The organism is Actinomadura scrupuli, assembly GCF_050971785.1.
Lineage (GTDB): Bacteria > Actinomycetota > Actinomycetes > Streptosporangiales > Streptosporangiaceae > Actinomadura_E > Actinomadura_E scrupuli.
The window spans coordinates 1,343,008-1,400,678 of the sequence record NZ_JBPCCU010000001.1 but is presented as its reverse complement, the minus strand read 5'-3'; the positions used below and the strand labels follow the sequence as shown (position 1 = coordinate 1,400,678).

Annotated in this window: 38 protein-coding genes and 1 pseudogene (1 of these 39 running past the window's edge); 16 read left to right on the top strand and 23 right to left on the bottom strand. The window is 71.9% G+C overall.

Translation table 11 applies throughout. From position 1 onward, the window contains the following. Positions 1-1,348, top strand: the 3' portion of a protein-coding gene (locus tag ACRYCC_RS06405) for an ATP-binding protein (protein WP_433809633.1). It extends 335 nt beyond the left edge of the window; only the last 1,348 of its 1,683 coding nucleotides appear in the window; its start codon lies beyond the left edge, outside the window; its stop codon occupies positions 1,346-1,348. A 141-nt stretch (positions 1,349-1,489) separates the two neighbouring features. On the opposite strand, the gene ACRYCC_RS06400 is transcribed toward ACRYCC_RS06405, so the two are convergent. After that, a complete protein-coding gene (locus ACRYCC_RS06400; RefSeq protein ID WP_433809632.1) occupies positions 1,490-2,491 on the bottom strand; it encodes a zinc-binding dehydrogenase in 1,002 nt (333 codons plus the stop codon). A gap of 284 nt (positions 2,492-2,775) precedes the next feature. Next, entirely contained in the window at positions 2,776-6,186 is a 3,411-nt protein-coding gene (locus ACRYCC_RS06395; RefSeq protein WP_433809631.1) for an ATP-binding protein, read from the bottom strand. A gap of 119 nt (positions 6,187-6,305) precedes the next feature. Here ACRYCC_RS06395 and ACRYCC_RS06390 point away from each other — a divergent pair, with 119 nt between their 5' ends. The 5 genes and pseudogenes from ACRYCC_RS06390 to ACRYCC_RS06370 all read left to right on the top strand — a co-directional run bounded on the left by ACRYCC_RS06390 (position 6,306) and on the right by ACRYCC_RS06370 (position 9,816). Beyond that, positions 6,306-6,962 carry a hemerythrin domain-containing protein gene (locus ACRYCC_RS06390; protein WP_433809630.1) on the top strand — a complete coding sequence of 219 codons (657 nt, stop codon included), beginning with the start codon at positions 6,306-6,308 and terminating at the stop codon, positions 6,960-6,962. A gap of 40 nt (positions 6,963-7,002) precedes the next feature. After that, entirely contained in the window at positions 7,003-7,377 is a 375-nt protein-coding gene (locus ACRYCC_RS06385) for a DUF4267 domain-containing protein (RefSeq protein WP_433809629.1), read from the top strand. A gap of 214 nt (positions 7,378-7,591) precedes the next feature. After that, positions 7,592-7,765: pseudogene (locus ACRYCC_RS06380) on the top strand (IS256 family transposase); the annotation flags it as partial. Between the two features lie 55 nt (positions 7,766-7,820). Next, the gene (locus ACRYCC_RS06375; protein WP_433809628.1) at positions 7,821-8,210 is read left to right on the top strand and encodes a hypothetical protein; all 390 of its coding nucleotides are present in this window, start codon (positions 7,821-7,823) and stop codon (positions 8,208-8,210) included. 106 nt (positions 8,211-8,316) lie between these two features. Next, the gene (locus tag ACRYCC_RS06370) at positions 8,317-9,816 is read left to right on the top strand and encodes a glycosyltransferase family 39 protein (protein WP_433809627.1); all 1,500 of its coding nucleotides are present in this window, start codon (positions 8,317-8,319) and stop codon (positions 9,814-9,816) included. A 146-nt stretch (positions 9,817-9,962) separates the two neighbouring features. On the opposite strand, the gene ACRYCC_RS06365 is transcribed toward ACRYCC_RS06370, so the two are convergent. The 7 genes from ACRYCC_RS06365 to ACRYCC_RS06335 all read right to left on the bottom strand — a co-directional run bounded on the left by ACRYCC_RS06365 (position 9,963) and on the right by ACRYCC_RS06335 (position 27,163). Continuing rightward, positions 9,963-10,814, bottom strand: coding sequence for a trypsin-like peptidase domain-containing protein (locus ACRYCC_RS06365; RefSeq protein WP_433809626.1), 852 nt, complete (start codon positions 10,812-10,814; stop codon positions 9,963-9,965). 232 nt (positions 10,815-11,046) lie between these two features. Further along, positions 11,047-11,559, bottom strand: coding sequence for a hypothetical protein (locus tag ACRYCC_RS06360; RefSeq protein WP_433809625.1), 513 nt, complete (start codon positions 11,557-11,559; stop codon positions 11,047-11,049). Positions 11,560-11,831: 272 nt separating this feature from the next. After that, positions 11,832-12,578, bottom strand: a complete 747-nt coding sequence (locus tag ACRYCC_RS06355) for a siderophore-interacting protein (protein ID WP_433809624.1) — start codon at positions 12,576-12,578, stop codon at positions 11,832-11,834. Beyond that, a complete protein-coding gene (locus ACRYCC_RS06350) occupies positions 12,575-12,781 on the bottom strand; it encodes an MbtH family protein (RefSeq protein ID WP_433809623.1) in 207 nt (68 codons plus the stop codon). The genes ACRYCC_RS06355 and ACRYCC_RS06350 overlap by 4 nt, the downstream gene beginning before the upstream one ends. Then, positions 12,778-14,052, bottom strand: a complete 1,275-nt coding sequence (locus tag ACRYCC_RS06345; RefSeq protein WP_433809622.1) for a lysine N(6)-hydroxylase/L-ornithine N(5)-oxygenase family protein — start codon at positions 14,050-14,052, stop codon at positions 12,778-12,780. The genes ACRYCC_RS06350 and ACRYCC_RS06345 overlap by 4 nt, the downstream gene beginning before the upstream one ends. A gap of 79 nt (positions 14,053-14,131) precedes the next feature. Beyond that, positions 14,132-15,139 (bottom strand): iron-siderophore ABC transporter substrate-binding protein, encoded by a 1,008-nt coding sequence (locus ACRYCC_RS06340; protein WP_433809620.1) that lies wholly within the window; start codon positions 15,137-15,139, stop codon positions 14,132-14,134. 93 nt (positions 15,140-15,232) lie between these two features. Then, positions 15,233-27,163, bottom strand: a complete 11,931-nt coding sequence (locus ACRYCC_RS06335) for an amino acid adenylation domain-containing protein (RefSeq protein WP_433809618.1) — start codon at positions 27,161-27,163, stop codon at positions 15,233-15,235. Positions 27,164-27,304: 141 nt separating this feature from the next. Here ACRYCC_RS06335 and ACRYCC_RS06330 point away from each other — a divergent pair, with 141 nt between their 5' ends. Beyond that, on the top strand, positions 27,305-28,615 hold the full coding sequence (locus tag ACRYCC_RS06330) for a salicylate synthase (RefSeq protein WP_433809616.1): 1,311 nt from the start codon (positions 27,305-27,307) through the stop codon (positions 28,613-28,615). Between the two features lie 59 nt (positions 28,616-28,674). Here ACRYCC_RS06330 and ACRYCC_RS06325 read toward each other — a convergent pair whose 3' ends face one another. Together ACRYCC_RS06325 and panD are read right to left on the bottom strand one after the other, a co-directional pair. After that, positions 28,675-30,240, bottom strand: coding sequence for a (2,3-dihydroxybenzoyl)adenylate synthase (locus ACRYCC_RS06325; protein ID WP_433809614.1), 1,566 nt, complete (start codon positions 30,238-30,240; stop codon positions 28,675-28,677). 3 nt (positions 30,241-30,243) lie between these two features. Further along, a complete protein-coding gene (gene panD, locus ACRYCC_RS06320) occupies positions 30,244-30,651 on the bottom strand; it encodes an aspartate 1-decarboxylase (protein ID WP_433809612.1) in 408 nt (135 codons plus the stop codon). Positions 30,652-30,728: 77 nt separating this feature from the next. Here panD and entS point away from each other — a divergent pair, with 77 nt between their 5' ends. Continuing rightward, positions 30,729-31,964: an enterobactin transporter EntS gene (gene entS, locus ACRYCC_RS06315; RefSeq protein WP_433809610.1), complete on the top strand. Its 1,236-nt coding sequence runs from the start codon at positions 30,729-30,731 to the stop codon at positions 31,962-31,964. A 52-nt stretch (positions 31,965-32,016) separates the two neighbouring features. Here entS and ACRYCC_RS06310 read toward each other — a convergent pair whose 3' ends face one another. The 6 genes from ACRYCC_RS06310 to ACRYCC_RS06285 form a co-directional block, all read right to left on the bottom strand. Continuing rightward, entirely contained in the window at positions 32,017-35,379 is a 3,363-nt protein-coding gene (locus ACRYCC_RS06310; RefSeq protein WP_433809608.1) for a non-ribosomal peptide synthetase, read from the bottom strand. Between the two features lie 34 nt (positions 35,380-35,413). Continuing rightward, positions 35,414-36,217, bottom strand: coding sequence for an ABC transporter ATP-binding protein (locus tag ACRYCC_RS06305; RefSeq protein ID WP_433809606.1), 804 nt, complete (start codon positions 36,215-36,217; stop codon positions 35,414-35,416). Continuing rightward, the gene (locus ACRYCC_RS06300; RefSeq protein WP_433809604.1) at positions 36,214-37,236 is read right to left on the bottom strand and encodes a FecCD family ABC transporter permease; all 1,023 of its coding nucleotides are present in this window, start codon (positions 37,234-37,236) and stop codon (positions 36,214-36,216) included. The genes ACRYCC_RS06305 and ACRYCC_RS06300 overlap by 4 nt, the downstream gene beginning before the upstream one ends. Further along, entirely contained in the window at positions 37,233-38,252 is a 1,020-nt protein-coding gene (locus tag ACRYCC_RS06295) for a FecCD family ABC transporter permease (protein WP_433809602.1), read from the bottom strand. The genes ACRYCC_RS06300 and ACRYCC_RS06295 overlap by 4 nt, the downstream gene beginning before the upstream one ends. Before the next feature lie 613 nt (positions 38,253-38,865). Then, positions 38,866-39,399 (bottom strand): cupin domain-containing protein, encoded by a 534-nt coding sequence (locus ACRYCC_RS06290; protein WP_433809600.1) that lies wholly within the window; start codon positions 39,397-39,399, stop codon positions 38,866-38,868. Positions 39,400-39,468: 69 nt separating this feature from the next. Beyond that, positions 39,469-40,392, bottom strand: coding sequence for an LppY/LpqO family protein (locus tag ACRYCC_RS06285; protein WP_433809598.1), 924 nt, complete (start codon positions 40,390-40,392; stop codon positions 39,469-39,471). Between the two features lie 437 nt (positions 40,393-40,829). Between ACRYCC_RS06285 and ACRYCC_RS06280 the strand changes: the two genes are divergently transcribed. Then, complete coding sequence (locus tag ACRYCC_RS06280; protein WP_433809597.1) at positions 40,830-41,414, top strand: DUF2867 domain-containing protein; 585 nt, start codon at positions 40,830-40,832, stop codon at positions 41,412-41,414. 30 nt (positions 41,415-41,444) lie between these two features. On the opposite strand, the gene ACRYCC_RS06275 is transcribed toward ACRYCC_RS06280, so the two are convergent. Further along, positions 41,445-42,359, bottom strand: a complete 915-nt coding sequence (locus tag ACRYCC_RS06275; protein WP_433809595.1) for an alpha/beta fold hydrolase — start codon at positions 42,357-42,359, stop codon at positions 41,445-41,447. Positions 42,360-42,709: 350 nt separating this feature from the next. Between ACRYCC_RS06275 and ACRYCC_RS06270 the strand changes: the two genes are divergently transcribed. Further along, positions 42,710-43,075: an MmcQ/YjbR family DNA-binding protein gene (locus ACRYCC_RS06270; RefSeq protein WP_433809593.1), complete on the top strand. Its 366-nt coding sequence runs from the start codon at positions 42,710-42,712 to the stop codon at positions 43,073-43,075. 146 nt (positions 43,076-43,221) lie between these two features. Here the strand turns inward: ACRYCC_RS06270 and ACRYCC_RS06265 are convergent, their stop codons facing one another. After that, positions 43,222-44,097, bottom strand: coding sequence for a CE1 family esterase (locus ACRYCC_RS06265; RefSeq protein WP_433809591.1), 876 nt, complete (start codon positions 44,095-44,097; stop codon positions 43,222-43,224). A gap of 168 nt (positions 44,098-44,265) precedes the next feature. Then, positions 44,266-45,885: a sensor histidine kinase gene (locus ACRYCC_RS06260; protein WP_433809589.1), complete on the bottom strand. Its 1,620-nt coding sequence runs from the start codon at positions 45,883-45,885 to the stop codon at positions 44,266-44,268. A gap of 400 nt (positions 45,886-46,285) precedes the next feature. On the opposite strand from ACRYCC_RS06260, the gene ACRYCC_RS06255 reads away from it, so the two are divergent. The 3 genes from ACRYCC_RS06255 (at position 46,286) to ACRYCC_RS06245 (ending at position 51,269) form a co-directional block, all read left to right on the top strand. Beyond that, entirely contained in the window at positions 46,286-46,894 is a 609-nt protein-coding gene (locus ACRYCC_RS06255) for an OsmC family protein (protein WP_433809587.1), read from the top strand. Positions 46,895-46,975: 81 nt separating this feature from the next. After that, positions 46,976-48,133, top strand: coding sequence for an FAD-dependent oxidoreductase (locus ACRYCC_RS06250; protein ID WP_433809585.1), 1,158 nt, complete (start codon positions 46,976-46,978; stop codon positions 48,131-48,133). 31 nt (positions 48,134-48,164) lie between these two features. Continuing rightward, positions 48,165-51,269: an ATP-binding protein gene (locus ACRYCC_RS06245; protein WP_433809583.1), complete on the top strand. Its 3,105-nt coding sequence runs from the start codon at positions 48,165-48,167 to the stop codon at positions 51,267-51,269. Positions 51,270-51,279: 10 nt separating this feature from the next. On the opposite strand, the gene ACRYCC_RS06240 is transcribed toward ACRYCC_RS06245, so the two are convergent. Continuing rightward, positions 51,280-52,167: a beta propeller repeat protein gene (locus ACRYCC_RS06240; protein WP_433809581.1), complete on the bottom strand. Its 888-nt coding sequence runs from the start codon at positions 52,165-52,167 to the stop codon at positions 51,280-51,282. Between the two features lie 359 nt (positions 52,168-52,526). Here ACRYCC_RS06240 and ACRYCC_RS06235 point away from each other — a divergent pair, with 359 nt between their 5' ends. Continuing rightward, entirely contained in the window at positions 52,527-53,024 is a 498-nt protein-coding gene (locus ACRYCC_RS06235; protein WP_433809579.1) for a hypothetical protein, read from the top strand. A gap of 32 nt (positions 53,025-53,056) precedes the next feature. Here the strand turns inward: ACRYCC_RS06235 and ACRYCC_RS06230 are convergent, their stop codons facing one another. After that, positions 53,057-53,716, bottom strand: coding sequence for a class I SAM-dependent methyltransferase (locus ACRYCC_RS06230; RefSeq protein WP_433809577.1), 660 nt, complete (start codon positions 53,714-53,716; stop codon positions 53,057-53,059). A gap of 124 nt (positions 53,717-53,840) precedes the next feature. Next, positions 53,841-54,515, bottom strand: a complete 675-nt coding sequence (locus ACRYCC_RS06225; protein ID WP_433809575.1) for a type 1 periplasmic-binding domain-containing protein — start codon at positions 54,513-54,515, stop codon at positions 53,841-53,843. Between the two features lie 176 nt (positions 54,516-54,691). Here ACRYCC_RS06225 and ACRYCC_RS06220 point away from each other — a divergent pair, with 176 nt between their 5' ends. Together ACRYCC_RS06220 and ACRYCC_RS06215 are read left to right on the top strand one after the other, a co-directional pair. Next, complete coding sequence (locus ACRYCC_RS06220) at positions 54,692-55,903, top strand: HupE/UreJ family protein (RefSeq protein WP_433809573.1); 1,212 nt, start codon at positions 54,692-54,694, stop codon at positions 55,901-55,903. Positions 55,904-56,020: 117 nt separating this feature from the next. Next, a complete protein-coding gene (locus ACRYCC_RS06215; RefSeq protein ID WP_433809571.1) occupies positions 56,021-57,613 on the top strand; it encodes a purple acid phosphatase family protein in 1,593 nt (530 codons plus the stop codon). The last annotated feature ends 58 nt before the right edge of the window (positions 57,614-57,671 follow it).

Genomic DNA, 57,671 nt, shown 5'->3' with positions numbered 1-57,671 from the left:
AGCGGCCCCGCTCCAACTGGGCGGGGAGGAGGACACCGGGGCGGTGGTCCTGTTCTACGACCTGTGGCGGCACAAAGCCGTAGAACAGAAGCAGGCGGCCGCCCTTGAGGCATTGGAGAAGCTGACCCACCGGCTGTCCCTGATGGCCGAGACCAGCACCGTGCTGGCCTCCACCCTGCAGGTGGATGAGGCGCTGCGGCGGCTCTCTCATCTGGTGGTGCCCCGCCTGGCCGACTGGGCGATGATCGACCTGCTCGGCCCCGCCGATGGGGTGGACAGGGTGGCGGTCGTGGCCAAGCGGGGCCGGGGCACCGTCGAGTGCAAGCAGTGGGAGGGGCCGCTTCCGGCGTTGTCAGAGACCTCGCGGTCGCCGATGGCGCAAGTGCTGCGCGGGAATCCCACAATGCTGTTCGGCCCTCAGGATCTGGCCGGGCGAATCGACCTGGATGCGGGTAGCGTCCAGCAGCGGCCGTACGACGAGTTGGGCGCCCATTCGGTCATCGTCGCGCCGCTGCGCACGCCGCACCGGGTGCTGGGCGCGCTCACCCTGGCCCGGTACGAGACCTCCCCGGCGTACGACTCGGCCGATCTGTCTCTTATCGGCGACATCGCCGGCCGAGTCGGCCTCGCTGTGGACAACGCGGACATGTTCGAGGAGCAGCGTCGGTTCGCCTCCACCACCTCTCACGAGCTCAGGACGCCGCTCGCCGGTCTCCGCGCCGGGCTGGAGGAGGCGGTGCTCTACGCCGATGACGTCGACCCGCATGAGACCATCAGGGAGGCGCTGGCGGTCACCGATCGGCTGGAGACGATCGTCGACGACCTGCTGGTGCAGGCCCGGCTCCGCCCCGGAGACCCGGGGGCGTACGAGCCGATCGACTTCGGCGCGCTGGTGGTGAAGGAGGCGGCTGCTCTGCCGGGTGGCGTGCCGGTCCACGTCGATGCCGTCCGGGGCGTGAACGTTCTGGGCAACCGAATCCAGCTGATCCGGGTCATCGACAACCTTCTGGTCAACGCCCGGCGGCATGCGGACACGACGGTCGATGTCACCCTGAGACGCGGGGCGGGCTCGGCCGTCATCACCGTGTGCGACGACGGTGCTGGAATCGCGCCGCAGGACCGAGAGCGCGTCTTCGAGCGCTTCGTCCGGCTGGACGACGGCCGGCGCAGGGAGCCGAGAGGCAGCGGCCTCGGCCTCGCCATCTCGCGCGACATCGCCCACGCCCACAACGGGACCCTCACGATCGAAGACTCACCACGTGGTGCCCGATTCGTCCTTAGGCTTCCATCGACGGACGGGCCTCCGTCCGCTCTCCACACCTCCGCCGAGGGCCGACCACTTCGATGACGGTCGTGCGCGCCGGGCGGAGCCGGCTCGTGATCCACCGAACAAATCGGCATCCTCGCTTGGCCGGTCCACGCCTGCCCCTCGTAGGACGACGGGGTCCGCTGCACGCGCGGGCTCGAGTGCGCAGCCGAAGAGGCCGGGCTAATGCCGGACGCGGACGACGAGCTTGCCGGTGGCGCGGTCGTGCTCCATGTCGTCGTGGGCCTGCGGCACCTGCTCCAGGCCGTCGTAGACGCGGTCCACGGGGAAGGCCAGCCGGCCGGCCGCGACCGCGTCGAGGATCTCCTGGAAGGCCTCCCGGGGCAGGTCGGCGGCGTCGCCGAAGTAGCCCGCCAGGCGCACACCTCTCGGCAGGTACTCGTTCGGGGAGAAGTCCCGCACCGTCCACTGGTTGGACAGGCTGCCGCCGAAGCAGGCCGTGCCGTGCACGCGCACCGCGCGCAGAGTGTCGGGCAGAGTCGGCGTGCCGACGAGATCGAGGGCGGCGTCGACGCCGTCCGGGTACAGCTCGCGCACGGCGGGCGCGACTTCGCCGGTGTCGAGCAGGGGGTGGTCGACGCCGTGCTCCTTCAGCGAATCGAGACGGTCGGCCCGCCGGGTGGTGGACAGCACCGTGGCGCCGCGCCAGGTGGCCAGCGCGGCGGCTGCCAGGCCCACCGAGGAGGTGCCGCCGCGGATCAGTACGGACTGACCGGGCTTCAGATCCAGGCCGATGGTGAGCGAGCCGTAGGCGGTCTGCACCATCTCCGGCAGGGCGCCCAGCACCTCCCAGGGCAGGTCGGTGTCGACGGGGATGACCTGAGACAGCGGCACCGACGTGTACTCGGCATAGCCGCCGTCGTAGGTGCGCCCCATGTCCCCCATCATCGCGACGATCTTCTGCCCGGGGGCCAGCCCGCTGCCGGCCGGGGCCGCGTCGACGGTGCCGGCGGCCTCGATGCCCGGCACCCGGGGAAAGCTGACACCCGCGCTCACACCCAGCCGAAGCTTCAGCTCCGAGCGGTTGAGGCCGAACGCCTCGACGCGGATGCGCACCCAGCCGTCCCTTTCAGGCGGGAGCGGGAGCGTGGTCAGCCGCAGGTTGTCCACGGGGCCGGGGGCGGAGAGCCGGACGGCGCGCATGGTGATCGGCGATGACGTCATGGGCCTGCCTTCTTCCCGAAAGTAGGAGTCGTCAGCGACGATCAACATGCAACCGCTACGGCTTCATTCCTGACTCGCCCCGGTTTCCGCCTTGCGGACAGCAAGAAGGAGCGGACCAGCAGGCGCGCGTGATGATTTCTGACTGGTCGGTACGGGAGCCGTTGCTTTCAGTACGAGCTGGTACTGCCATCGATCGTGATGGTCAGGCCGGGGCGTTGCGCTGCATCGATTCGCTCGGTGAGGGTCTGGCGGCAGACAGGGATAGCTCCCGAACCATTCGTTGGTCATACGAGATCACCAGGCTGGAGCGCCGCCAGGGCCTCGCGCGCCTCGGTGGCCCAATGCGTCGCACCCCACAGCTCGGCGATGGTGACCGCCCGGGCGAAGTGGCCGGACGCCTCGTCATCGCGGCCCAGCAGCAGGGCCAGCTCGCCGAGTGTGTGCGCTACCGGGCGTATGGCCAACGACAGGGTCGTGGCTCCGGCGGGGGGACCGTCACGGTGGGGCAGCAGGGTCGCGTACAGCTCCGCTGCGGCGTCCCTCTCGTCGAGCGCCACCACGGCCATGGCCCGAAGCGTCACGAAGAGCGTGAAGAAGAAGTCGGGCCGGATCGCCACGGCCTGCTTGCGGATCCGCCGTGCGTCCTCGGTCAGGCCGGCCGCGGCCAGAGCCACGGCGAGCAGATCGGCGGCGAACGGGCCATGGTCGTCGAGCAGTGTCCGGGCGGCGGGGGCGAACTCGGCGATGCGTCCGCGCGACATCTGGAGGGCGGCCAGCGCGAGCTGGAGGTAGCCCGCGGCGTGCAGTGAGCCGTGCCGGACCATCCGTTCGGCCGTCTCGGTGTAGAGCTGCTCCGCTTCGTCAAACCTCCCCTCGATGTGCGCGAACGTCGCCAGCGCGCATTCGCAGACACTGACCGCCTCGGCCATCCGGTAGGCGCGGGCCAGCTCCAGCGTCTCGCCGATGAGCCGATGCAGCGCCGGTACGTCGTTCATCGCGGCGGCCGCGTTGGCCTGCATGAGGAGCCCGGTCACGCGGTACGCGGGCAGGTCGTGTTCGATGCCGATCTCGGTGAGCTCCTGGCACAGTTCGGCACGCCCGGGCAGTACGAGGTCGTTCTGATCGCCGGCCAGGGCCGCGATCGCGGATGCCCTCAGCCGGGGATCGCCGAGGGTGGCGGAGAGGGCGAGCGCCTCCTCGGCCGCGTCCCGCACCGTCGGATCGGCCTCGCCGATCAGCTCATGGGTGTAGGCCTCCAGCAACCGGCACCGATCCGCCGGAGTGAGATCGGGCCGCGCGAGCAGGTGGCTCAGCCGCGTCACGATGGGCCGGTCCACGACACCGTACGGGCGGCTCTGCCACGGGGTCGGCTCGGTCCACGCCGTGAACGCGGCGATCATCAGGTCATCGCGGTGGATCGACTCGGCGAACTCCACGGCCCGCTGCCGGGTCTCCCGGGCGGCCGCGATCGCCCCGGCACGCACCTGGGCCCGGAGCAGCCTGCCGAGCAGATCGACGCGCTCGCTCGGATCGCGGTCCTCGCGGGGGATCCGGTCGAAGCTCGCCACCGCGTCGGTGAGCAGGGCGACGGCCACGTCATGGGCGTACCGGGCCTCGGCCAGCTCGGCGGCCCGCACGCCGTACTCCACGGCCTTCGCCGCGGTCGCCGCCGACGCCGCCCGGCTGTAGTGATGAGCCAGCGCCGCGAGCCCGGCCGGATCGTCGCCGCGGCCGGCCCGGTCCAGGGCGGCGGCGATCCGCCCGTGCATCCGGGTGGCCCGCAACCGGCTCACATCGGCGACGAGCGTGTCCCGGACGAGCGCGTGAACGAACCGCACCCGGCCCGGACCGGGTTCGATCAGCAGCCCGGCGATGAGACCGGCTTCGAGCGCGTCCAGCACGCCGTCCTCATCGGTGTCGGCGGCGCCCACGAGCACGTCCACCTCCGCATCCCGTCCGGCGACCGCCGCCAGCCGCAGCACGGCGACCGTCGGCTCGGGAAGCCGGGCAAGCCGACGCCGCAGCACGTCCCGCACCCCTTCGGGCACGTCGGACAGCGCCACCAGGGCGCCCTCGCTGCTCAACAGCCGGGCGCTCTCGCGCACGTAGAAGGGATTGCCGCCGGTCCGCTCGGCCAGCGCGGCCACGGTCGCGTCATCGGTGGCGCACACCCCGCGGACGAGCTCGGCCACGGCCTGCTCCGGCAGCCCCGTCAAGGGAAGTCGCAGCGGCGCGGACCGGGCGAGGACGGCGAGGGCCTCGGTGAACCGCCCACCGACCTCGTGGGGGCGGTAGGCGGCCACGAGGAGAATCGGAGCACGCACCCCGGCGACACCGCTCAGCATCGCCAGGGTCTGGGCGTCGGCCCAGTGGAGGTCGTCGAGGACGACGGCCAGCGGACGCTCCCGAGCCACCGCCGCGAGCCAGGACCACACCGCCCGGTGGAGCCGGAACCGTCCCTCGGTCGCGTCGGCACCGCCCGTACCCGCCGCATCGGTCAACAGCGGTGCGAGGTCGGTGGCGAACTCCCCGGACGGGGGCACGCTTTCGGCCACCCCACGCAACGCCTCTGCCCAGGCCCACGCCGGTGGGGCACTCTCGGCATCGGGGCAGCGGCCGGTGGCGACGAGCCAACCGTCCTGTTCCAACCGCTCGGTCAGACGCCCGAGCAGTGCGGACTTCCCCAGCCCCGCCTCTCCCGTCACCAGCGCGACCCGGGGCCCCGCGGCGGTGGCCGCCGCCGCGGTCGCGACCAACGTCGACAGCTCGGCGTCACGCCCGACGAACGGCTCCGCCGCGGGCGCGGCCGCGCCTGAGACCGCGCCCCGGGCCCGGTCGAGCGGCGGCGCCGGAATCGCGGTTGCCGACGGCCCGACGGGCTCGGTCTCACGCATGAGAACCGATGGCCGGTCTTCCGGGCCAGGTACCGAGGCGCGCAGCACCTCCATGCGCTGCGCAAGGATCGCTTCCTCGAGGGCGGCCAGCTCCGGGCCGGGATCGAGACCGAGGTCCGTCGCGAAGATCTCCCGCGCGCGGCGGAGCGCAGTCAACGCGTCGGCCTGCCGTCCGCTGCCCCACAGGGCCAGGGCGTGCAGTCGCCACCTCTCCTCCCGCAACGGCTCGTCGCGGGTGAGCCGCTCGGCCTCCGGCACTACCGTGGCGACGTCTCCGGCGCGCAGGCCGGCCGCCACGTGAAGTTCCTGTCCGGCCAGCCGCAGCTCGCCGAGGCGAGCCGTCTCGTCGGCGGCCCACGGCTCGTCGGCCACCTCCGCGAACGCCGGTCCCCGCCACAGCCCCAACGCCTCGGCCAGCAGAGCCCTGGCCACCGGGTCGGCGGCCGTGACCGCGCGGGCCTCACTCAGCAGATCCTCGAAGCGCCAGGCGTCCACCGCCTCCGGCGGAAGGCGCAGCGCGTAACCGGGAGGTGCGGTGACCAGGAGCCGGGCGGGAGTCCGCGGCGGCCGTCCTGGCTCCAGCAGCCGCCGCAGGTTGGACACGTACGCCTGCAGGGAGGTCACGGCCCTGGCGGGTGGTTCGCCGCGCCACAGATCGTCGATCAGCCGGTCGACCGACACGACCTGCCCGCGCGCGGCCACCAGCAGGGCGAGGACCCCGCGCTGCCGCGGTCCCCCGAGGGGGACCGCAATGCCGTCGACCTCCGCCGCGAAGGAGCCGAGCACCCGGATCAAGACCATGACGCCGCACATCGTAGTTGCCCGTCCGGTCCGGCCCGGTTCCAAGACGACTCCAAATGACCTCCAAGACGCCCGGCGGAGTCTGTTCACAGCACAGGAACCGACGAAAGGCAGACCCCATGACCGGCATCGGCCACGAGACCGTCAACACCCACGAGATGGTGGTCGTCCACCGCGCCCTCCGCCGCGAGGCGCGGCTGTTCGCCGAACTCATCGCGGCGGTCGCCCCGGGTGACACCACCCGTGCTCGGGTACTCGCCGACCACTTCCGCGACTACCGGCTCGGGCTGCACAACCATCACCACGGCGAGGACGAGCTTCTGTGGCCGCCCCTGCTCGCCCGGGTCGATCTGGACGTCGAGGTCGTGCTCCGCATGGAGGCCCAGCACGAGCGGGTCGCCGCCACCCTCGGCCGGCTCGACGCCGCCATGGCCGCCTGGGAGGAGACCGCCGGAGCCGACGAACGCGACACCCTCGTGGCCGCGCTGGTCGAGCACCGGAAGGTGCTCGTGGAGCACCTCGACGATGAGGAGCGCACCCTCCTTCCGCTCGCGGCGCGGCACTTGTCGGCCCGGGAGTGGAAGGCCTTGGGCGAGCACCTGGTGGCCAACACCCCCAAGCTCACGCTGCTCACGCTCTTCGGCCTCGTGCTCGAGGACGCCGATGCCGACGAACGGACCATGATGCTCGCCGGTCTCCCCTGGCCGGTCCGGATGATCTGGCACGCCGTCGGCCGGCCCCGCTACGCCCGCCGCATCCGGCACGTCCGCGGCTGAACCGCCTCCCGGCGTTCAATCACCTTTCACCAAGGAGAAGATGATGCTCACCCCCATCGCATACGGCCTGGCAATCCTGCTCGACGTCCTCGTCGTCTTCATCGGCGCGCGGTTCCTGCTGGTGCCCCGCGCCGCGGCCGCCGGCTACGGCGTTCCGGCCAGGCAGGACGGGGACGCCGCATACCTGACCATCAAGGGCCTGCGCGACTTCAGCTACGGCCTCCTCGGCCTCGCGCTGCTGGCCTTCGCGGACGCCCACGCCGCGGGATGGTTCATGCTGGTCGTCGCCCTCAACCCTCTCGGCGACACCCTCATCGTCCTGCGTCACGGCGGCACCAAGGCGACGGCCTTCGGCATCCACTTCGCCACCGCCGTGACCGTGCTCGTCAGCGCTGCCCTGCTCTTCGCCATCTGAGCCCCTCGGGCCCCCGAGCCCATGGTTCGCCACTTGAACCCACGGACCAAGGAGTCACACCATTTCGCTGATCGTGGATCCGCCGGGAAGGGGGTACTTTCCCGGATCACTCAACAGGTTCCCCAAGCAGGCCGACGCGGGAGGGCACACCCGATGCTCGACGTAGTCCCCGGCCCGTCCGACCGCGATCAGACCGACGAGGCGGCTCCGGCCCCGCCAGGTGCTCACCAGCACCGGTGCTGTCGAGGTGCGGGCGCCGCGGGCCAACGACAGGCGCACCGCCTTGGTGACCGGCGAGCGCAAGCGGTTCTCCTCGGCGATCCCGCCGCCGTGGTGCCGCAAGAGTCCACGTATCACCGAGGTGTTGCCGCTGCTCTATCTGCATGGGCCGCAAGGAATTGGTCGTGCCCACTCCTCGAGCGACCGGCAGAGACGGTAGCCGCGTGAACACGCCAGACCATCCGACCAGAAGCGGGCGGCAGTGGCCCACCGACAAGCTGAACGCGTTGCGGCTCGGCCAGCGATTGGTCACTGAAGTACCCGCATCCCGGCCCGGTCGGCGAGCGTTCGTCGACATCACCCCGGTCACCACCCCAGCCGACGTCGAAGCTCACCGACAGGGCTGGAAACGAACCGATCGCGCCCGCACCTTCCGCCTGCAGCACTGGGACTACGACGCCGACCGCCTCGACGGCTTCGACTACGACATCGGGGCCATCCTGATCAGGGCCGCGACAGCCGCCGACGAGCCAGAACTGACCGTCGCCCTCCAAGCATGGCAGCTGCGCTCCGAACAGTTCCTCTATCCCTGGCAGACCGACGACCCGACATGACCACCCCAGACCGCCAGCTCAACTCATCCAGGTCTTGACCATTTCTGCCTGTCGCTTCCACTAGTCTCTGCGGGTCCTATGTGGCTTTTATCCGATTGCGAGCGTCATGACGACCCCCACCACAGCGCTCACCCCCCGGCGCACTGACCCCGCCCGGCCGACAGAGCCGGGTGTGCTCACCGCCCGTCCCTGGCTGGTGCCGGTGATCCCGCTCGTGGCCGCGCTGGCGATCACGCTGTGGGGGATCGGCTCGCCCTCGCTGTGGCGTGATGAGGCCGTCACCGCCGAGGTGGCCCGCTTCTCCCTGCACGACACCTTCCGCACTCTGGCCAACGTCGACGCCGTGCACACGGTGCACTACCTGCTGGCCCACGTCATGGTGAGTCTCTTCGGTGGAAGCGAACTCGCCCTGCGCCTGCCCTCGGCCCTCGGCTCGGTCGCCGCCGCCACGGGCACCGCCCTGCTCGGCCGCCGCCTTGCCGGCCCCCGCACCGGCCTGACCGCCGGCCTGATCGTCGCCGCCTCACCCACCATCAGCATGTGGGCCGAGGAAGCACGCTCCTACACCATCGTGACCGCACTGGCCGTCTGGGCCACCTACCTACTGGTCCGCGCCGTGGACGCCCCCACCCGGAGCGCGTTCGCCCGCTACGGCGCCGCCATCGCGGTCCTGGGACTGGTCCACCTGTTCGCCCTGCTCCTGATCCCCGTCCACGCCCTCGCCCTCTGGCGGACGGCCGACCGCACCATCACCCGCCGCTGGCTCGCCGCCCTCACCGCGGCCACCGCGGCCATCACCCCACTCGCCCTCATCACCATCCCGCAAAAGGACCAGCTCGACTGGATCGCCCCGCCCACCCTGCGCGACCTGACCGCCCTGGCCTCCTCCTTCGCAGGCTCATCCCTGCTCATCATCCCCATCACCGCACTCGCCGCCCTCGGCCTGACCCGCCGCCCCGCCCCCTCGACCTCCCGCATCGACCTGCGGATCCTGGCCACCGCCTGGGCCATCCTCCCCCCAGCGATCCTGCTCGCCGTCTCCCTGATCCACCCCTACTACGTCTTCCGCTACGTCCTGCTGTGCATCCCCGCAGTCGCCCTGCTCGCCGCCGCCGGCCTAAGCCGCCTGCCCCTGAAACTCCTGGCGCCCACGGCCACCGCCCTCGCCCTGATCTCCGTCCCCGCCCACCTCGCCGTCCGCGAGCCCACCAGCCGCATGGACGACCTACGCCAAGCCGCCACCATCCTGCGCGACCACCAGCGACCCGGCGACTCCATCGTCTTCCAACGCGGCAGCTTCCGCCGCACCGTCGCCGCCTACCCCGACGCCTACGCCCGCCTCACCGACCTGTCCCAAGCCCAGACCCCCGCCCAGGCCGCCAACCTCAACGGCACCGACATCACCATCGCCCAATTCGAACAACGCCTCGCCCACACCGACCGCGTCTGGTTCCTCAGCAACTACGTCGTCCCCGGCAAACGCGGCCAGGACAGCGCCCTCAGCCGCGCCAAAGTCCCCCTCATCCAACACTCCCCCCACTTCCACCTCCTCCACACCTGGCGCTACCACGGCGGCACCCTCACCCTCTACCAGCACATCTCTTAACCAACCGACACGACAACCCGATAGGTCTCCGACGCGAAACCGCCGACCAACCAGAGCCTCCACGGTTCATCAGGCTGCTCACCCAGTGCGTCACGGGCCGGACAATGATCCGAAGCCAGAAGACGACCATTCCGTTCTCTCCCCTGTCACTTCGAGCAGCGCGAGGTGGAAACCGCTCTCACTGCCGTCCTACCGGTGAGGGCATCCGAAGCGACCTCTTCGGCGGTGAGGACATACCCTCTGTCCTCTTCGTCCAGAGCAGATGCGAAGACCACACCTGAAACGGTTCCATCGAGAGCGAGCAGCGGACCTCCGGACTCTCCAGGAACCACCTGCCCACCGATGACATAGATCTTGCGGACGACCCTGTTCTCCCAGAAGATGTTCCCCCCGCTGACGACCATTCTGGAAATGATCTTGGCTGACGTTGCCGTCACATTGGCACGTCCCGCGTTCTCGACGATGACACCGGCGTCTCCCACACGAGTAGTGGATTGAAAACGCAGCGGAGGAATGTCCAGACCCGGAACACGCAGCACCGCCACATCACGGCCCGGATCGAACAAGACCACCACGCCCGTAAAGCTCCTCCCCCCGGAAACATTCACGGTTACCGATCCGGAAACGCCGGCAACATTGTGGGCATTGGTCAACACCCGCTCTGGCGCGTACACGAAACCGCTGCCTTCCTGGCGCCGGTCACACGACCGCAACTCGGCGACGATCCCCACAACGGCCGCCTCAGCTGCCCTGAGCCGCGGAGAAACCAGTGCCGAGCTACCGCCGGATACCGAAGAACCGTCCGACGAACGCCCAGCGCCGGAGGCAACGGGGGTCCTGACTTCACTGCCGTCATTTGCCCACAGCCCAAACGTCAGCAATGCGAGACCCAGAATGCACAGCCCCAGCGCTACCACCAATCCGAGAACCTCTCGCTTTCTCCACGCCCTGGCGTTACGCGCGGATGGAACGGCCTGAACGGGCTCCGGAGTGATCATCCGCAAGATCCTAACGACGCCACCCATGGTCTGCGGGTTCGCGGTTCAAGTCCCTGCCGGCGCACCCCGTATGACCTGGGCATTCTCGATGATTTCGAGGATGCCCAGTGGTGTTTTCGGGTGGTTTCCGGCCCATGGTCGCTCGATGGTTGCTCGCGAGGCGAAACCCATGATCAACCAGTTGGGGTCCGTCCGGCCTGAACCGTAGATCACACAGCGTCGTCCGCCATCGTCACGACCCGTCGCAGTGGGCGACGATCAGGGAGCTCGGAATCGCTCCACCGCTCCCATAACCGGCAGCGTGGAAATGGTAGTAATCCCTGTTGGGGCTCGGTCGTCCGGACACCGCGGTGCCGCGCGTCGCGATCCGGCCGGGGCCGCTGGTGGCCTGGAGTTCGAAGTACTGTCCACAGCCGTCACTACCGTTGATGCCCGATCCGCCGGACTGAATGACCTGGAACGAGTTTCCCTGCCATGCTCCGACCTGAACGCGGTAGTTTTCGCACCAGGAGTTGTACCTGCGGATCTGAGCGAATGCCAAATTTCCGTAATTGCCGTATCGGACTCGATAGCGGCATTCGGTGCCGGGAAGGCCTTCGATGGTGTTACCTCGCAACAGCGGAGTGAAGACGAGAGGATCGAGCCGGTAGTAGGAGAAGGAGTCGGCTGCGGCGGGAGTGGCCAGGCCGGTCAGAGCCAGGCCGACGATGGCTGCGGAGCTGATGAGAGTACGCGAGCGGGACACGGAGAACCTCCGGATTTTGTACCAACAGCTTGAGCGCCCGCCCCATCCAAACGAACGGAACCCCATCTGGACAACAGTGGTGACCTTCACTGGCCACCGGCACCACGTGCTCTCGGAACGGTGGGAAGAGCGCCGGCACCGTGGAAAATCAAGGTCGTCAGCACGCCCAAAACGTCGTGGATATTTCGATCATGTGCCCATGAAGCCGTGCTCGATTTCGAGACGAGAGCGGGGACCCATGGTTGCTCGCGAGCTCGATCGAACGTGAAAGGTCAGGGATCGGAGACGGCGCCCCGGCGCCAGTAGCCGGAGAAGTAGAGGGAATTCCGGGGGAAGCCGCGATCGCGCACGAGGTGGCGGCGGAGCGCTGTGACCGTGCCGGACTCGCCGGCGATCCAGGCGTAGGGGCGGCCGGCGGGAAGTGTCGTGGCGGGCACGGCCGCGGCGAGGGATTCGCCGCTCTCACGGTGCAGCCAGGTGATGTGGGCCCCGGGCGGCGCCGCCAGGTCCTGTTCTTCGGCGGCGGAGGCGACTTCGATGAACACCCGGGACCGCGGGCCGGGTGCCGCGGACTCCAGGAGCGCGCCGATGGCGGGCAGGGCGGTCTCGTCGCCCGCCAGCAGAGTCCAGTCGGTGCCCGGCGGCCGCGCGAACTCCGCACGCGGGCCCCACAGACCGACCTGATCACCGGGGCGGGCGGCCAGCGCCCACCGCGAGGCCGGGCCGCCATCGCCATGGAGGACGAAGTCGATGTCGGCCTCGTCCGCCTCGGGGCGGTGCCGGCGGATCGTGTAGGTACGGAAGACGGCGCGGACCGGTTCTGTCTGCCAGCGCTCCCACCAGTCCTCGCCCGTCGGGTAGACCGGCCGTTCCTCTCCGGGCAGCGGGAAGAACACCTTGACCCGGTGGTCCAGGCCCGCGCCGGGGAAGCCCCGCAGCCCGCCGAAGGTGATCCGGGCCATGTGCGGGGTGAGCCGTTGGACGCGGATCACCCGCATGGCGTAGTGCCCGTAGGTCACGGGGCCGCCTCGGCCAGGCTCCGCGGCCGCAGGTCGGTCCAGTGGACGCGGACGTACTCCAGGCACCGCTCACGCTCTTCGGGACCGAACACCGCGGTCCAGCCGTCCGGGACGGACGCGAAGGACGGCCACAGGGAGTGCTGGGACTCCTGGTTGACCAGGATGAGGTAGGTGCCCTCGACGTCGTCGAACGGGTTGGTCATGACGGTGCTCCTTGCAGAAGCGGCGCCGAGCGCCGGGCGATGGACTGGACGATCTCGCCGGTGCGGATCGCCGTCATGGACAGCAGTGACGAGGCGATGCCGTGCGTGTCCTCGGTGGCGCCTTGGAGATAGATCCCGCAGGTCAGGCCGTCGTCGGTGGCGATCCGGTAGTCGCGTTCGATCTGGAGGCCGCCCTCCGGGCGGGTGCGGCAGTGTTTGCCGGCCTCGCCGAGCAGGTCCAGGGGGTCGCGTTCGCGGTATCCGGTGGCGAACACGATGACGTCGCTCTCGATCGTGCTGGCCTCGCCGGTGGGAAGGAAGCGCACCCGGGTGCGGACGGCGCCGTCGTCGGCGTCCACGCCCAGCAGGCGGGAGGCGTTGAGGATACGCAGGCGTTCCACACCCTGGACCTTCTCCGCGTAGACGCGGCGGTACAGCTCGTCGATGAGTTCGAGGTCGACGACGGAGTAGTTGGTGTTGCGGGAGTATCCGAGCAGCATCCGCTTCACGTCCTCGGGGGCGGCGTAGAAGTGGTCGACCGCCTCGGGGTCGAAGATGCGGTTGGCGAAGGAGCTGTCGTCCGCGGGCGAGTAGCCGTACCGGCTGAAGACCGCGCAGACCTCGGCGGCCGGATAGCTGCGGTGCAGGTGTTCGGCGGCCTCGGCGGCGCTCTGCCCGGCGCCGACCACGACGAACCGGCCGGGCTGGGCTCCGCCGAGACCGGCCAGCCGGACCAGGAGCTCCTCGGTGTGCCAGACGCGGTCGCCGAGGCGCACGCCGTCGGGGAGCACGGGGTCCAGGCCGGTGGCCAGGACGAGGTTGCGGGTCAGGCAGGTGTGCAGCTCGTCGCCGCGCCGGACCACGACCTCCAGGATGTCGCGGTCGTGGGGGCGTACGGCGACGACCTCGGACCCGTAGCGGACCAGTCCGGTGAAGGACGCCGCGACCCACTCGAGGTAGTCATGGAACTCCAGCCGGCTCGGGTACATCGTCTTGTGGTTGATGAAGTCGACGAGACGGTTCCGCGCCTGGAGGTAGGACAGGAACGTGTGGGGACTGGCGGGATTCCTCATCGTCACCAGGTCCTTGAGGAACGACACCTGCATGGTGGCGCCCTCGATGAGCATGCCGCGATGCCATCCGAACTCGGGTTGGCGCTCAAAGAAGATCGCGTTGACTCCCGGGCCGTGCTCTTCTTCGAGCGCTACCGCGAGTGCGAGGTTGGAGGGGCCGAAGCCGATTCCCACGACGTCATAGACGGGGGTCGCCATGCTCGCCTTTCGTGTGCTGTGGCCGACTGTGCTGAGGGGCGGGCCTCCGCGGCCGGGGCCCGGCCGCGGAGGAGGCGGGTCAGGTGGCCTTGGCCGCCTTGGCGATCCGGGGAACGATCTGGTCGACGACGTAGGGCACCGACAGCGGGGTGGGGGTACGGAGCGGCCAGAACGACTTGAGGTCCAGCGGCACGTAGGAGCCGCGCCTGACCACGTTCAAGCTGCCGAACAGCTTGTTGCCCTCGATCTTCTTCTGGGTGGCGGGGTCGTCGTTGTAGTGGCTGAGGAGCACGTCGACGTCGAGGACCTTGACCTTCTCCATGCTCAGTTCGGCGGCGAAGCCCTCGCCCGGAAGCTTCTTGAGCTGGTCGGGCAGGACGAGACCGAACAGGTCGAACAGCTTGACGCTGGTGTCGGCGTCGGACTTCATCACGCCGATGTTGCCCGAGGGGAACACGCTGGTGAGCGCGAAGGCCTTGCCGGTGAGCTCCGGGTAGGTGGTCCTGACCGAGCCGATCTTCGTCTCGACGTCGGTGACGAGCTTCTGGCCGTCCGCGGTGCGGCCGATGGCCTTGGCGACCTGGGCCGCGATGGACTGCCAGCCGTCCTCGGCCGGGCCGGTCTGGTAGGCGACGGTGGGCGCGAGCCGCGAGAGCTTGGCGTACTCCTTGTCGATGTAGAAGTCGCCCGCAGCCAGGATCAGGTCCGGCTTGAGGGCCGCGATCCGCTCCAGGGAGAAGCCCGACTCACCGACCTTGAGGAGGGTCGGTCTGGTGCCTGTGATCTTGGGGGCGCTCCAGGGAGCGAGCCCGTCGGCCTCGACTCCGGTCAGCTCGGCCATCCCGACCGGCTGGACGCCCAGCGCGAGCAGTGTGTCCTGGTCGGCCTCGCCAAGGGCGACGATCCGCTTGGGGGCGATGTCGATCTTGGTGGTGCCGAGCTTGTGGGTGATGGTGACCGGGAAGGCACCGGCGGACGCCGACACGGGGGGGTCGGCGGGCGTGTCACTGTCGCCGCAGGCGGTGACGAGGCCGAAGCCGAGCACCAGCGCTCCGGCCGCGGCCAGGCGGCGCATCGGGTTGCGCATCAGGGGGAAGGTCCTTCCGGGGATATCGATGAGAGATCGCATATTAGGTAAGGCTTACCTAAGTTAACAATCTTTGCAGGGGCAAGGAAGGCCTCATTCCAAACGATTCAGTAGCGATCTGACGGTCGGGGCGGTCATCAAGGTCGCGACCTTGACGCCCGCGCAGCCCGGCTCCTGCCGGATCCGGCGCACCAGTCGCATCGCCAGCAGCGAGTGGCCGCCCAGATCGAAGAAATCGTCGTCCGGGCCGACCACGTCGACGTCGAGCGCCGCGGCGAAGATCCGGCAGAGCGCGGCCTCCCGGTCGTCGTCACGCCGCCCGCCGTGGTCAGGCGCCGCCCCGGTGACGGAGCGGGCGCTGAGCGTCGTGGGCAGGTCGCCAACTGGTGCGTCGGGCGCGTCCGCGACCGCCTCGAACACCCCGAGCAGGGCCTCGATCATCGCCTCGACCGTGGACTCCTCGAACAGCTCCGCCGAGTAGTCGACGATCAGCCGCAGCGCGTCGCCGTCCTCGCGGAAGATGAAGTCCAGGTCGAACTTGGCCGCCGCCGGGCCGAACTCCGCCGGGGTCTGCTCGAGTCCGGGGAACACCACCTCGCCGAGGCCCTGGTTCTCGTAGCCGACCATCACCTGGAACAGCGGGTTGCGGCCCGGCACCCGGCGCGGGCGCAGCGCCTCGACCAGCGCCTCGAACGGCAGGTCCTGGTGGGCGAGGCCGGCCAGGTCGGTGTCGCGGACCCGGCTCAGCAGCTCGGTGAACGACGGGTCGCCCGAGACGTCCGCGCGCAGCACCAGCGTGTTGACGAAGAACCCGACCAGATCTCCGGCGGCCTCGTCGGTGCGCCCGGCGACCGGGCTGCCCAGCGGCATGTCGTCTCCCGCGCCCGTCCGGTGCAGGAGCGCGGCGACCGCGGCCTGGCAGACCATGAACATCGTGGCGCCGCCCGAGCGGGCCACCGACCGCAGCCGTTCCACCAGCGGGCGGGGCAGATCGCGGACGGCGGTGCCGCCCCGCTGCCCGACCCGCGCCGGGCGGTCCCGGTCGACCGGCAGCGGGATCTCCTCCGGCAGCCCCGAGAGGGCCTGCGCCCAGTAGGCGAGCTGGCGGGCGTGCCGGCTGCCGGGGTCGAGCGGGTCTCCGAGCAGGTCGCCCTGCCAGAGGGTGTAGTCGGCGTACTGCACGGCGGCCGGTTCCCAGTCGGGCGCGGCGCCGTCCAGGCGGGCGGTGTAGGCGCGGGCCACGTCGCGGGCGAACGGGCCGAACGACCACTCGTCGAACGCGATGTGATGGAAGACCGCGAGCAGCAGGTGCTCCCCCTCCCCCGCAGGCAGGACCGCGACCCGCAGCGGGATCCGCGCGGCCAGGTCGAACGGGCGGCCGATCACCTCGGCCGGTTCGGCCGTGGAGACCTCCAGGACGGGACGGGCCTCCTGCGGCGACAGGATCCGCTGGTAGGGCACGCCCTGGTGCTCGGGGAACACCGTGCGCAGGCTCTCGTGCCGGGCCACTATGTCGCCGATCGCCGCCTCCAGCGCGGCCAGGTCGAGGTCACCGCGCAGCCGCACCGCCAGCGGCAGGTGGTAGGCCTCGCGGGGGCCGTCGTCCTCGCGCAGGATCTGGTCGAGCACCCACAGGCGCCGCTGCGCAAACGACAGCGGCACCCGCTCGGGACGTACGCGCGCCTCCAGCGGCGGGCGCAACTCCTCCCCCGCGCGAGCGTGCACCCGGGCGGCCAGTTCGGCCACCGTCGGCGCTTCGAACAGGTCGCGGATGGCCAGTTCGGCGCGCAGCACCGTGCGGGCCTTACCGATCAGCCGCGTGGCCAGCAGGGAGTGCCCGCCGAGGTCGAAGAACCCGTCGTCGATTCCGACCGTGGAGACGTCCAGGACCTCGGCGAACAGGGCACTCAGCAGCCGCTCGACCGGGGTGCGCGGGGCCCGTCCCGTCGCGGTGGGGCCGCTCCGGCCGGGCGCGGGCAGAGCCCGCCGGTCGAGCTTGCCGTTGACGGTCAGGGGCAGCGCGTCCAGCGTCACCACCGCGGCCGGCACCATGTAGGCGGGCAGCCGCTGCTTCAGCCCGTCACGGACCCTGGCGGCCAGCGCCCCCAGATCACGGGCGGCGGCCGGGTTGTTGGCGTACTGCTCGGGACGCCGTCCGGGCTCGGCGGCCGGGCTCGCCGAGCCGCCGCCGAACACCGCGTCGTAGCGGCCGACCACGTCCGAGGGGGTCGTGACCACGGCCGGGTCGAGGGCGTACAGTTCCTCGGGCTCGAACCCCCGCGCGGGCTCCGCCAGCAGGGCGGCGGCGTCCGCGCCGGGTGCTCCGTCCGCCAGGGCGCGCAGCGCCGCGGCCTCGGCCGACACCCTCGGGTCGGGGATGCCCCGCAGCCGCACCGGGCCCGCGGGCAGCTCGGCCAGGACGCCAGGTCCCGTCCAGTCCACGACGGGCGTGTGCGGCGGCGCCGGGACAGGGGACTTCCATAGCGTGACGTCGTAGCGATGCCTCGTCAGCTCGTTGTGGTGGACGCCCCGCTTGGTGCGGACCTCGACGCGGCCGGCCGACTCCAGCGAGCTGAAGAACGCCGGGTCCAGCAGCAGTTCCTTCTCCATCCGGACCGCCCGGTCGACGGCCCTCAGGTCTCCGCCCCGGCCCAGCTGGATCGCGGCGTGGAAGACCCGGAGCGACCGCAGGTCCCGGACGTCGCCGATGAACAGGGCCCCGCCCGGCACGAGCAGGTCCAGTGCCTTGCCGATCACATCGGTCAGGTATCCGGCGCCGGGGAAGTACTGCACCACCGAATTGATCACGACGGTGTCGAAGAAGTCCTCAGGGAGCCCGGTGGTGTCGTGGGCGGGCCGGCAGAGCAGCCGCACCGGCGAGTCCGGGTCGAGGTCCGCGCGCAGCTTGTCGATGACGGGCCCGGCGAAGTCGGTGCCCCAGTAGCTCTCGGCGTCCGGTGCCAGCCGCGCCAGCAGCAGGCCGGTGCCGACGCCGATCTCCAGGATGCGGCGGGGCGCCAGTGCGGTGATCCGCTCCAGGGTGTTCTCCCGCCACTCCCGCATGTGCTCCAGCGGGATCGGCCGTCCGTCGTAGCTGCTGTCCCAGCCGGCGAAGTCCTCGGTGTGGACGGCGGTGCCAATCTCGGTGTACTCCGCGTCGTAGATCTGCCGCCACTCCGCGACGTGCTCGTCCTCGGCCTCGGGCTGCGCGACGCCGTCGGGGACGACGTACCCGATCAGCCGCTTGACCCCGGGCACGTCGGTGTCGGCCGCGACGACCGCGGCCTGCCCGACGCCCGGCTCGCCGGCCAGGGCGGTCTCGATCTCCTCCAGCTCGACCCGGTACCCGCGGATCTTGACCTGGTCGTCGGTACGGCCCAGGAAGTCGATGTTGCCGTCGGGGCGGACCCGGACCAGGTCGCCGGTCCGGTACATGCGGCCCCCGCCGAACGGGTCGGCGACGAACCGCTCGGCGGTCAGGTCGGGGCGGCCGAGGTAGCCGCGGGCCAGTCCCGCGCCCGCGATGTACAGCTCGCCCGGCACACCCGGCGGGACCGGGCGCAGCCAGCCGTCCAGGACGTGGCCGAGGGTGTTCCAGATGGGCTTGCCGACCGTGGGCGTGGCGCTGTCGTCGGTGCCGCCGCCGAGCGTGTTGATGGTGTACTCGGTCGGCCCGTACAGGTTGTAGCCCAGGACGCCCTCCGCGCCGGCCAGCCGGTCCCACACCGCAGCGGGGACGGCCTCACCGCCGAGCAGGACCAGCGGCGGCCGGTGCTCGCCGTCCAGCAGACCCTCCTCCAGAAGCTGCTGGGCGTAGGTAGGGGTGACGTTGATGACGTCGATGCGGTGCTCGCGCAGATAGGACGTCAGCGCCTCGGCGTCGCGCCGCAGGTCCTCGTCGCAGACGTGGACCTCGTGCCCCTCGATGAGCCACAGCAGTTCCTCCCACGACATGTCGAAGGAGAAGGAGACGGTGTGGGCGATCCGCAGCCGCCGTCCCGCCGCGGCGACGACCGGGTCGAAGATGTTGGCGCGGTGGTTGAACTGCATGTTGGTCAGGCCCAGGTACGGCGTGACGACGCCCTTGGGGCGGCCCGTCGACCCGGAGGTGTAGATGACGTAGGCCGGGTGGGCGAGGCGTCCGGGGGTGCCCCTGGTGAATCCGGGCAGCTCGTCGTCGGTCAGGTCGCCGGCGGGCAGGGCCGCCAGGGCGTCCTGGACGGCCGGGTCGTCGAGCGGGACGGTGGTCCCGGCGTGCGTGAGACCCGCGGCGATGCCGGCGTGCGACACCAGCACCGCGGGTGCGGCGTCGGCCAGCATGTAGTCGAGCCGGTCGGCCGGGTAGTCGAGCTCCAGCGGCAGGTACGCCGCGCCCGTCCGCAGCACCGCGAACAGCGCGACGACCATCTGCGCCGAGCGGGGCAGGGCCAGCGCGACGACCCGCTCGGGACCGGCACCGTGCGCGCGCAGCAGCCGGGCCAGCCGGTTGACCTGGGCGTTCAGCTCGGCGTAGGTGAGGGAGACGTCGGGGCGGGAGACCAGCGCGACTTCGTCGGGGGTCCGCGCGGCCTGCTCGGCGAGGAGTTCGGCGATGGTCGACTCGGGCACGTGCCGCACGGACGCCGCACGGTCGGCGGCCAGCCGCGCGTGCTCGTCGGGCAGCAGCAGGTCCAGCCGGTCGCACGTGGTGTCCGGGGCGGCGGCGAGGGTCTCCAGGATCTGGAGGTACCGGTCGGCGAGCCGCTCGGTCTCGGCCGTGGTCAGGGCGTCGCCGCGGTGCATGACCCGCAGGCCCGCGCCGGGGTCGACGACCATGGTGACCGGGTAGTGGGTGGCGTCGCGGACCTCGCGCCCGCGTACGCGCACGTCGCCGCCGGGGCCGAACCCGCGGTCCGTCGGCATCCCGGGGAAGTTCTGGAACACGAAGAGGGTGTCGAACAGCGTGCCCAGGCCCAGGGCGCGCTGTACGTCGGCGAGCGCGACGTAGGAGTGGTCGAACAGCTCCGACCGGGCGGTCTGGACCCGTTCCAGTACGGCCCGCAGAGGGTCGCCGCCGCGCGCCCGGACCCGGACCGGGATCGTGTTGAACAGCAGGCCCACGATCGACTCGACGCCGTCGACGTCGGGGTGGCGGCCCGACACCGAGGCGCCGAACACCACGTCGTCGCGGCCGGTCAGGCCCATCAGCAGCAGCCCCCACGCCGTCTCGTACAGGGTGCCGAGGGTCAGGCCGGTGGTGCGGGCGAGCGTGCCGATCCGCGCCGCCAGGTCGCCGGGCAGCTCCCGGTGGATCTCGCCGGCCGTGGCCAGGTCGGCGGGGCGCCCGGCGAGCTCGGGCCGGAGCAGGGTCGGCTCGCCGAGCCCGTCCAGGCCGGCGCACCACGCCTTGACCGCTGCCTCCCGGTCCTGGCGGCCGATCCAGTCGAGGTACGCGCGGAAAGGGGTCACCGGGCGGGCCGCCTCGGCCTCGGCATCACCGTAGAAGTCCAGCAGGGAGGTGACCAGGAGGCCGCCGGACCACCCGTCGAGCAGGATCAGCTCGGAGGTGAGGACCAGCCGGAAGTCCCCGGGGCCGGTCCGGGCGAGGCCGAAGCGGATCAGCGGCGGCTCGCCGGGCGTGAACGGGCGGGCCCGCTGGCCCTCCACGAACGCCTCCAGCTCCTCGGCGCCGCCGGCGTCGGCGTAGGCCCAGTCGACCTCGAACTTCTCGGGCACGAACTGGACGCTCTGCCCGCCCTCGGTGCGGAACCCGGCCCTCAGGTTGGGGAACTTCTCCAGGACGTGCCGCGCCGCGATGGCGAGCCGGTCGGGGTCGACGGGGCCGGTGAGGGTGACCACGGCCTGCTGGACGTAGATGTCGCGGTCGTCCCCGGCCATCATCAGGTGGAAGAGCAGGCCCTCCTGCAGCGGTGACAGCGGCAGTTCGCCACCGTCCGGCACGGGGGCGAGGGAGGCGGGGACGGCCGGGGCGGTGGCGATGCCGCCGTGGGCGAGCGCGGCGACGGTACGCAGGCGGAACACCTCGCGCACGGTGAAGGAGACTCCGGCGCGGCGGGCCCGGGCGACGAGCAGGGCCGCGCTGATGCTGTCGCCGCCGATGCGGAAGAAGTCGTCGTCGGCGGACACGCCGTCACGTCCGAGGGTCTCGGCGACCAGTGCGGCCACCAGCCGCTCCGCACCGGTGGCCGGGGCGCGGCCCTCGTGGACGGCGGGTTCGGGCAGGGCGCGCCGGTCGACCTTGCCGTTGGGGTTGAGGGGCAGTGCGTCCAGGCCGACCAGGACGGCCGGGACCAGGTAGCCGGGCAGGAGCTCGCCGAGCCGGGTGTGCAGGGCGTCCAGGTCGGCGTCGCCGACGACGTAGCCGACCAGGCGGGGACCGGAGCGGGCCGCGACGGCGGCCTGCCGGACGCCGGGCTGCGCGGTCAGGACGGCCTCGATCTCGCCGGGCTCGATCCGGAACCCGCGGATCTTGACCTGGTCGTCGGCGCGGCCCAGGAAGTCCAGGCCGCCGTCGCGCCGCCTCCGGACCCGGTCGCCGGTGCGGTACATGCGGGTGCCGGGCGGGCCGAACGGGGCGGCCACGAACCGTTCGGAGGTGCGAGCGGGGTCGCCCAGGTAGCCGCGGGCCAGGCCGTCCCCGGCGAGATACAGCTCGCCGACCGGGGCCTCGCGCAGCGCGTCGTCCAGGACCAGGGCGGTGGTCCCGGCGATCGGGACCAGGCCGCCGCCCTCGGAGACGAGGCTGTCGCCGGCGGCCTCCGAGCATCCGTACAGGTCGACCAGGCGGCCCGGGACACGGGCGGCCAGCGCGGGCGGCAGCGCCTCGCCGCTGCTGACCCAGGTGGTGACGGAGGGCAGGTCGCCGGTCTCCAGCAGGGCGGCCAGCAGGCTGGGGACCACGGTCACGAACGTGATCCGGTGCCGGTCGATGAAGGACGACAGGGCGAGCGGATCGGTGGCGGTGGCGTCGTCGGCGATCACGATGGTGTCGCCCGCGACCAGGCCGCCGAGCAGTTCGGTGGTGCCGTCGATGAACGACGGCGAGCTCTTGGCGACCCGGACGCCGGGTTCGGCCAGCTCCGTGCCCCAGGCGAGCCGGTTGCCGAGCGCCCGCTGGGTGCCGACGACGGCCTTCGGCGTGCCGGTCGACCCCGACGTGAAGATGACGTAGGCGGGGTGGGCGGGGTCGGGCGCACGGCGGGGGCGCGGCGGCGCGGAGCCGGGCGGGTCGTCGGACCCGAGGACGAGCAGGGGGCGGGCGACCTGGAGCATCAGATCGATCCGGGCCCTGGGGTAGGTCGTGTCGATCGGCAGGTAGGCCGCGCCGGTCTTGAGGATCGCGACGAGCGCCACGGCGAACTCGGCCGAGCGCGGCAGGGCGATCGCGACGGTCTGCTCGGGTCCGGCGCCGCACGCCGCGAGCCGGTCGGCGAGGTCCTCGGCTCGCCGGTCGAGCTCGGCGTAGGTCAGGGCGGTGCCGTCGAAGACCAGGGCGGTCGCGTCGGGCGTGCGGGCGGTCTGCGCGGCCAGGAGCTCGGCGGGGGAACGGTAGGGCAGGGTGCGGGCGGGCTCGACGGCGGCGAACGGGGCGGCGAAGGACGACAGGCGGGTGCCGGGGGCGTCCGCCGCCCGGGCCAGCAGGTCGGCGAGCCGGTCGAGCAGGCCGGTGATGGTCTCGGGGTCGAACAGGTCGGTGGCGTAGGCGGCGAACCCCTCGATCTCCTGCTCTCCCTCGGCGAAGTACAGGTCGAGGTCGAACTTGACGCCGCCGGTCTCGGGCAGGAACGGCTCCGCGCTCACCCCGGGCAGGCGCAGCCGTACGTCGTCCAGCCGCTGGTGCACGATCATGACCTGGAACAGCGGACTGCGGGCCAGTGACCGTTCCGGGGCGAGGCGTTCCACGACCCGGTCGAACGGGACGCCGGCGTGGGAGAACGCGGCCAGGTCGGCGGCCTTGACCCGGTCGAGGAGCTCGGCGAACGTCGGGTCGCCCGACAGGTCGGTGCGCAGGACCAGCAGGTTGACGAACACGCCGACCAGATCGGCGAGGTCCTCGTCGCCGCGGGCGGCGATCGGGGAGCCGAGCGCGATGTCCTCGCCCGCGCCGGACCGCTGGAGCAGCGCGGCGACGGCCGCGTGCAGGACCATGAACACGCTGGTGCCGCTGTCGGCGGCCAGCCGGCGGATCCCGGCCAGCGGCAGCCGGAACGGCACGAGCGCGCCGCGGTGGCTCGCCTCGGCGGGCCGCGGCCGGTCCAGCGGCAGCGCCGTCTCCTCCGGCAGGCCCGCCAGGGTGCCGGCCCAGAAGCCGAGCGAGGCGGTGTGATCGTCGGTGGCCAGCTGCCAGGCGGTGTAGTCGGCGTACTGGACGGGCAGGGGCGCCCAGCCGGGGGCGGCGCCGCCGAGGCGGGCGGTGTAGGCGCGGGACAGGTCGGCCAGCAGCGGGGTGAACGACCATTCGTCGGCGAAGGCATGGTGCTGGACGAGGACCAGCACCGACTCGCGATCGGTGACCTTCCACAGGGTGGCGCGGATCGGGAGGTCGGCGCCGACGTCGAACACGTGCGCGGCGGCGGCGGACTGGGCCCGGGCGAGCCGGTCGGCGTCCCAGCCGGTGGCGTCGACGACGTCCAGGGTGACGGCGGCCTCGTCCAGGATGTGCTGGACGGGCAGCCCGTCGGGGCCTTCGACGAGCAGGGTCCGCAGCGTCTCGTGCCGGGCGACGACGTCGCCGAGCGCCGCCCGGAGCGCGCCGGGATCCACGGGGCCGGTCAGGCGCAGGCCGAGGGGCAGCGCGTACGCCGCCGACGGGCCGCGCAGCCGTTCCTCGAACCACAGGCCGCGCTGGGCGGCCGACGCCGGGACGGTGCCGGGCCGGGTGACGTCGCGGACGCGGAGCCCGGCGCCGTCCGCCAGGCGGGGCGCGAGTTCGGCGACCGTGCGGGCCTCGAAGACGTCGGCGATGGTGAGTTCGGCGTCCAGGACCGTCCGGACCCGGCCGGCCAGGCGGGTGGCCAGCAGCGAGTGCCCGCCGAGGGCGAAGAAGTCGTCGTCGATGCCGACACGGTCCAGGCCGAGGGTCTCGGCGAACACGGCGCACAGCGCGGCCTCCCGCGCGTCGCGCGGTTCGCGTCCGGAGATCTGCGCCTCGGGCGCGGGCAGCGCGGCCCGGTCGAGCTTGCCGTTGACGGTGCGCGGCAGCTCCTCCAGCGGGACGAGCGCGGCGGGCACCATGTACTCCGGCAGGACCGCGACGGCCGAGCGGCGCACGTCGTCGGGTTCGGCGTCGTCGCGGAGCACGAGATAGCCGATCAGGCGGGGGTCGCCCGGCACGTCCTCGCGCACCACGACCGCGGCCTGGGCGACGCCGGGATGCCCGGCGAGCACGGCCTGGACCTCGGCGGGCTCGATCCGGAACCCGCGGATCTTGACCTGGTCGTCGGTGCGGCCGAGGTACTCCAGCGATCCGTCCCGGCCGCGGCGGGCCAGGTCGCCGGTGCGGTACATGCGGGTGCCGGGCGGGCCGAACGGGTCGGCGGTGAAGCGTTCGGCGGTGAGGTCCGGGCGGCCGACGTAGCCGCGGGCCAGCTGCACGCCCGCCAGGTACAGCTCGCCCGGCACGCCCACCGGCACGGGGAGCAGCGCGGCGTCCAGCACGTGGGCACGGGTGTTCCGGAACGGGCGGCCGATACCGGTGGCGGGCAGGTCGGCGGCCGTCGCCCAGACGGTGGCCTCGGTCGGCCCGTACACGTTGACCGCCTCGGACGTCACCTCGGCGAGCGTCCCCGCCAGCGCCGGGGGCAGCGCCTCGCCGCCGACCAGGACCCGCAGGCCCTGGAGGGCGGCGGGGTCGAGCGAGCCGAGCAGCGACGGGGTGGCCTGCACGACGGTCGCACCGGCCAGGAGCGCGCCGAGCGCGGCGGGGTCGCGTACCTGCGCCCGGGTGGCGAGCACGACCGTGGCGCCGCTGAGGAGCGGGACGTACAGTTCGAGCGCCGCGATGTCGAAGGCGATCGTGGTCACGGCGACCAGCCGGTCGGCCGGGGTGAGCGCGAGCCGTTCCCTCATGGTGAGCAGGAAGTTCGTCAGGGCCACGTGCGGGATGGCGACGCCCTTGGGGCGGCCGGTCGACCCGGAGGTGTAGATCACGTAGGCGAGGTCGGCCGGGGCGACCGGGGCGGCGGGGCCGGGGTCGGCCGGCGGGGTGCCGTCCCCGGCCGCCTCTTTCAGGACGAGCGTTCCGGTGCCCTCGGGCACCAGGTGCGCGGTCTGCGGGGTGGCGAGCACGCAGAGCGGGCCGGCGTCGCCGAGCATGTAGGCGAGCCGGTCGGCGGGGTGGTCCAGATCCAGGGGCAGATAGGCGGCCCCCGTCTTCAGGACGCCCAGCAGGGCGATGACCAGGTCGGCGGTGCGGGGCAGGGCGAGCGCGACCACCTGGCCGGGGGCGGCGCCCCGGGCGCGCAGGACGCCGGCCAGGCCGCGGGCCCGCGCGTCGAGTTCGGCGTAGGTGAGGGGGCCGCCCTCGCCCTCCACCGCGACCGCGTCAGGGGTGCGGCGGACCTGCTCCTCGAACAGTGACACGACCGTCTCGGCGGAGACCGCCCGGTCGGTGTCGTTGGCGGTCGCGATGACCGCGCGTTCGGCGTCGTCCATCAGCTCCAGCGCGCCGATCGCCCGGTCGGGGTCGGTGAGCGCGGCGCGCATCAGGGTCTCGAGATGGCGCAGGAGCGCGTCGATGCGGGCGTCCTCGAACAGCTCGCGCCGGAACGTGGCCTCCACCAGCATCCCGTCCGGGCGGACGAACGCCTCCAGCGACAGGTCGAAGTGGGTGGTCCCGTTGTGGATGTGGCTCCAGGAGGTGCGCACCCCGGGCAGGTCGAGGTCGCCGATCTCCTGGGCGAGGAACAGCAGCATGGTGTCGAAGAACGGGGACCGGCCGGCCCGGCGGGCGGGACGCAGCTCTTCGACGATCTTGTCGTAGGGCAGTGCCTGGTGGGCGAAGGCGTCGCCGGCGACGTCGCGGACCCGGCGCAGGGCCGCGCGGAAGGTCGGGGTGCCGGACAGGTCGGTGCGCAGGACCAGGGTGTTGCCGAAGTTGCCGACGAGCCGCTCGATCTCGGTGTGCTCGCGGTTCATCACGGCCGAGCCGATCGCGATGTCGACGGCGCCGGTGTAGCGGTGCAGGAGCACGGCGTGGGCGGTCAGCATCACCATGTACGGGGTGATGTTCTCCTCCGCGGCCAGGGCGCGCATGCCGGCGGTGACGTCGTCGCCGAACCGGCGGGCGCGGCGTCCGCCCCGTTCGGACGAGGCCGCGCCGCGCGGGTGGTCGGCGGGCAGGTCGAGGGGTGCGGGCGGCGGGTCCAGGCGCTCGCGCCAGAAGGCCAGATCCTCCGGGGACGGTTCGCGGCGCTGTTCCCAGGCGGCGTAGTCGGCGTACTGCACGGTCAGCGGCGGCAGCCCGTCCGGGGCACCGGTGACCTCGGCGCGGTACAGGGCCGACAGGTCGCGCGACAGCGAGCCCCAGGTCATGCCGTCCCAGGCGATGTGGTGGACGACCAGCACGAGCGCGTACCCGTGCTCGCGCTCGCGCAGCAGCTCCAGGCGGATCGGCCGCTCGGCGCGCAGGTCGAACGGCTGCGCGGCCAGCTCGGCGGCGCGGGCGTCGGCGTCGGCGCAGTCCAGGACGGGCAGGTCGAGGGTGTCGTCGTCCAGGACGTGCTGACAGGGGCCGTCGAGGTAGACGGTGCGCAGGACCGCGTGCCGGCGCAGCAGGGCGCGCAGTGCCTCGCGGAGCGCACCGGTGTCCAGGTCGCCGTCCATGCGGACCAGGAGACAGACGTTGTAGGCGGGGCTGGCCGGGAACGCCTGGTGGTGCAGCCACATGCTCTGCTGCGCGTATGACAGCGGGCCGGGGCCACCGGAGCCTCGGGGGGCGATCCGATCGGTGTCAGGGCCGAGGCCCGCCTGGGCCATCATCCGCCGCATCAGTTCGCGCCGCCGGGCGGCCGTCTGCTCCTGCACGCTCAACTCTTCCGTTGTCCGGCCAGGTCCAGGCCCCACGGGCCCATAACGCGACTTAGGTTAGCCTTGCCTACATATTCGTTACAAGGTTAGCCTTACCTAAATTATTGGGGTGATCGCCCGAGCAGAGGAGTGGGTTCCTTGTCCTTCGGTGTCCGCGCGCAAGAGGTTCGGACAGAGGTCGCCGTCCAGGTCACGGCCGATCCACTTCAGCTCGTCGCCCGGCTGGCACGGTCCGGGCTGTTCGAGGACTACGTGGTGTACGAGCAACCCGGCACGTGGACCTTCGCCGGCGGGACGCTCGGCGAGGTGGTGCTCGGCGCCGACGAGGTGCGCACCCGCTGGCTCGACCGGCCCGAGCAGGCCGAGCCCTGGTCGGGAGCGCCGTCGGAGATCCTGCGCGAGGCGCTCGAGGCCTCCCCCGTCGCCGGCTGGACCGCATACGGCTGGATCGCGTTCGAGTTCGCGGGCGGCGCCCGGGCGGGCGAACTCGCCCACCTGGTCGTGCCACGCGCCGAGGTGCGGATCGAGGGCGGCCGTGCGCACGTCACCAGCCCCGATGCCGGCGAGGCCGCCCAGCTCGCCAAGCTGCTGTCCGACCGGGCGCCCGACGAGGAGCCCGTGCCGTCCCCGGTGGACGTACGCGCCGGCGGTGACCGTTACCGGTCGCAGGTCGCCCAGGCCGTCTTCGAGATCACGGCGGGCCGGTACCAGAAGGTCATCATGTCGCGGCCCCTGCCGGTGCCGTTCCCCGTGGACGTCATCGGCACCTATGTCCACGGCCGCGCCGCCAACACCCCGGCACGGTCGTTCCTGCTCGACCTGGGCGGCTTCCAGGCCACCGGATTCAGCCCCGAGGTCGTGGTCGCCGTCGACGTGACCGGCACGGTCACCACCCAGCCGCTGGCCGGGACCCGCGCCTTCGGCCAGGGCGCGGACCTCGACGAGGCCACCCGGCGCGAACTGGAGAACGACCCCAAGGAGATCTTCGAGCACGCCGTGTCGGTCCGCACCTCCCAGGACGAGCTGTACGAGGTGTGCGAGAACGACACCGTCCAGGTCACCGGGTTCATGGCCGTCAAGGAACGCGGGAGCGTCCAGCACCTGGGCTCCAGCGTGAGCGGGGTCCTGGCGGCCGGCCGCACCTGCTGGGACGCGCTCGACGCGCTGTTCCCCGCGGTCACCGCCTCGGGCATCCCCAAGGCCGCGGCCATGGAGGCGATCGCCCGCCTGGAGGACTCCCGCGGCCTGTACGCCGGAGCGGTCCTGGTCGTCGACGCCCGCGGTCGCCTGGACGCCGCGCTGGTGCTGCGCGCCCTGTACAACCGGGACGGGCGAGCGTGGCTGCGGGCGGGCGCCGGTATCGTCACCGGCTCCACGCCCGAGCGGGAGTTCGAGGAGACCTGCGAAAAGCTGTCCAGCATCGCCCCCCATGTCGTCCCGCTCCGCTGAGCGGTCGTGACCCCCTCCGCGCCCGGGGTACGGGCACGGAGGGGGCACTCGTCCGGGTCTCAGGCCAGGCGGGCGGCGAGCCGCTTCTTGCTGACCTTGCCCACCGGGGTGCGCGGGAAGACGTCGATCGGCTCGATCCGGTCGGGATACTTGTAGGCGGCGACGCCGCGCTCCCGCAGGAACTCCTTGACCTCCCGCAGCGTCGGGGCCTCGCCGTGGATGACGAGGAACGCGCAGGTCCGCTCCCCCATCACCGCGTCCGGCATCCCCACCACCGCCGCGTCGTGCACCGCGGGGTGGGCGAGCAGGTGGTTCTCCAGCTCCTCGGCGGAGATCTTGTCGCCGCCGCGGTTGATCTGGTCCTTCTCCCTGCCCTCCACCACGAGGTGGCCGGACGGAAGAACCCGCACCAGGTCGCCGGTGCGGTAGAAGCCGTCCGGGGTGAACGCGCGGCTGTTGTGCTCGCGTGCCCGGTAGTAGCCGCGCAGCGTGTACGGGCCCCGGGTGAGCAGCTCACCGACCTCGCCCGGTGCCACCTCGAGGCCGTCGGCGTCGACCACCCGGATCTCGTCGGCGGGCGAGAGCGGCCGTCCCTGGGTGGTCTCGGCCAGCTCCCGCGGGTCGTCCAGCCGGGTGTAGTTGAGCAGCCCCTCGGCCATCCCGAACACCTGCTGGACCGCGCAGCCCAGCACCTCCGGGACCTGCGCGGCCCGTTCGGCGGCGAACTTGGCGCCGCCGACCTGGAGCAGCTCCAGCGACGACAGGTCCTCGTCCGACCACGACACCGCCTCCAGCCACAGCAGCGCGATCGGCGGGACGGCCGCGCACACGGTGACCCGCTCCCGCTCGATCAGCGGGAACGCCGCGTCCGGCGCACCGGACGGGGCGAACACGACGGTGCCGCCGGTGGCGAACACCCCGAGCAGCCCCGGGCACGCCAGCGCGAAATTGTGCGCGGCCGGGAGCACCACGAGGTAGACGGTGCCGGGACCGAACCCGCAGACCTCCGCGCTGGCCTCCAGGTTGTAGACGTAGTCGCGGTGGGTGCGCGGGATGAGCTTGGGCAGGCCGGTGGTGCCGCCGGACAGCAGGAACAGCGCCACGTCGGCCGGATCCGGCCGGTCGTACGCGACCGGGTCGGCGTCCAGGCCGGCCAGCGGGGTGAACTCCCCGGCCGCTCCGTCGATGACGACGTGCTCGATCCCCAGCGACCGGGCCAGGCCGCGGTGGTCGAACCCGGCGTGCACGTCGGGGGCCACGTAGACCCGTGCCCCCGACAGTTCGACGAGGTAGCCGATCTCACTCTCCCGATGCGCGGGCAGGGCGAGCACCGGCACGACGCCGATCCGCAGCAGCGCCAGCAGCACGACCGCGAACGAGGCGCTGTTGGGCAGGTGCAGCACCGCCCGGTCCCCGCGTTCCAGGCCCAGCCGCAGGAACCCGGCGGCGGTGCGCTCGGCCCGCCGGTCGAGCTCGGCGTAGGTGAGGCGCAGGTCGCCGACGACGAGGGCGGTCCGGGTGGGGTCTCCGCCGCCCAGCACGTCGCCCAGGAGCCGGTCGCCCCAGTAGCCCTCGGACACGTAGCGGGCCGCCAGATCCGGCGGCCACGGGGTGAACTCGTCCATCGGTCAGCGCCCGGCCAGCTGGGCCTCGGAGCCGGGCACCGGCTCCGCCGGGTCGTTACCGAGGGCGACGATCCGGTTGTCGCCGTCGACGTGCACCACGCGGGGCACGTGCGCCGTGGCCTGGGCGTCGTCGAACACGCCGAAGGACATGACGATGACGAGATGTCCGGGTTGCACCAGGTGGGCGGCCGCGCCGTTGATCCCGATGACGCCACTGCCAGGCTCGCCGGTGAGCGCATAGGTGACCATCCGCGCACCGTTGTCGATGTCGACGACGTGGACCTGCTCGCCCTCGACGATGTCGGCGGCGGCCATGAGTTCGGCGTCGAGCGTGATCGACCCCACGTAGTGCAGGTCGGCCTGAGTGACGGTGGCTCGGTGGATCTTGCCGTTCATCAGCGTGCGCTGCACGAGTCTGCCTCTTCCCTTCAAAGCGACCAAGGATAGCCTTACCTTACTTATCCGGCCCCCTGAGGAGAACCCCGAAGATGCTCCGCCGTCTGGCCATGGACATCAGCCCGCTCCGCGACAGCAAGCCCTTCTGCAACGTGTTCATCGCCCGTACCGTCTCGGTCTTCGGCATCGGCATGCTGGTGGTCGCCGTCCCCGTGCAGGTCTACGAGATGACCGGCTCCACCTTCCAGGTCGGCGGAGTGTCCGCCGCGTCGGGATTCGCGCTGCTCGCGGGATTCCTGTGGGGCGGTGTCCTGGCCGACCGGCACGACCGGCGCACCCTCATGCTCGTCGCCCGCGCCCTCGCGGGCCTGGGCTTCCTGCTGCTGACGCTCAACGCCTTCCTGCCCACCCCGTCGCTGGCCGCCCTGTACGTCCTGGTCGCCTGGGACGGGCTGGCGACCGGCGTCGCGATCACCGCGCTGCTCGCCGCCACCCCCTCCCTCATCGACGGCGACAAGCTCGTCGCCGCGGGCGCGCTCAACGCGCTGACCGTCCGGCTCGGCTCGATGGTCTCCCCCGCCCTCGGCGGCCTCCTGATCTCGGCGTTCGGGGTCGGATGGAACTACGCGACCGCCGCCGCCGGCACCCTGGGCACCCTCGGGCTGCTGACCGGCCTCCCCTCCCTCAAGCCCGTCGAGGAGAGCACCGAGGGGCCGGTGCAGGCGCTCGGCTCCGGGCTGCGTTTCGTGGCCTCGCACCGCGTCGTCGGATCCCTGATGCTGCTCGGGCTGCTGTTCATGGTCGCCGGCGGGATCCCCGTGCTGATGCCCGCGTTCGCGACCCACACGCTGGACGGCGGGCCCACCACGGTCGGACTGCTGTTCGCCGCGCCCGCCTGCGGGGCCGTCCTGGGCTCGGTGACCAGCGGCTGGGCGGCGAACGTCGCCGCCCCCGGCCGGGCGCTCCTGCTGGCGTCGGTGACCGGGTTCACCGCCCTGGCCTGCCTCGGCCTGGCCCGCCACCCGGCCGTCGCCGTCACGATCCTGTTCGGCTACGGGTTCATCGCCTCGATCGAGGAGATCCTCCGGTACGGCCTGATCCAGGCGCACACCCCCGACGCCTACCTCGGCCGCGTCAACGCCCTGTGGGCCGCGCAGGACACCGGCGGCGAGGCCGTCGGCTCGCTCGGCGCGGGCGCGCTCGGCCGACATCTCGCGCCCGGCGCGGCGATCGTGGTGTACGGCACGATCAGCGCCGTGCTCGCCGGTGCGCTGGCGCTGTCCCTCAGCGGCCTGCGGGCGGCCAGGCTCCAGCCCGAGACCCGCTGATCCCTCACCCCCGCTCCGGTGGGAGCCCCGTGCGAGGCCCCCACCGGGCGGGTCAGCCGTCGGCGTCCAGCCGGGCCGAGAGCTCCTCCTCGGACAGGCCCGCGACCGTCAGCCAGATCTCGGCCACCGCCTCCAGGCGTCCCGGGGTCTCCTCCAGCGCGACCAGACGGCGGGCGATGCCCTCGACCGTCCGCTCGGCGAACACCACCCGCACCGGCAGCGCCCCGGTGTCGAGCGCCTCGCGCAGCCGGGCGATGACCGTGGTGGCCAGCACCGAGTCCCCGCCGAGCGCGAAGAAGTCGTCCGTGGCGCCGACCCGGACGGCGCCCAGGACCTCCTCCATCGTCAGGGCCAGTACCCGCTCCAGCGGAGTACGCGGCGCGACGTGTTCGGCGGCGCCGTTCCCCGCCCGGTCGGCCACCAGCGCGGCCAGCGCCCGCCGGTCGACCTTCGCGTTCGCGGTGAGCGGCATCGCGGCCACGGGGGCGAGCAGGTCGGGGACCATCTGCGGGGGCAGCAGCTCGCGGGTGTGGGCGAGGATCCGGTCGGGAGCGGTGCCGTCGGTGACGACGACCGCGGCGGCCAGCCGGTTGCCCGCCAGCAGCGCCACGGCCCGGCCCACCGACGGATGGCTCTCCAGCGCGGCCTCGACCTCGCCGAGCTCGATCCGGAAACCGCGGACCTTGACCTGATGGTCGCGCCGGCCCAGGAACTCCAGTACCCCGTCCGGGCGGTACCGGGCCAGGTCGCCGGTGCGATACCAGCGGATGCCCTCGTGGACCACGAACCGGTCGGCCGTGCGCGGCGCATCGCCGCTGTAACCGTCGGCGACGCCCGCGCCGCCGATCCACAGCTCGCCCGCGACCCAGTCGGGACGGTCCCCGCCGCGCTCGTCGACGACCCGGCAGGCCACCCCGCGCAGCGGGACTCCATAGGGCACCGACGTCCAGTCGGCTGGGACGTCGCCGGTCACCTCGATGAAGGTCGAGTGGATGGCGGTCTCGGTCGTACCGCCCAGCGCGACGAACCGGCTGCCCGGGGCACGCTCGCGCAGCAACGGGGGCAGGTGCGTGCCGACCCAGTCCCCGCCCAGCAGGACCAGCCGCAGACTCGGTACGGGGCTGGTCCGCAGGAGCATCTCCAGCACCGTCGGCACGCAGTTCAGGACGGTGACCGCGTACCGGTCCGCCAGGGCGGCCCAGCCGGCGGCGTCGCGGCGCTCGTCCTCGTCCGGCATGACGACCGCTCCACCGGCCGACCACAGCGCGAACAGGTCGAACACCGACAGGTCGAAGTCCAGGGCCGACACTGCCAGCGCCACGTCGGACGCACCGATCCCGAACCGCTCCACCAGATCGTCGATGGTGTTCATCGCGGCCCGGTGGGACACCTCCACGCCCTTGGGCTCGCCCGTCGAGCCGGAGGTGAACAGCAGGTAGGCGAGCTGCTCGGGGCCGACCCGCACCGGCCCGGCGAGCGGCTCGGGATGGGTCACCGGCGAGGCCAGCGACGCCACGACCCCGGCGGTCTTGCGGATCCGCTCGCGGCGTGCCCGCGGCTGGCCCGCCCCGATCGGCACGTACGCCGCACCGGCCGCCAGGACGCCCAGGACCGCGACGGCCTGGTCGGGCCCCTTCGGAAGCTCGACCGACACCCGGTCGCCCGGCCGGACGCCTTCGGCGACCAGATGGGCGGCGGTACGCAGCGCGCGGTCGGCGAGCTGCCCGTAGGTCAGCGTGCCGTCGGTGCCCCAGTGGAGTGCGGGCGCGTGGGGAGCCCGCTCGGCCAGGGCGAAGAACCCGTCGTGCAGGCGGCGGGCGGGCAGCGGCGGCTGGGCGTTGAGGCGGTGCCGGATCCGGAGCTGCTCGGTGGTCGCGCCGATCGTCAGAGGCTCGGTCCAGTCGGCGCCTTCGGCCCCCAGCCGGGTGACGGCGCCGGTGTAGGCGGCGAACATGGCGTCGGCGACGCCTTCTGGGAAGGCCGGGTCCCGGACGTCCCAGTTGAGCAGAAGCCCGCCGGACACCTCGGTGACCTGGGCGTCCAGCAGGACCTGCGGGCCCTGGGAGATGATCCACTCCGGTTCGCCGAACAGGCGGCGTACGTCCTCTCCGAACAGCTCGCCGAGGTTCAGCGCGCTGGTGTAGACGATCGGCGCCAGGACCTGCTCCCCGCGCCTGCGTGACAGGTCCCGCAGCACCTCCACCCCGGAGTAGTCGCTGTGCGCCCCCGCGGTGTGCAGCCGCGACTGGAGGGCGCGGGCCCGCTCGACGAACGGCAGCCTCCGGCTCAGGTCGACATCGAGCATGACCGAGCCGGTGAAGTCTCCGACGACGCCGGACACGTCAGGATGGACCGGTTCGCGATGGAACAGCGGCAGGTTCATGAGGAACCGGGGGCCCACCGACCAGGCGCCGACGACCTCGGCGAAGACCGCGGCCAGCGCCATCGCCGGGGTGACGCCCTCGCGGTGGGCGCGGGCGATCAGGCGCCGGCGGGCCTCGGGCGCCAGCCAGTGGTGCTTGCGGACGACGCGCGTGCCCGGCTCGGGGATGACCGGGAGCTCCGGTGCGCCCGGCAGGTCGTCGAGCCGGTCGGCCCACCAGAGCCGGTCCCGGTCGCGGGCGGCGGCGCGGGGGTCGGCGGCCAGATAGCGGGCGAAGCCGTAGCGCAGCGGTGCCAGCTCCGCGCCGTCGTAGAGGGCGGCGAGATCGGTCAGGAGCGTGCGGTAGCTCATCGCGTCCGCGGCGATCATGTCGACGTCCAGGTGCAGGCGGGTCGCCCCGCCCGGCAGCAGGCTGAGGCGGGCGTCGAAGACCTGACCGTCCTCGATGGCCAGCCGCTGCACCGACAGCTCGGCGCGCAGCCGCTCCAGCTCGGCGGGCGCGTCGGCGGCCTCGCGCAGGTCGTGGACGACGAGGGCGGGCCCGGGCAGGTCCGGCAGGATCCGCTGGGTGCCCTCCTCAGACACCGCGGCCCGCAGCATGGGATGCCGCTCGGCGAGCGCCAGCAGGGCGCGCTCGAGCCGGGACGGGTCGACGTCGCGGCCGTCGAGCTCGACGTAGAGGTGGGCGGCGACGTCGCCGAGCGCCTGTCCGGAGTCCCGGCCGACCCAGTACGCGTGCTGCATGAGCGCCAGCGGGAACGGCCCGCCGGCGGCGTCCTCCTCCGCCTGCCCGGTCGCGGGGCCCTCGGGCTCGATGACGCCGCGCTCGGCGAGCAGCTCCCACCATTCGGCCAGCGTCGGCCGCTCGGCCAGTTCGGCGAAGTTCACCTCGACGCCGCGCCGGCGCAGCCGGCCGGTCAGTCCCATCAGCCGGATGGAGTCCATGCCGAGCTCGATGAGGTTGTCGTGCGCTTCGGCGCGCTCGCCCAGCAGCTCCGTCAGCGAGTCCTGCAGTTCTTCCCTGGTCAACACAGAGCGCTCCTAAATTAGGTAAGGCTAACCTAATTTAGACCGCTTTACGCGTCAACGCCCTTCGCCGGTCGGCCGGGACGATCAACGGCGTCCCCGACTCCGGATCGGCGATGATCTGGCACGGCAGGCCGAAGACCCGCTCCACCAGCTCCGCGGTCACGATCTCCCCCGGCGGCCCCTGCGCGACCACCTCGCCCTCGCACATCGCGACCAGATGAGTGGCGTACCGGCACGCCTGGTTGAGGTCGTGCAGCACCGCGACCAGGGTGCGGCCCTCCTCGTGCAACCGCGAGCACAGGTCGAGGACCTCGATCTGGTGCGCAATGTCCAGGAACGTCGTGGGCTCGTCCAGCAGCATGATCGAGGTCTCCTGGGCCAGGACCACGGCAAGCCACACCCGCTGCCGCTGCCCGCCCGACAGCTCCTCGACGATCCGATCGGCCAGCTCGGTCACGCCGACCGCGGCCATCGCCGCCTCGACCGCCCGCTCGTCCTCCCGCGACCACTGACGCAGCAGCCCCTGGTGCGGATAGCGGCCCCGGCCGACCAGATCGGCCACCGAGATGCCGTCCGGAGTGACCGGCGACTGCGGCAGCAGGCCGAGCCGCCGGGCGACCTCCTTGGCCGGCAGCGCGGTGATCGGCCCGCCGTCCAGGAACACCGTGCCCCGCGTGGGCTTCAGCAGCCGCGCCAGCGCCCGCAGCAGCGTCGACTTGCCACACGCGTTGGGGCCCACGATGACGGTGAACGACTCGTCCGGGATGGTGAGGTCGAGATGGTCGGCCACCACCCGCTGGTCGTAGGCGAGTCTCAGATCGCTCGCTCGCAGCCGGCTCATATCCGCCCCTTCCCTCCCGCGTTCGACAGCAGCCAGATCAGATAGAGGCCGCCCAGCACACCCGTGACGACCCCCGTCGGGAGCTGCACCGGCAACCGCAACGCGATCAGGTCGCTCAGCATCAGCAGAGCCGCCCCCATCAGCGCGGCCGGCAGCAACTGCGGGCCGGAGCGGCGAATGAGCCTCCGGGCGAGCTGCGGCGCGGCGAGCGCCACGAACGGCACGGGCCCGACCGCCGCGGTCGCCACCGCGACCAGGCCCACCCCGGTCAGGACCAGCCCGGCCCGGCTGCGCTCCACCGGGACGCCCAGTGAGCGGGCGGCGTCGTCGCCCAGCTCGCCCATCCGCAGCGAGCGGCCGAGCGCCAGCGTGCACGGCACGAGCACGGCCAGCGAGATCGCCAGGGGGCGTGCCTGCTCCCAGCCACGCCCGTTCAGGCTGCCGGTGAGCCAGAACGCCGCCTCATAGGCCTCCCGCAGCTCCGCCCGCGTGATGAGGTAGGCGTTGGCGGCCTCCAGCATCGCCGCGATCCCCACGCCGATCAGCACCAGCCGGTGTCCCTGCACGCCGCCCCGGTAGGACAGCGTGTAGACCACCAGCGCGGTCAGCAGCGCGCCCGTGACCGAGCTGGCCGCGATCGCGGCGGTCCCACCACCGATGACCAGGATCTGCACCAGCGCGCCGGTCGCCGACCCGGTGGTGAACCCGATCAAGTCGGGGCTGCCCAGCGGATTGCGGGACATGCTCTGGAAGACCGCGCCGCTCATCCCCAGCGCCAGCCCCGCCAGCAGCCCGGTGACCGCGCGGGGCAGCCGCAGCTGCGTCACGATGAACTCGGTGGACCGGCTCCCCTGCCCGGCCAGCGCCCGCACGACCTCGGGGGCCGTGAGCGGGAAGTCGCCGGTGCCCAGCACGAGCACCGAGGACGCCAGCGCGGCCGCACCGAGCACCAGGCACACCGCGACGGCACGCGGTTCCCATCGCAGCGACCGGCTCGCCACCCGGACGACTCGGCTCACAGCTGGGGGATCCTTGCTCGCCGGACCAGCAGGAGGAAGACGGGGGCGCCCAGGAACGCGGTGACGATGCCGGTCTCCAGCTCTCCCGGCGCGCCGAGCACCCGGCCCACGATGTCGGCGCCCAGCAGCAGCACCGGAGCCAGCAGCAGCGAGTAAGGCAGCACCCAGCGCTGGTCCGGGCCGATGAGCGTACGGACCGCGAACGGCACCGCCAGCCCGACGAAGGCGATCGGGCCGACGGCCGCGGTGGCCGCGCCGCACAGCATCATGACCGCGAGCCCGCCCAGCGCCCGGGTCCGTCCGGGTCGCACGCCGAGCGCCCGCCCTGCGTCCTCGCCAAGGGCGAGGGCGTTGAGCGGCCGGGCCAGGCACATCGCCAGCAAGATCCCGGCCAGCAGGAACGGTCCGATCTGGAGGAACACGCTGAGATCCCGTCCGGACAGCGACCCGACCTGCCAGAACCGGAAACTGTTGAAGGCGCGCGGGCTGAGCAGCATCACCCCCGCGGTCAGCGCGCTGAACACCGCGTTGATCGCCGCCCCGGCCAGTACGAGACGGGCGGGCGTCGCACCGGCACGGCCACGCGACCCGATCAGATAGACGAGCGACGCCGTCGCCGCGGCTCCGGCGAAGGCCGCCCACACATAGACGAGCACCTGGTCGACACGGAACACCCCGATGACCGTCACGACCGCCATCGCCGCACCCGCGTTCACCCCGAGCAGCCCGGGCTCGGCCAGCGGATTGCGGGTCAGTGCCTGCATGAGCGCGCCCGCCAGGCCGAGGGCCGCACCCACCCCCACCCCGAGCAGCGTGCGCGGCAGCCGCAGCTCCCGCACGATCAGCGCATTCTCCGAGCCGTCCGGCGCGAACAGCCCGGCGAACGACTGGTCCAGCGGGATCTGCTTCACACCGATGGCGATACTGGCCACCATCGTCATCAGCAGCACCACGGCGAGCACGACCAGCCCGGCCAGTCGGTGCCGACGCGCCGAGCGTTTATACGGGGATGCCACGAAATGAGGTTAGCCTAAGCTAACGCAGCCGGGGAGAGTCGCACACTGACGGCGACCATCGGCTCCCAGGTAGCGGTAGGGGAGGCTGGTTTCTAAGCGCCGAGCTTGTCCTGCCGAGGCGGGGACGCGCCGTGGGTCGTTTGAATGAGGAGAGGCGGGAAGACGTACCTCATGGCGAATCCTGAGGACGAGACGAAGACACCCCACGCGACCGGCTCCCAGCCGAGCACCCGCCCGGGCTCCGATGAACCGCAGACGATCACGGCACCGACGCCACCCGTCGCGTGGACCGGTGACCCGCCGCACCCGGGCGACCTGACGGACGAAGGTGACAGGTCAGAACGGTCCCGCGCCGGCGAAGAACCGGAGACGACGTCCAGGGACGACTGAAGCGACGGCATCCCCCGGCCGGCGGGCGGAGTCACCGCCTGGACCCGCCGATCGGACCACCCCGCACGAGTGGAAGGCCCTGACCGCCGCGAGCGGCCAGGGCCTTCCACTCGCTTGTGCCGCCCGGAACTACTTGTGCCGCCCGGAACCAGAAGCGGGCCGTTGAACTGGGACTTTGCCGATCGACCTACGCAGGCGGCCGCGGTTGCCAACGGGCTTCGGCCTAGTGAGTTGGTGGTGTGAGTCCGTAACGCGCCACGACGTCATCAAGCCAGTCGGGGTTGCCATAGGTCAGGCCATACCTCGTTGCGAGCTCCACGAATTCGGTTGTCTCGTGGAGGTTCACGCCGGCCGTCGGCGCGATGGAGGAGAGCAGCTCACCGAGTTCGCGGAAGTAGGTCTCGAAGCCGCCCGGTGTGATGACCTCGATGATGCGGCCGGGCGCCGTTCCCGCGTTCCACATGGCGTGCATCTGCCCGCGTGGCTTGGTGATGTAGCCACCGGGTCCCAGGACGACCTCGTCGGCGTCGGACAGGAAGCCGATCTGGCCTTCGAGCACGATGGAGTGCTCGTCCTCTCGCGTGTGGCGGTGCGGCGCGCTGATCGTGCCCACGGCGAAAGGATGCTCCACGATGGCCACCTCGCCGTTGGTGTCGCGGCCGTAGAGCTTGAAGACCGCGCCGAATCCCGGGATGGCGACCGAATCCCCGCCGCCGGGCGGCACCACCTTCACGGCCGGCGCGCTGTTGAGGTCCATCAGGTCCTCCCCCCTTGGTGGCGTGGACTCCGCCGGCGGCGGAGTGCCACGTGCCCCGCAAACCCGCGGTCAGGGCGCGTGGAGCTGGTCGAGGCCGGCTCGCAGTCCGCGGGCGAGTGTGGCGGCGTCTCCGGTGTCCCAGAAGTGCAGGTAGAACAGACGCGGTTGCTCGTGGAGCAGGTGGTTGTGCACCTCGATGATGGAGATGCCGTGTGACTGCAGGGCCTTGATCACGGGGTTGACCTGGTCGGCGGTCATGACGAAGTCCCCGTTGACGGCCGCCTTTCCGTCGCCCATCGGCTGGAACATCAGCAGTGTGGACGCCTCCATGAGGGAGGGCAGCGTGAGGTGGGCCCGCGTGTCGGTGATCTTCTCGGCCACCGGGACGTGGAACTGGTAGACGCCGTTCTCGTTCTCGCCCCTGGTCCCGATGATGCGGTCCAGCTCGCCGGTGTTCAGCGCGATGGCGGTCTCCCGCTCGGCCGGTGGGTGCAGCGGGGTGCCGGTGAGGGCCAGGGCCGCGTGCAGGGTACGGGCGATCGCCACGGGGTCGCCGTAGGCGTCGTAGTGCAGCCACCACAGGCGCGGCGACTCGTCCTGCAGGTGCTTGTGGATCGCGGTGATCTCCACGTTGCCCTGGTCCAGGCGGGCGGCCACCTTGTTCAGCTCCGGGCCGGTGAGGGTGGCCTCACCGATCACGACGACCTTGCCGGGCGAGCTCTGGTGGAACATCGCCTCGGCGCCGAGCTCCATGCCGGGGTTCTCGGTCACCCCGGCGTTGACCACGCGCAGGTCGGTGCGCATGAACTCGGCGGTGTGCACATCGCCCGGTTCGGTTCTCAGCGTGGTGCCCATGGCCTGGCCCACCGCGTGCCAGTCGACGCCGGGGGCCTGTGCGGACGCCGAGCCGATCGTGAGGGCGGCCGTGACGGTCACGCCGGCGGCAACCGCGATGGCGGCACGACGCAGATGAGAACAGGTTCGGACGGTCATGCGGACCTCCCGCGACTCATGACTCACAAGATGAGGTGGCGTTCACCATGGCCGGCGCGCAGGGCACGGCCTCGGGCACAGCGGTTCGCGCCGCGCGGCCCATGGTGAGCCGATTGGGTGTGTCCCCTTCTGCCTACCAGGCAGGTCATGCCGAACGCGAGATGCATCAATCAAATTTGATGTAAAGCTCTCGAAGTGGGACGACTCGCCCCTGGTCACCTAGCCCGGCGTCGTTCCTGTGCACGGGCGACAGCGCCGGCTCACAGATGGCCGGAGCCTTCGCCCGGAACCTGGGCCGCGGAATGATCGATCGGTGTGGCGGCCGGACCGGCGAGCAGGCCCGCGCCGGACGCGCCGGAAAAGGTGGCGGTGGCGCAGGTTTCGCCGCTCGCATTCCGAGGCAGGTCGGTCAGATATGGAGGGAGGTCCTGCCACCAATGAAGCTTCCGAACGCGGCGTACACCTCGCGGCCGTGGCGGATCCACGAGATCGCGCCCGATTTTCACCTCGAGGACGTGTGGGCGCTGCCGACGCCCGGCGGCCCCGACGACTTCCCGCGACTGGTGCGGCACCTGACGTCCCGCCGCGACACCAGCGACTACTCACGCGGCTACAAGATGCTTTTCGCGATCCGCTGGCGGCTCGGGGCGCTGCTGGGCTGGGACAAGGCCGATACCGGCGTCGCCGCCCGGGTGCCGTCGCTGCGCGACCGATTGCCGGCGGACCTGCGGAACGGGCCACGCGGGCCGGACTTCTCCTCGGTTCCCTTCACCTCGGTCTACCAGACCGACGACGAATGGACCGCCGAGATGGCCAACCGGACCGTGCACGCGCTCATGCACATCGGCTGGGTTCCGGACGAGTCAGGCGGCTATCGCGGTGAGCTGGCCGTGCTGGTGAAGCCGAACGGCCGGCCCGGACGCTTGTACATGGAGGCGATCAAACCGTTGCGGCACCTCGTCGTGTATCCAGCGCTGATGCGCACGATCGGTCGCACCTGGCAGTCCCAGGTCGCGGGCTGACCTGCCGGGCTCCTCGGCGGGGACGGGGAGTCAGGCGATGAATCGGTCGATCAGCCGGGCCAGCTCCAATGGTGAGTCCCCCTGCACGCTGTGGCCTGCTTCCTCGACGCGGGCCACGCGAGCCGAGGGGGCCCGGCGGAGAAGCTCGGCCTCGTCCGCATCGTCGACCACCGATTGGGGTCGCATCCCGCGTACCAGCATCAGCGGGGCCCGCAGGGTCGACACGGCCTCCCACAGGGATGCGAACTGGGGAAGAACGCCGTCGGTGTGCTCGGTTCGAGGACCGTTGAAGCGCCGGTAGCGCCAGACCCAGGTGCCGTCCTCCCGCTGCAGGGCATTGTGCAGGATGCCCCGGCGGAGCGAGCTGACGGTCCGTCCCGGGTTGTGAGCCACCGTCCGCGCCAGGATCTGGTCGAAGTCCGGGAAGCTGGCCGGGCCGTTCACGAAGTCGGCGATGACCTTGGACTTCACCGCGTCGACCCCGGGCGTGACGTCGACCAGCACCATGGCCCGGACCAGCGAGGGAAAGTCCCGGGCGAGCGCCAGGGCGGTGATGCCACCGAGGGACATCCCCACGACGCCCCTCGCCTCGGGAGCCAAGGCCCGTATCGCCGTCGCCACGTCCTCTGCGTTGGCGGTGACGTCGGCGGACCCGTGTCTGCCGTCGTCGGAATGCCCATGGCCCGGAAGGTCGAGGGCCAGGAGGGGCCGGCCGAGGGCCAGCGCGACCGTGTCCCAGGTGTGGGCGTTCTGCGCCCCGCCGTGGAGGAGGACCAGCTCAGGGCCGGTCGTTCCCCACACCAGCCCGCTCAGCCGGCGGCCGTCTCCCAGCTCCACGAACTCGCGTCGGACGGCCGGTGGCCCTCCGTACGGCAGCCCGGCCTCGTGTGCGTTCTCGTGGAACATGGAGAACTCGTCGTAGGGAATGCGCTCGTTCGCCGCCATCGGGGTGCCTCCTCGCCGTCGTGCCATGGCCGGATCCCTCGTACGGTAACCGCCCGCCTCGGAGCCGGGACGCTCAGGCCGTGTCGCCGCCGCACGCCCCCGAGTCCGTACCCGGGTTTCGCGGCCTTGGTGATGTGAGGTACCCGCCCAACGGGCCGGACAGCGGCGGCTGTCCGGCCCGGACGACCGGCACGACAATCCGATGAGCTCGATGCCCTCCTCGGGCGGCCCGGTAGCCTGGCCCGAAGGCACCGTCCGGCGGACCGCGCCGCGACGAAACGCACAGCCGCCCGGGTTTCGGTGCCCAGTGTCATCAGCCTCCCCGTCCCGCCGTTCGAAGGCAGAATCCCGTGCTCGACGCCGACGACGTCCGCCACCTCGCCCTGTCCCTGCCGCAGACGGTCGAGAAGGAGCTGTGGGGTCACCCCACCTTCCACGTCGCCGGGCGGATGTTCGTCACCGTCCCCGACGACGGCACGTCCTTCGCCGTGCGCTGCCCCAGGCACGAACGCCACGAACTGATCGCCGCCGAACCGGACAAGTTCTGGGTGCCCCCGCACGAGGCCGGCTCCTCCTGGGTCCGGGCCCGGCTCGCCGCCCTCGACGGCCCCGACGAGCTGTACGCCATCCTCGTGGACTCCTGGCAGCAGGCCGCACCCTCCCATGTCGCGGAGACGTTCCTCCCGCCCGGCCCGGAACCCCGCCCCGCCGGCTGACGGGGCGGCAAAGCCGCTCGGCGTCCGTGAGCCGGAACCGGCCGGTACCCCGCGGACACGCCGTGACGCCCGAGGCCGGCCGATCGCGGTCGCCGGCCGTCGGCCGGCCGGCATGCGGATGCGTGGGGACGGAGGCCGCCGGTCGATCACAAGCGCCGGGTGGCGGCGGGCAGGAGGAGAGGGGCGGCGAAGCGGCAGATCTCCTCGGCCGCGTCGAACTCGCCGGTGGCCGGTTCGGGCCGCCCGGGGGCGGCGGGCGCTCCTGGCCAGGCGTGGCCACCGCCGCGGACCGTCCAGGCCGCGACCTGGGTACCACCGACGCCGCCGCCCACCGTCGTACGGCTGGAGGACACGGTGTCGCGTGTGTTCCCAGGGCCCGGCGGGCACCGGTCGATCGCCCGCCAGTGCTCCGCGGTCTCCTGGAGCGACAGCGTACGGCCGCGTAGCTCACCGTTCGGGCCCCGCCACCGGGAGTAGCCGCCCTCGATGGGCGCGAGCCGGTCGGCCGTGCCGTGGATCAGCAGCGCCGAGACGGCGTAGGCCGGCCGCAGTTCGCGAAGCGCGGCGGGCAGCGTACCCGCGACGGCCGCCAGCACGGCCACCCGGTCACCGGCGGTCAGGGCCAGCCGGTGGGCCATGAAGGCGCCGTTGGAGACGCCCGCCACCACGGTCCGGTCCGGCGCGGTGCCGTACCGGCCGGCCGCATGATCGATCAGCGCCCGCAGGAACGCGACGTCGTCCACGCCCGCCTCCTCCGCGCTGGTGACGCCCCGGCCGTCGGCCCAGCAGCCGCCGTGGCCATCGGGGTAGGCGATCACCCACCCACGGGCGTCCGCCTGCTCGTCGAACGTGGTCCACTCGCGCATCATCCAACCGCCGGCCTCCGGGTGGTTGCCGTGCAGCACCAGCACGAGAGGCCGCGGGCCGCCGCCCGAGGCCGCGCGTGGCGGCCGGATCGTGAAGCCGCGCGCCCGCCCCCCGATCATCAGCTCACCGGCGACCACGGCACCATCGCTCGTCATCTTCGCTCGTCCTGGCCTTCTCCAGCCGGGGCGGCGTGACGTAGAAATGCCCGGCGTTCATCGCGTCGCCGAGAGTAACGGTCGGCCCCCGCCGCTTGTTCCTGGAGCGGATCAGTCCGGACACGCCGGCCTCCGCCGAGCCCGAGGTGTCAGGCTTCGCGGCGGCGCTCAGGCGAGCTCCTTGACAGCGGGGGCGGCAGCGGTGGCGAGAGCCTCGTCGAACTCGCGGATCGTGAAGTGGATCCGGGCGCCATCGGTGTAGGCGGGGTCGAGCCAGATGCGACCGCGGTGATGTTCGACGATCTTCTTGCACAGGGCGAGTCCGATGCCCGTTCCGCTGTAGGCCTCCCGCGGGTGCAGGCGCTGGAAGATGACGAATATCTTGTCGGCGTGCTCCGCGGGGATGCCGACGCCATTATCGGTGACGCTGAGCCGCCAGCCCTGTGCCTGCGGTTCACAGGTGACGCGCACCACCGGCATCTGGTCAGGACGACGGAACTTGATCGCGTTGCCGATCAGGTTCTGCCACAGCATCGTCAGCAGTGTCGGATCGCCGATGACCTCCGGCAGGCGGTCGGGCCGGTCGATGGTGGCGCCGGACTCCGACACCGCGGTCTCCAGGTTCTCCAACGCCCTGTCGAGGGCCTGGTCCAGCGGCACGGTGCGGTGCTCCTGCTCCCGTCCCACACGCGAGAAGGTGAGCAGGTCGGCGACCAGGAGCTGCATGCGCTTGGCGCCGTCCACGGCGAAGGCGATGTACTGGATACCTCGTTCGTCGAGTTGGCCGCGGTAACGGCGCTCCAGCATCTGACAGAACGACACGACCTTGCGCAGAGGTTCTTGCAGGTCGTGGCTGGCGACATAGGCGAACTGCTCCAGCTCCGAGTTCGAGCGGCGCAGCTCGATGGCCTGGGCGTCCAACGCGGCCGCCTGGCGTTGCAGGAGCTTCTCGCGTTCGGTGGCCGAGCCCAGCTCCCGGACGATCTGACTGCGCATCGCTTCCACATCGGCGGCGACGGCACGCAGATCAGATGGCCCGCGCACGGAGATGGCGTGGCTGAAGTCGCCGCCGGAGACCCGGCGGGACGCTCCGCCCAGCGACCGCAGCGGCCGTGCCACCATGAAGTGCAGGAGCACCGCCAGCAACACCCCGGTGAGCAGGAACATCGCGAGCATGGCGGCGAAGGCCACGTCGCGTACCGTCCTGGTGTGGACCAGGTCGGCGCGGCCCGCCGAGCGCGCGTCGGCCAGGTGCCGGTCCTGTATCGTCCACTGGCCGCGCAGTGCGTCGAAGTCGTTCTTGCCCCGGACGGTGGCCGCGTCGGAGACGCGTTTCGGGCCGTGCGCCCGCACATCGGCGATCACGATGAGGGCGTACTCGCGCCGCCAGGTCTCGCCGGCCGCCAGGACCTTACGCAGGTCCGCGGCCAGAGCGGGTTCACCGCGAACGTAACCGGCCAGGCGGGCGGAGGCGTCGCGCTCGGCGGCCAGCCCGCGATTGTAGGGATCGAGGAACTGCCCGTCTCCGGTGAGGGCGTAGCCCCGCACCCCGGTCTCCTGGTCGAGGAGCGCCGCCTGCAACCGGGAGGCCTCGATGCGTGCGGGCGCGATCCGGTCCACGAGACGGTCGGAGGCCTGCGCCGTCCGGTTCAGCAGGGCGGCGCCCACCAGCGCGGCCACCAGCACCAGCACGCTCATCAGCCCCAGCACGAGCATGAGGCAGCGCTGAACCGTCAGCCGGCCGCCGTTCACCGCTGGACGTGACCCGATGGCCTCGATGGCGTTCATGAGGTCTTCCATCTCGACTGGAGGGGGGCGACATCGTCGGCCGGCCCCGTGTAACCGGCCGATGCCGCCTCGGCGCCACCGATCGGACATCGACGAACGCCTCGGCGCTGTCGAGATTATGGGTCCGGGCAACAGCGGGCAAACCCATCCGCATCCGCAACCGGCCACGACCCGGCTGTTCAGAGCGAGTCCCTCGCCGTATCGGACAGTCCTGTCCGCGCATGGCCTCCGCGAGCACCACCTCACCGACGAGGCTCCCCGCCGGGCCTTCCCGTGCGGGAAGCGGCGGGGAAGGCCGGGGGAAGGCGCGGTTCCTAGCCTCTGTCCACCGGATCGGCGCCGTCGCCGGATCGCGGCACAGGCCGCAGGCGGCACCGGGCGGGGAAAGGGGACCATCCTCATGACCACCAAGACGCAGCGCGGACCGCTGAACGGCGTCGACACCCCGACGCTGTTCGCGACCATCGACGCGGTCCGGGCCACCCCATCGCTGGCGGCATTCCAGTTCCGGGTCACCAATCGATGGGTCGCCGGCACGCACAACCGGACCACCATCCGGGACTTCTACGGTGCGGGCCAGGAGGACACCAGCCGCACCGAGGACTTCCGCTACGACGCCGACCACCCGGCCGTGCTCGTGGGCACGGGCAAGGGCGCCACTCCGGTCGAGTTCCTCCTGCACGCGCTGGCCGCCTGCCTCACCGCGGGGCTGGCGAACATCGCAGCGGCGCACGGTGTGGAACTGACCGAGGTCGAGTCGACCGTCGAAGGCGACATCGATCTGCGGGGGATCCTCGGGCTGTCCGACGAGGTCCGCAACGGCTACCAGGGCATCCGGGTGAGCTTCCGGATCCGCGGCGACGCCCCGGACGAGGTGCTGCGCGCCCTGGTCGAGCAGTCCCGGTCCCGGTCGGCCGTCTACGACGTCGTCACCAACGGTGTTCCCGTCCAGATCGACGTCTCGACCGACGCCGCCGACCGGCCGGCCGAAGGCCCGACGGCGCCGTAGGACGACACGGCGATCGGACTCTTCCGACCGCCGACGCCGGACCGGCCGGCCCGCGCAAGCCGAGGAAAGGAAACCCCTGAGATGTCCTCCACAGAACGCTACGACGTGGTCGTCGTCGGAGCGCGCTGCGCCGGGGCCGCGACCGCCCTGCTCCTGGCCCGCCGGGGCCTGCGCGTGCTGGTCCTGGAACGCGGCCGGCGCGGCTCGGACACCCTGTCCACGCACGCGCTGATGCGGGGTGGAGCGTCCCTGCTGCACCACTGGGGTCTGCTGGACAGGATCGCCGCGGCGGGGACTCCCCCGATCCGGAGGACCCTGTTCCACTACGGCGCTGAAACCGTCACCGTGTCGCTGCGATCCGCCGCGGGCGTCGACGCGCTCTACGCTCCCCGGCGGACGCTGCTCGACAGCGTGCTGGTGGACGCCGCGATCTCGGCGGGCGCCGAGGTGCGGTTCGGTGTCACCGTGACCGAACTGCTCCGGGATCCGGCCGGCCGCGTGACCGGCGTGGCCGCGCGGACCCGGTCCGGCGGAAGGCTCCGCGCCGAGGCCTGGCTGACGGTAGGCGCGGACGGCACGCGGTCGCTGGTGGCACGGCAGGCAGGTGCCCGCACCCTGCGGGTCGGTACCGGGGCGAGCGCCATCGTCTACGCCCACTGGTCCGGCCTGGACGTGACCGGCTACGAGTGGTTCTACCGGCAGGGCGCCAGCGCGGGGATGATCCCGACCAACAACGCGGAGGTGTGCGTCTTCGCGGGCACCTCCGCCGGACGGTTCGGCCGGGAATTCGCGCACGATCCGCGGGCCGCGTACAGGCGGCTGCTCGCCGAGGCGACGGGTCCCGACGTACGGCTCGCCGCCGCGGAACCGCCCCGGCGGATACGGTGCTTTCCAGGCCGTCCCGGCTTCATGCGGCAGGCACGGGGCCCGGGATGGGCCCTGGCCGGCGACTCCGGATACTTTCTCGATCCGCTCAGCGCCCACGGGATGACCGATTCCCTGCGCGACGCCCAGCTCCTGGCCCGCGCGGTCGGCCGGGTGCTGGGGGGAACGCCCGAGGACGAGGCCCTCGCCGGCTACCAGGAACTCCGCGACCAGGTGGCGGAGCCGGTGTTCTCCGCGACCGACCAGATAGCGGGTTACGACTGGGACGAGCCCACGGTCGGCGGCCTGCTGCGGGAGCTGAGCTCGGCGATGAGCGACGAGATCGAGGCCGTTTCGCGGCTCGGCGCCCGATGACGGGTGATCGGCGGCACTGCATACTGAGCCCGTGAACGTCGAAATCTCCCTTCTGGGCGGATTCGAGGTCCGGATCTCCGGCACCGCGGTGCCCGCCGCAGCCTGGAACCGGCGGTCCGCGGCGAGCGTCGTCAAGATCCTCGCCATGGAGCCCCGGCGGCGGATGCACCGCGAACGTCTGATGAGCGCGCTGTGGCCGGAACTGCCCGTCACCGAGGCCGGGCCTCGCCTGCACAAGGCCGCCCACTTCGCCCGGCGTCACCTCGGGCCGGACAGCGTGGTGCTGGGCAACGAGTTCGTCGTGCTCTTCCCGGACAGGCCGGTCGACATCGACGTCCTGAGGTTCCAGGCGCTCCTCGCCGAAGCGCTCGAAACCGGGGACGCGGTGACCGCGGCCAAGGCGGCCGACGTCTACACCGGCCCGTTGCTGCCGGGAGACGACTACGAGCCGTGGGCTGGCGAGGCACGCGAACGACTTCAGCTCCGCTACGTGCAGATGCTCCACCAGGCCGGTCGCTGGGCCGACCTCGTCGAGGCCGACCCGACCGACGCCGAGGCCCACCTGGAGCTGATGCGCGAACTGGCCGCGAGCGGCAACCGGCGGGCGGCCCTGCGCCAGTTCGAGCGCATGGACCGTGCACTGAACAAGGAGCTGGGCGTGGGGCCCAGCGAGGAGGCAGTCCGGCTGCGGGACTCGCTCCTCGACAGCCGGCCGGGCGGCGCCCGCCCGGCACCGCTCGTCGGCCGCGACGCGCAGACCGCCGCGCTCGAGCGGGCCGTCGAGGAGGCGGCCGGCGGCCGGGGACGTACGGTGCTCGTCTGGGGCGCGGCGGGCATGGGCAAGTCCCGCTTCCTGGACTGGGCGCGCGGCTTCGCGGCGTCCCGGGGCTGGCGGACGGGGACAGGGGTGGCGTCCCAGATCGAGGGCGCCTGGCCGTACGCGCCGGTGCTGGAGGCGGTGGCCGACCTGTGCCGCCGCCACCCCACGCTGCTGGACGGTCTCGACGACCGTTGCCGGGAGGAGATCGACCGGGCCCTGTCGGGGCTGCCGCTCGGCTGGAGCGGTGACGGCGCCCACCAGCGGTTGTTCGTCGCCGTCGCGGAACTGACCCGGCTGGCCGCGGCGGGCCCCGGCGTCCTGCTGACGGTCGACGGTCTGCATGAGGCAGACGAGGCCAGCCTGCGCCTGCTGCACTACCTGGCACGCAGCTGTCTCACCGAGCGCATGGTCCTCGTGCTCGCCTACCGGCGCCAGCCCGTCACCGACGCCCTCGAGGAGTTCCGGACCAGCCTGATAGGACGGGCCGCCGCGGTCGAGCTGGGCCTGACTCCGCTCAGCCAGGACGAGACGGCCGCGCTGGCGGCCACCTGCCACCCCGGGTTGGCCTCCGACGCCCTGGACCGGATCTGGGAGCTGTCGGGCGGAATGCCGTTCGCGGTGGTGGAGCTGGCCCGGACGGCCGGACGTCCCGAGGTGGAGGGGCGGCGGCCGGGCGACGCCGCACTCGCCGTCCTCACCCCTCGCGAGCGCGGGGTCCTCGAGCACGTCGCCACCATCGGCACGGTCTTCGACACCGACGAGTTCCTCATGCTCTCGGGACTGCCGGAGGACGAGGCCTTCGACTGCCTCGACTCCGCGCTGGCCTCCCTGATCATCGAACGCACCCTCGGTGGCTACCGGTTCCGGCACCCCCTGATCCGTGACGCCCTCCTCGCCGAGATCGCACCGCACCGGGCACGCGCGCTGCACCGAGCCTGCGCACAGCGGCTCATCGCGCTGGGCGCCTCGCCCGCCCGGATCGGTCACCACCTGCTGGCGGCGGGCGAGCCGGGCACCGCCGTCCCCTACGTGCTCCGGGCCGCCGAGACCGAGGCCGCCGTCGGCGCCTACCGCGACGCCCTGACACTGGTGGACTCCATCAGATCGGTCGCCGAAGGCCCCGACCGCCTGCGCGCGCTGGGACTGCACGCCGACCTGCTCGCGGCCGTCGGCGACCCGTCCGCGATCACCGCCTACCGGCGGGCGATCGGCGAGGCCGGCCCCGTCGAGGCACGGCCGCTGCGCGCCAAACTCGCACGGCTGGCGGTCTACTCCGGCGACGTCGAGCTCGGCCTGTCGGCTCTGAAGGGGCTGGAGCCCGACGGAGGACCGGCCGATCCGATCATCCTCATCGCCCGCGGCACGCTCGCCTACTTCCAAGGGGACCTGGACGGCGCCTGGGCCGCGGCGACCGCCGCCGACCGGCTCGCGCCCGGCGACATCACCCGCGCCCACCTCGACCTGATCGCGTTGAAGGGCCTGCTCACCCACACCCGTGGCGAGTGGAGCCAGCTGCTCCGCCGCGAACTGCTCCGCACCCGCGAGGACCTCGGCCTCGCGACCATGGTGTTCGACTCGCATCTGTGCGTCGCCGAATACCTCCTCTACGGCCAGACCCCCTACGAAGAAGTGATCGCCATGGCGGGCGCGCTGCGCACCGCCGCGGAGCGTGCCGGCGCGCTGCGGGCCGTGGCCTTCGCCGGAGCGCTCATCGGCTCGGCGGCCCTCCTCAAGGGCGACCTCGACCTGGCCGAGCGCGAACTGTCCGACGCGATCAGCCTGCACCGCGAGATCGCCGCCACGGCGGGAGAAGCCCACTGCCTCCAACGCCTGGCCGAAGTGCACCTGGCCCGCGGCGACCGCGCCGCCGCCGACCGCCTGCTCCGCCGTGCCCTCCCGCTGGCACGCTGGTCGGTCCTGGGCATGCACCTCCTCCAGCGGCTGTACGGAACGATGATCATGGCGGCCGAAGATCCAGAAACGGCGCACGCCGTCGTCGACTCCGCGGAAGCCGCCCTGGCCCAGATCGACTTCTGCTACTTCTGCACCATCATGTTCCAGGTACCCGCCACCATCGCCTGCGTGAACGCGGGCGATCTCCCCGAAGCCCGCCGCCATCTCTCCCTGGCCGAGCGCTCCGCCCAGATGTGGGACGGCACCGCCTGGCAGGCCGCGACCCTGGAGGCCCGGGCCCACCTGGCCCGGGCCGAAGGCGACCCGTCCGAAGCGGCCCGCCTCTTCGCCCAGGCGGCCGACCTCTTCGAAGACTCCGCGCAACCGCTGGACGCCGCCCGCTGCAGGGCGGCCGCACGCTGACCGCCCTGGGTCACCGAGAGCCGACGAGCCAGCCTTCGTCCGCGCCCAGCCAGGTGCCGGGGAGCTCCCGGACGCTCCAGTCGCGGCCGTCGTACCGGGCCACCCGCCCGGAGCCCGCCGCGTTGAGAACGCCTCCGACGCCGGTGAGGGCGTTGACCGGGAAGGGGGCCTCCAGGGAGGTCCAGCGGCGGCCCGTCCAGCACAGGACCGTACGTCCTGCCGCGGCCCACAGCTCGCCGCCGACCGCCGCGAGGGAGGTGACGGCCCTGGTGCCGGAGCGGAACTCCTTCCAGGCGCGGCCGTCGAAGCGCAGGAACAGGCCGTCGCGGTCCCGTGCGCCCGCCGCCCAGACCTCACCCTCGTGTACGGCGACGGCAAGGAGCCGTGCGGGGCGCCCGGGGACGGCCACCGGCGTCCAGGAGGTCCCGTCGCGACGGAGAAGGACCGTGCCGGGGAATCCGTGACCCACCGCCCAGCCCTCCGTGACGTCCGTCAGCACGTAGGCGAACCCCAGCTCAGGCGGCAGATCATCCACCCACCCACCAGGGGTGCGGCGCAGCAGGAGAGGCAGTTCCCCGCCCGCGACGGCATCGAAGCAACCCCCGGCGGCCACCGCCGTGTCACCGCCGGAGTGAACGCCGATCAGGCTCGCCCCCTTGATGACCCCCATGGGAAGGGCGGGAAGCCGCTCGGCGAGCCACTCCTCCCCGGTCCAGCGGCAGATGAGCGGGCCCGAGGCGGTCGCGCCCACCGCGTACGGAGCGGACACGGCGAACAGCAGGAAGGCGTCTCCGGCATCGGGGAGGGCGGTACCCGCGAAGCCTTCGCTCGAACGCCGCACCGCCGCGCCCCGGACGGCGCGGTCATGCTCGGCTCGAAGCGGTCGCCCGACGTTCATGACTCGCCGCCGGTGGACGCCCTGACCGCGTCCATGGCCGCGAACAGCGTGGGAGTGGTCATGAGGATGGTCCCTTCCTCCGCGCCGCCTGCGGCCTGAGCCACGATCCGGCGACGTTCCGATCCGGTCGGCAGAAGGTACGAACCGCGCCTTCCGCAGCCCTTCCCCGTGCCGGAAGGCTCGAGGAAGGCCGAGGGAAGGTCCTTTTCCTAGCTTTCCCACGTCGTCACGCACGGCCGTACAGTCCGCGGCGCCGCCGCGGCCCGGGCGGGCGACAGGAGGGAACCACCATGGCGACCACGCTCCGCCGTCCGTCGCGCAATGGTGCCGACTTCCCGGAACCTCAGGAGTGATGCCCCATGTCCGGTTCGATCCTGACGAAGGTGCGCGGACGTTACGCCGTCCTGGTCGTGGCGGTGGCCGCGCTCGCCGGCCTCGGCCTGTCTGCGATCCCGGCGACCGCGGCGCCTCCCGATGTGATCGTCGCTGATACGTTCGCCTGGAGGACGGCAAGGTACGGTAACGCGGCCAGCTACCAATTCGCCCTTCCGGCCGGCCGCTGGACGGTCGTGGCGTCGGCCACGGCCCAGAACAACAACGCCTCTACCGAGTCGGTCGCCTGCGCCCTGTACGTCACCGGAGACAACGTCAGCCGTGAAACCCCGGCGGGTAGAACCACGATCGGCCCCAAGCCCCAGTTCGCGAACATGTCGACGACCACCGCGGGTATCGTGACGACCACGGGGACGGTCACGTGGGCGTGCTTCGGCTACACCACCACCTACAGCATGTCGGTGTTCAACGTGTCCATCGTGGCCACCCGCGTCAACACCCTGACCCGGGTGAATCTCGGCTGAGCCCGCGCGTGCCCTGTGATCATCCGCAGGCTCTAGATCCGTTTGATCGTCGCGAACCAGGCCGGTGCGCCGTCGTCGTGGTATCTCGTCTCGACCCGGTCCGGTTCGATGGCGGCGACATTCCACCCATTGCCCGGACTGAACGCCGCTCTCAGTTCTTCCCGGCTGACGGGGTGCGGGCCGGTATCGGGACCGTCGTCGCTGAAGCACAACACGTACAGGGTCGCATCGTGCTCGGTCACCGACGCCAGACTCGCCACATATCCTGGTCGCTCGTCGCCGTCGAAGGCGTGGAAAAGGCCGCAGTCCAGCACCGTTTCGAACCTGCGCCCCAACCGCTCCAGCCGAAACGCGTCGGCCGTGGCGAACTCGACCTCGATGCCACGGTCGCCGGCCTTCTGCCGGGCGATCGCCAGTGCCGTCTCAGCCACGTCAACGCCCAGCACCGAGAATCCCAGCGAGGCGACGTGAAGAGCGTTCTCGCCGGTCCCACAGCCCGCGTCGAGCACCTGTCCGGCGAATCCGCCCGCGGATGCCAGACGCACTATCGCCGGCTGCGGCCGGCCGAGATCCCAAGGCGCGGGGCCGTCGTGGTACGACGCGTCCCAGGGCAGTCCCGTCCGCCGTTCGTGACCGGTCGGCCGCCGATCACCGAACGGATCGTCAGCGAGGGTTTCTGGTCGCTCCGACAACTTCTTCCCCTTCCTGCGGCCGGTCTTGCCACTTCGTCGCTTTCATCGCCTCTGAGCTGAGGCTTCGCCTGCTGGGCCGAGTTCCACGCCTGCCGGGGATGTGAACCGACCCGGACTCAGGAGGCTAGTCGAGCCAGATCACGATGCCGGTCAGGCCGCTGAGCACGGCTGCGGCACCGGCCCGGACGGCGCGACCGGCGCGCTCGGGGGTGAAGGTGGCGGGATCGTACGTCGAGGACATGCCGAGCCCCTCGCCGCGGAACGACGCACCGGTCCAGTCGGCGGCGGTGGCGTTCGCCGTGGGCTCGGCCAGCTCGGCGCCGATCACGAGGAACTGCTGGCCGAGGTGGTTGGGAGTGACCATGGCCAGGGGGTCGACGAGGTCGTTGCCGGCGCTGATGATGAGGTCGGGCGCCAGGTCGATCGCCCTGCTGATGCTCGCGATGTACCGGTCCGGCCGCGTGGCCGTGACGGTCTTGAGGCTGACGTGCTCCTGCTCGGCCCACTCCGCGACGGCGTTCGCCAGCGTCCTGGTCTGGGGGTCCTTGCCGGTGGTGAGCAGCACGACGCGGTAGCCCTTGGGCGGCCGGACCCCGTCCCAGGAGCCGGGTCGCGGTGTGATCGTCGCCTCTGGGACGGGCGGTGCGGTCCGGTCGACGTACCCCGGGCCGAGGGTGCCGACGGCGGTCGGCTTCGCGTGCGGCCGGGACCAGTCGTCGCCGGCGCCGCATCCGCCGACCAGTACGGCGGTCGCGACCGCCGCGGCCAGCGTGCCGGCGGGCAGAAGGCGAGAGCGCAAGGAGATCGTCCTCCGACGGGGTGAGGGGAAGTGCGCCTACTTCCTATCCCATCGCACGCCACCCCCGATACGAGGGGTTATGTCCGTTATGCCTGGTTGGCCGACGGTTCGCGTGCGGGCTGCCGCTCGTTCATCTGAGCCGAGCAGATTGCGTTGGCCAACCGTAGAGGAGTCGCATGTCCCACGCCGCTCGGCGTCGTGCCTGTGCCGTCATCGCCGCCGTAGCCGTGGCCGTCCTGCTCAGTGCCGCACCCGCTCTCGCCCACGGGTTCAGCTCGACCGTGTACGTCCACCTCACCTCGCCCGGGAAAGGGCACGTCCGTGCCGAGCTCGGGCTGGAGTACGACCTGCTCGTCGTCTCCGCCGCCGACTACCAGAAGGACGACCCGCTCTTCCGGACGGGCAACGCGGCGTTCGAGGCCGGCGACACGGCGAGGCAGGCCGCCGCGCTGGAAGCGCACGCCGCCTCGGTCGTCGCGTACGTGACCCGGCGCTTCGGCATCACGGCGGGGGGCGAGGCGTGCACCCCGGTCCGGGACGGCGGCTTCACGATCGAGCGACGCGAGGGCGTCCCGTACGCGCGGCTGGTTCTCGACTACCGGTGCCCGGAGCCGGCCGGAGCGCACGAGGTGCGCGGCGGGCTGTTCCCGGACTCCGAGGGCTACGTGCGCGACGTCAAGACGATCGTCACCTACCACCTCGATCTGACGTCCGGGAGCGCCGCCCTGGACGCTCACCATCGGTCGTTCTCCACGAAACAGGCCTGGACCGAGCGGTTCTGGGAGTTCTTCCGGCTCGGAGCCGAGCACCTGCTCACCGGGATCGACCACATCCTGTTCCTGCTGGCGCTCATCGCGGGGTCACGCCGCCTGCGCGAGATCCTGCTGGCGGCGACCACCTTCACCCTCGCCCACTCGGTGACCTTCGTCCTCGCCGCCCTCGGCCTCGTACAGGTGCCCGCGTCGTTCGTCGAGCCCGTCATCGCCCTCTCGATCGCGGTCGTCGCGGGCTGGCACCTGTGGCGGATCTGGCGCCGCCGATCACATGCCACGGATCTCGAGGCGGCCGGTGGGGGTCACCTCAGCCTGGACCGTGCGGGCTGGACACGGCTCGCGGTGGTCTTCTGCTTCGGCCTCGTGCACGGACTCGGCTTCGCCTCGGCGCTGGGGATCGACCAGGCCTGGTCGTGGACGCTGCTGTGGTCGCTGCTCGTCTTCAACGTGGGCATCGAGGTCGTGCAGCTCTCGATCGTCATCGCCGTCTTCCCGCTGCTCGCCCTGCTGCGCCACCGCCGACCGGCCGCGGGGTTGTGGACGACCGGAACGATCGCGGCGGCCGTGTCCGTGATGGGACTGGTGTGGTTCGTGCAGCGAGTTCTCGGAATCTGAGGCCCACGCCACCCCTTCTGACATGCGTAACGGCCTGCCTTCCCCAAGTTCAACTGGAAGACACAAACGTCCGAAACGTTGACAAAGCTCCTTATTACCTCAAACGGACGGAAACTGATGAAGTTCGACAACTGGACCCAGGGACCCGGAACTGTTCGGCTCCGGGTGGCTGTGGGCGCCAGCGCGGCGGTCATGGCCGTCACCGCGGTCTTCGGCAGCGGCCTGACGACCGCGGCCCACGCCGACGGCGCCGCGACGCCCACCGGCATCGTCCTCGGCGTGGGCGCCAAGGAGTCGCAGCGCGTGGTGTCCTGGTACTCCTCGGCCGGCACTCCGCAGGTGGTCGAGGTCGCACCGACCTCCCGGATCAAGAAGGGACAGTTCCCCAAGGACACCGTCACCTTCCCGGCCACGGTCGCCGCGAACACCGTCAACGGCGGCTACAACGGGCACGCCACGATCGACAGCCTGAAGGAGCACACCGAGTACTCCTACCGCGTCGGCACCGAGGGCGACTGGTCCCCGACGTACTCCTTCAAGACCCAGCGCTTCAAGGGCGACTTCGACTTCCTGTTCTACGGCGACCCGCAGATCGGATCGTCCGGCGACGTGGCCAAGGACGGTGCCGGGTGGCTGGACACCCTGAACGTCTCCCTCGCCGCCAACCCGAAGGCGGAGCTGCTGGTCTCGGGCGGTGACCAGGTCGAGTCCGCCAACACCGAGTCGCAGTGGGGCGCGTTCCTCGCGCCCGACAAGCTGCGCCAGTACCCGTGGGCCGCCACCATCGGTAACCACGACGTCGGCGGCAAGGCGTACGAACAGCACTTCTGGACCCCGAACACCGACCGTTCCGCGCCGTTCTACAACGGCAGCGCGGCGACCCGGTCGGGCGGTGACTACTGGTACATGTACAAGGACGTCCTGTTCATCGACCTCAACAGCAACGCCTACGCCGCCGGCTCCGACGCGGCGCACATCGGCTACGTCACCGACGTGGTCAAGGCACACGGCGGCGAGGCCAAGTACACGGTGCTCGTCTACCACCACTCGATCTACTCGCCGGCCTCGCACGCGAACGACGGCGACAACCAGCTCCGGCGCCAGGACTTCCCGACCGCCTTCTCGAGTCTCGGCGTCGACCTGGTCCTGCAGGGTCACGACCACAGCTACTCCCGCAGCTACGTGATCAAGAACGGCAAGAAGGCGTACCAGGACGAGCAGCCCGGTGCCGCCCAGGTGGCACAGGGCCCGGGGGGCGTCATCTATGTGACGGCGAACTCCGCCTCGGGTTCGAAGTACTACGACCTCACCGCTCCGGACCCGGCCAAGGACCCGAACTACGGCCCCGACCCGCTGAACCCCAAGAGCCACTGGGCCAACTCGGTCGAGAACCAGGAGCACGTCCGTACCTACGTGAAGGTGGAGGTGCGTAACAACAAACTCGTCGTCGAGAACCTCCGCAGCGGCACCTGCGCCGCCCCCAACGCCGCCGTCGAGCTGGGCCAGGAGTCGTGGTGCGGCCCGGACAGCGGCGCCAGCGCCGCTCAGCCGGTCGGCTCCACCGTCGACAAGGTCGTGATCCACCCGTACCGCGACCACGGCAAGGGCCACGACCTCCGGCCCGGTGTGCCCACGACGGACCCGGCTCGCTGGCTCCAGCAGACCACCGAGGGCGGTGCCGGAAGCCTCACGCTCACCGCGCTGAGCTGACCCGGCCCGCTGCACGCGGTGGGGTGGGGGGCCCCGGGCGCCCCCCCCCCCCCCCCCC

Bases quoted from the DNA above. Each gene is read 5' to 3' on its own strand.
- ACRYCC_RS06275 (WP_433809595.1), bottom strand. From the start codon at position 42,359: ATGGCGGCGAACGAGCGCATTCCCTACGACGAGTTCTCCATGTTCCAC.
- entS (WP_433809610.1), top strand. From the start codon at position 30,729: ATGCTCCGCCGTCTGGCCATGGACATCAGCCCGCTCCGCGACAGCAAG.
- ACRYCC_RS06255 (WP_433809587.1), top strand. From the start codon at position 46,286: ATGACCACCAAGACGCAGCGCGGACCGCTGAACGGCGTCGACACCCCG.
- ACRYCC_RS06365 (WP_433809626.1), bottom strand. From the start codon at position 10,814: ATGATCACTCCGGAGCCCGTTCAGGCCGTTCCATCCGCGCGTAACGCC.
- ACRYCC_RS06350 (WP_433809623.1), bottom strand. From the start codon at position 12,781: ATGACCAACCCGTTCGACGACGTCGAGGGCACCTACCTCATCCTGGTC.
- ACRYCC_RS06400 (WP_433809632.1), bottom strand. From the start codon at position 2,491: ATGACGTCATCGCCGATCACCATGCGCGCCGTCCGGCTCTCCGCCCCC.
- ACRYCC_RS06385 (WP_433809629.1), top strand. From the start codon at position 7,003: ATGATGCTCACCCCCATCGCATACGGCCTGGCAATCCTGCTCGACGTC.
- ACRYCC_RS06235 (WP_433809579.1), top strand. From the start codon at position 52,527: ATGTCCGGTTCGATCCTGACGAAGGTGCGCGGACGTTACGCCGTCCTG.
- ACRYCC_RS06250 (WP_433809585.1), top strand. From the start codon at position 46,976: ATGTCCTCCACAGAACGCTACGACGTGGTCGTCGTCGGAGCGCGCTGC.
- ACRYCC_RS06345 (WP_433809622.1), bottom strand. From the start codon at position 14,052: ATGGCGACCCCCGTCTATGACGTCGTGGGAATCGGCTTCGGCCCCTCC.
- ACRYCC_RS06240 (WP_433809581.1), bottom strand. From the start codon at position 52,167: ATGAACGTCGGGCGACCGCTTCGAGCCGAGCATGACCGCGCCGTCCGG.
- ACRYCC_RS06215 (WP_433809571.1), top strand. From the start codon at position 56,021: ATGAAGTTCGACAACTGGACCCAGGGACCCGGAACTGTTCGGCTCCGG.
- ACRYCC_RS06220 (WP_433809573.1), top strand. From the start codon at position 54,692: ATGTCCCACGCCGCTCGGCGTCGTGCCTGTGCCGTCATCGCCGCCGTA.
- ACRYCC_RS06340 (WP_433809620.1), bottom strand. From the start codon at position 15,139: ATGCGCAACCCGATGCGCCGCCTGGCCGCGGCCGGAGCGCTGGTGCTC.
- ACRYCC_RS06305 (WP_433809606.1), bottom strand. From the start codon at position 36,217: ATGAGCCGGCTGCGAGCGAGCGATCTGAGACTCGCCTACGACCAGCGG.
- ACRYCC_RS06260 (WP_433809589.1), bottom strand. From the start codon at position 45,885: ATGAACGCCATCGAGGCCATCGGGTCACGTCCAGCGGTGAACGGCGGC.
- ACRYCC_RS06395 (WP_433809631.1), bottom strand. From the start codon at position 6,186: ATGGTCTTGATCCGGGTGCTCGGCTCCTTCGCGGCGGAGGTCGACGGC.
- ACRYCC_RS06390 (WP_433809630.1), top strand. From the start codon at position 6,306: ATGACCGGCATCGGCCACGAGACCGTCAACACCCACGAGATGGTGGTC.
- ACRYCC_RS06285 (WP_433809598.1), bottom strand. From the start codon at position 40,392: ATGACCGTCCGAACCTGTTCTCATCTGCGTCGTGCCGCCATCGCGGTT.
- ACRYCC_RS06290 (WP_433809600.1), bottom strand. From the start codon at position 39,399: ATGGACCTCAACAGCGCGCCGGCCGTGAAGGTGGTGCCGCCCGGCGGC.
- ACRYCC_RS06370 (WP_433809627.1), top strand. From the start codon at position 8,317: ATGACGACCCCCACCACAGCGCTCACCCCCCGGCGCACTGACCCCGCC.
- ACRYCC_RS06325 (WP_433809614.1), bottom strand. From the start codon at position 30,240: ATGGACGAGTTCACCCCGTGGCCGCCGGATCTGGCGGCCCGCTACGTG.
- ACRYCC_RS06265 (WP_433809591.1), bottom strand. From the start codon at position 44,097: ATGACGAGCGATGGTGCCGTGGTCGCCGGTGAGCTGATGATCGGGGGG.
- ACRYCC_RS06280 (WP_433809597.1), top strand. From the start codon at position 40,830: ATGAAGCTTCCGAACGCGGCGTACACCTCGCGGCCGTGGCGGATCCAC.